The sequence below is a fragment of the Dermacoccus sp. GAS27A genome (assembly GCF_044909235.1).
GTDB classification, from domain to species: domain Bacteria; phylum Actinomycetota; class Actinomycetes; order Actinomycetales; family Dermatophilaceae; genus Dermacoccus; species Dermacoccus nishinomiyaensis.
This window is the reverse complement of sequence record NZ_JBIYDW010000014.1, coordinates 1-56,322: the sequence shown is the minus strand read 5'-3', so window position 1 is coordinate 56,322 and position 56,322 is coordinate 1. Positions and strand designations below refer to the sequence as shown.

The window sequence follows — 56,322 nt, the reverse complement described above, 5'->3', positions numbered from 1 at the left end:
CCGGCGGCTCACGCCCTCAGCGGGCATGCACGAGGTTCTGTGCGTCGTCGAGACCGCGGTGGACGAGCAGTTCGACCGCCTCCGCGCCCGAGTGGATGAGGAAGTCGAGTTCGCGTCGCTCGGTCGCGGAGAAGTCCTTGAGTACGAAGTCGCTCACCTCCATGCGTCCGGGCGGGCGCCCGATGCCGAGGCGGACGCGCAGGTAGTCCTTCGTCCCGATGCTCTTGCTGATCGAGCGCAGCCCGTTGTGGCCGCCCTCGCCGCCACCGAACTTCAGGCGCACCGCGCCGAAGTCGATGTCGAGTTCGTCGTGGATGACGACGAGGCGCTCGGCCGGGATCTTGAAGAACTTCATGAGCGCGCTGACGGGCCCGCCCGATTCGTTCATGTACGTGCTCGGCACGGCGAGGACGACCTTCGGGCCGGGCAGCCCGCCCGGCAGCGTCCCCAACCGAATCTCTGCTGCGGCAGCGCGCGCCTTGTGCGCGCGCAGGGCGACGCCGGGGTCAGCGGCCATGCGCTCGACGACCATCGCGCCCACGTTGTGCCGGTTGCCGGCGTACCGGGGCCCGGGGTTGCCGAGCCCGACCACCAGCCAGGGTTGCGTGCGCGCCTCATCCACGAGGCCCAAGTATGCCGGATCGCGCATGGGCGAACGCTGGGCACGTCGACGAGACGCGCGCCCTCATCCGCGATCGGGCCAGCGATCGAGCCGACGACCGCGCCGCGACGGAACGCGAACGACGGGCTGCCGCTCACCAGGATCGGTGAGCGACGGCCCGTCGTCGTGAAGATCCGATGCCCGCGTGGAGGCGGGCGGCGGATCACTCGGAGTCTTCGGAGCCCTCCGCGGCGTCGCCCTCGGCGGGAGCCTCGGCGGCGTCGTCGCCCTCGGTCTCCTCGTGCTCGATGCCGGCCTCGGCCTCGGCCTCGGCGAGCTCGGCATCGAGGGCCTCGGCGGAGATCTGCTCGGTGACGTTGATGACGAGCATCTCCTCGTCGGAGACGAGCTCGACACCGGACGGCAGCGTGACGTCCTTGGCGAGGATCTGCGTGCCGGCCTCGGTGCCCTCGACGGAGACGGTGAACGCCTCGGGGATGTCCGTGGCGGGCGTGAGGACCGTCAGCATGCCGTTCTCGGTCGTGACGACGGTCTCGGCAGCGGCCTCACCCTCGGCGTGGACCGGAACGTCGACCTCGACCTTCTCGCCCTTCTTGACGATGACGAGGTCGACGTGCTCGATGAAGCGACGGATGACCTCGCGCTGGACATCCCGGGCGAGCGCGAGCTCCTCCTTGCCGTCGAAACGGATCGTGAGCAGCGCGTTCGGGTTCTTGACGGCCATCATCGTGTCGTGGCCGGGCAGTTCGAGGTGAACCGGCGTCTCGCCGTGCCCGTAGAGGACGGCGGGGATCATGTCGTTGCGGCGGATGCGGCGCGCGGCGCCCTTGCCGAACTCGGTGCGAAGCTGAGCTTCGAGAACGATCTGGTCAGCAGCCATGGTGGTGCCCTTCGGTGCGTCAGGACCGACGACGCGTGCCGCCGGAATGGTCGGTGGCCTCGTCGGGACGTGACGTGCGGACACGATGCGGGCGCGTCGACGCAGGTCGGCGCGGGCGGCCTGGGGCCGCGGGATCTCGCAGACGAGCGCCACCGCGTCGATCACGGACGCTCGGGGCTCGCTGCGCGCGCCCGTCTCGTCCCTCGCCGAGGCAACCGGAACAGTCTAGCGGGGCGGCGCGCGAACACGAAACGGCGTGAACGCGCAGCGCCGCGCACCCCGGGTGGGATGCGCGGCGCCGCGTTCGTCAGGGTGAGATCATTCCATCTCGTCGAACATGCTCGTCACGGAGCCGTCCTCGAAGACCTCGCGGATCGCCTGCGACAGCAGCGGTGCGATCGACAGCACCGTCAGCTTGTCGAACTTCTTCTCGTCCGTGATCGGCAGCGTGTCGGTGACGATGACCTCGCGCGCCACCGAGTTCGCGAGCCGCTCGACCGCCGGGTCGGAGAAGATCGCGTGCGTCGAGGCGATGACGACGGACTCCGCGCCCGCGTTCATCAACGCGTCCGCGGCGTGGCAGATCGTGCCGCCGGAGTCGATCATGTCGTCGACGAGCAGGCACGTGCGGCCCTCGACGGAGCCGACGACGCGGTTCGCGACCGACCGGTTGGGGCGCGTGACGTCACGCGTCTTGTGGATGAACGCCAGCGGCGCGCCGTTGAGGCGTTTGCTCCACGCCTCGGCGACCTTGATGCGGCCCGCGTCCGGCGAGACGACGGCGAGGTTCTCGTCGCCGTACTTCTTGGCGACGTAGTCGGTGATGACGGGCAGCGCCTGCAGGTGGTCGACGGGGCCGTCGAAGAAGCCCTGGATCTGGTCGGTGTGCAGGTCGACGGCCATGAGGCGGTTCGCGCCGGCCGTCTTGAACATGTCCGCGACCAGGCGCGCCGAGATCGGCTCGCGACCGCGCGACTTCTTGTCCTGACGGGCGTAGCCGTAGAACGGCGCGACGACGGTGATGCGCTTCGCGGAGGCGCGCTTGAGCGCGTCGACCATGATGAGCTGCTCCATGATCCACTGGTTCACGGGAGCGGTGTGGCTCTGGATGACGAACGCGTCGCAGCCGCGCACGGACTCGTCGTAACGCACGTACGTCTCGGAGTTCGCGAAGTCGTACGCCTGCATCGGCACGAGCTGCGTGCCGAGGCCCTCGGCGACCGCCTTCGCGAGCTCGGGGTTGGCCCGCCCGGAGAAGACCATGAGGTTCTTCTCAGTGGTGCGCTTCATGGACAGGCTCACTTCGTGATCCCTTCGTCTGCGGAGAATTCCTCGTCAACACTAGTGGACGCCGCTTCACCGGCGGCGGCCCGGGGCGAGGCGTGCGCGACGTCACGCGCGGCGTCCGCCGTCTTCGTCCCGGCACGGCGGCGCTCGACCCAGCCGTCGATGTTGCGCTGACGGCCGCGTGCGACAGCCATCTGGCCGGCCTCGACGTCACCGTCGACGGCGCTGCCGGCCGCGACGTAGGCGCCCGGAGCGATCGTGACAGGCGCGATGAGCACCGAGTCGGAGCCGACGAAACTGTGCGCGCCGACGTGCGTCGTGTGCTTCTTGACGCCATCGTAGTTGGCGAAGATCGTGCCCGCGCCGATGTTGGCGCCCTCACCGATGACGGCGTCGCCGCAGTACGTGAGGTGCGGCACCTTGGCGCCGTCACCGATCTGCGCGTTCTTCGTCTCGACGAACCCGCCGATCTTGCCCTTCGCGCCGAGTTCGGTGCCCGGGCGCAGGTAGCTGAACGGGCCGACGCTCGCGCCGGCGCCGATCGTCGCGAGGTTGGCCTGCGTGCGCACGACGGACGCGTCGTCGGCCACCTCCGTGTCGACGAGCGTCGTGTCGGGGCCGATCTCGCAGCGCGCACCGATCGTCGTCGCGCCGCGCAGCTGGGTGTTCGGCTGGACGACCGTGTCGCGGCCGATGGAGACGTCGACGTCGACGAACGTCGTCGCCGGGTCGATGACGATGGCGCCGTCACGCATGGCCTGCGCGACGACGCGACGGTTCAGCTCGCGGCCCATCGCGGCGAGCTGCACCTTGTCGTTGACACCCTCGGTCTGCCAAAGGTCGGTGATCGTGTGCGCCTCGACGCGCCCACCGGCCGCGCGGGCCAGGGCGAGGACGTCGGTGAGGTACTTCTCGCCCTGGGCGTTGTCCGTCGTCACCTTCGAGAGGCTCTCACGCAGCACGATCGCGTCGAAGGCGTAGATGCCCGAGTTGATCTCGCGGATGTCGAGCGCGTGCGCGAGCTTCGCGTCCCCGGCCTCGCGGGCGGCGAGAGCGTCCTTGTGCTCGATGATGCCGGCGACGGAACCGGATTCGTCGCGCAGGATGCGGCCGTAGCCGGTCGGGTTCTCGACCTCCGCGGTCAGCACGGTGACGGCGTTGCCGCCCGCCTCGTGCGCGCTAGTCAGGTCGACGAGGGTCTGCGTCGCGAGCAGCGGCACGTCGCCGTAGGTGACGAGGACGGTGCCGCTCAGGTCGGCCGGCAGGACGTCGAGGGCGCACTCGGCGGCGCGGCCGGTGCCCTTGATCTCGTCCTGATCGGCGATCGTCGCGCCCGACTCGAACTGCTCGATGTGCGCGGCGACGACGTCGCGCTGGTGACGCACGACGACCGCGAGATGCTGCGGCTGCGTGCCGCGCGCCGCGTCGATGGCGTGGCCGAGCAGGCTGCGGCCACCGATCGTGTGCAACACCTTCGGGATGTCGGACTTCATGCGGGTGCCCTCGCCGGCGGCGAGGACGATGACGGCTGCGGGACGGGGTGCGCTCACGCGAGTGACTCCCTGCGGATCGACGATCGGTGGTCTGGCCCGCCCCGGCGGCCCACCCGGTGCGGGCGACGGGGCATATAGAGGTGACTCTACCGCCCACCACCGCCAGAGGCGCTGCGTGCATTCGTCGCGCTCCCCTGTACGCCTTCATGCTGGGTGCATGTCACAGGCGATCGGCGAGACCACCGTGCGTCACCAACGCGTCGGGTCGTTGGAGCTGTTCTGCGACCTCGTCTTCGTCGTCGCCATCGAGCGCCTCACCACCTGCTGCACGGCGACCCGGGTCGCGGGTGCATCGCCGCGACGATCGGGCTCACGATGCTCGTGTGGTTCGCATGGTTCAACGTGACGGCGCTGACGAACGTGCGCGGCGGCATCGGCCCACGCGGACGCCCGCTCATGTTCGCCTCGATGGCCGGCGTCGGCGTGCTCGCACTCGGGGTCGAACCCCTCATCGACGGCCATCCGTGGCTGTTCGCCGTCGGCTACGTCATCGCGCGCACGGCCGTGTGGCCGCTGTGGTGGAGCGGACGACGCGGCGCCGGGGCTCTGCGTCCGCTGCTGTGGGGCCCGGGCGTCAGCGCCCTGTGGCTGCTCACCCCGCTCGTGCCCGAGCACCTGCTCGGCTGGGCGCTCGCCGCCCTCGCCCTCCTCGAGATGAGCCTGTCGCTGCGGCGCCCGGACGTCAAGGAGTCGGACGCGCCGCGCCTCAGCGGCCCGCACCTGGTCGAACGCATCGGCCTGTTCGTCATGATCGTGCTCGGCGAGAGCGTCGCCCCGGATCGCTGACGTGCCTGCGCCTCGGGATGATTCTCGTGCACGTCGGCACGCAGTCGTTGACCCGTCAGGCGTTCGCGACGAACCTCGGGCTGAAACCGCGACGCCGCCCGCAGACGGCCGCTGAGCGTGCACAGATGCGTCGCGAACAGGCTGCGGCCCGCGAAGAGCGGGCACGCGACGCAACGGGGGCGCCGCACGATCCGCAGGGCACCTGGCACGCGGTCCTCGGCGGGTTGACGCAACTCGCGACGTATCTCGTCCCCGTCGTCGTCATCTGGTGGCTCGACGGTCACTGGGCGCCGTGGATCGTCATCACGTTGCTGTTTCTCTACATCTCCGCGGCGATCTGGGTGCAGGGGTACGGCGGGCGCCGCATCACGGCCTATGTCGAGTCGATGCGCGCCGGCGAGGTTGCCGGTGGTACCGGCACTGTCGGTGAGGACGTCGCGGGCGCAGCCGGCGCGAACACTGCTGACGACGCGACGAACGGCCGCGCCGAATGAGCCGCATGAGCACCGCCGCCAGTGCGCCCGACGGCGGCGCCTCCCCTGGCGGCCAGCCCGCTCCAGGGCGTGGTCGACGGCTGGTGCGCCGGGTGGCGCGCGTCGTCGTCAAGCTGTTTCTTGTCGTGACGATCGCATCGTTGACGTTCAACGCCCTCGTGCGGCCGTCGCAGACGCTGCAGGCACCCGACGGGCGCGACGCCGTCGTCGACGGCGCGCGCGTGCACTACCGCGTGTGGGGTTCGCACGGCACGCCGATCGTGCTCGTCCACGGTTTCGCCGAGTCGACGGTCGCGTGGTCGCTCACGGCGCCGGAGCTCGCGAAGAACCACGTCGTCTACGCCATCGACCTGCCCGGGGCGGGCTACTCGCAGTACACGGGCCACTACTCGATCGAGGATCAGGCGCGTGCCGTCACGGGTCTGATCGAGGCGTTGCACATCGAGCGGCCGGTGCTCGTCGGGCACTCGCTGGGCGCGGCCGTCGTCGGGCGCGCGGCGCTCGATGCCCCGGGCGCCATCGGCGGTGTCATCTTCGCCGACGGCGACGCCATGGCCTTCGAGGGACGATCGGCCGACCCGGGTGCGTGGACGGGCGTCGTCTCGCGCCTGCCGTACGTCACGACGCTCTACCGACTCGGCACGCAGACGAACGTGCTCGCGCGCCCGATCTTCGACGACCAGTGCGGTTCGACGTGTCGCGGCCTGCAGGGCCCCGACGCCGACCGACTGATCGACGCGTGGATGCGGCCGCTGCGCTCGCGCGACGCGGAGGACGCCATGGGCGTCATGGCCGCACACGCGATGACGCACCTGAGCCCCGAGCAAGTGCGCGCCATCCGCGTGCCGCGCGGCATCGTCTGGGGCGCCGAGGACGCGACGTCCGGCGGCTCGCTCCAGGTCGCGCAACAGAACTTCGCGGGCGCGCCGACGGCGACGATTCCGCGAGCCGGCCACCTGTCGATGCTCGCCGACCCGGCAGGTTTCGCGGCCGCGATCGAAACTCTGCTGACGCGGCTGCGAACGCCCTGACGTCAGGCGTTCGCCTGCTCTGCGGCCTGCGCGGTCGCGTCGACGAACTCCCAGGCAGTACGGGCTTGGTTGACGTCGCCGGCCTCGGTGAAGCGGCGTGCTGCCTGCAGTGCTACGGCCGTCGCCTGCGTGATGTCGCCCTGTTCACCGTAGGCGTGGGCGGCGGCGAGGTACAGGCGCCCCTGCGTGCTCGGCGGCAGGTCGGCATCCTCGAGGGCGGCGCGGATGTCATCGAGCGCCTCATCCACGTGCCCCTGCGCCCGCGCGAACCGTGCACGCACGATGGCGAGGGTCGCCAATTCATCGGCGCTCTCGAGCAGGTCGAGGCGGCTCTTCGCTTCGCGTAGCAGTTCCGCGACCCCGTCCTCGCAGCCGGCCTGGAGTCGCTCTTCCGCCGCAACGCGCGGAAAACGAGCCCAGTTACGGAAGTCTGCGGTGGGCGACAGGAGCTGGTTCGCTCGATCGTGCGCAGCCTTGCCCGCTTCGACGTCACCGCTGTGCCACGCCACGTTGCCGAGCACCCACTCGGCCAGGCCGCGAGTCGGGGTCTCCTCGAGCGCTGCGGCTGATTCTTCGAGCTCGTGGGCGTAGGCGCCGGCATCGTCATGCCCGGCTGAGATGGCGGCCATGAGTGCCTGCGCCGTCACGATCATGGGGAGGTGCGCGGACTGGCAGAGTCGCACGGCGTCCGCAGCGCTCGACGCGGCGAGCCGCGCGTCCCCGTCGAGACGCGCCGCCTTGGAGGTGAGGATGCCGGCCCGCGCTTCGAGCAAGCTGGAGCCGACCGCGCGCGCAGCTGTCAAATGAGCCGTGGCCTCAGCGACTGCCTCGCGGTAGTGCCCGAGGTCGATGTTGATCTCGACGAGCAAGGCACCGATGAGAAGTGTGATGTCGGAACGTCCGACCGTCGACAGCTGGCGGCGGGCGTCCTGCGCCTGTTCGAAGGCAAGACCGAATGAACCCTGGCGCCACGAAAGAACGGCCTCGGAGTAAAGAGCAACCGCCTCGGCCTCTCCCGCCTTGCGGCGCCCGAACCCGGACAGATCGGAGGCACTCCCGAGCGTGCCGGGCTCGAGATTCAGCTTGGTCTCGAAGTAGCGAAGCATGTCCGGAGTCGGGGTCCGACGGCCCGATTCGAGGTGAGAGACGTAGCTGACGCTGCACCTGTTGCCCGCCAGTTCTGTCTGCGAAAGGCCCGCCTGTTTGCGCGCCGCCTTCAGGCGTTCACCAAAACTCATCGGTAACTACTTCCAGCCCCAAAAGCGAGGCATACTTGACACACAACTTGACTCAGCGTGGAGCAAGTTGTTGAACTCTCTACATTACGCATCATATCCAGGAGTGACCATGGCCATGTTCAAGAAGATTTCCGCATCCGCTGCGCTCGTGGCTGCCGCCGCGGCCCCGACGGTGGCCATCGTCGCCGCCAACTCGGCTGACGCAGCGCAGGCGAGCTCCACTCACCACCTCGTGGTGAAGACCGGCGAGCACCGCATGTCGGACACCTGGCCGGCCTGATCATCCGTCAACTGCGTAACGTCGCGTGCCCCGTAGCCCCAAAGGCTGCGGGGCGCGCGTTGTTCGTCAGCCACTCGCTGTCCATGAAGGCGTTACTCGGCGCCGCCAGGGTCCATCCCTGCCCGCTGCACCCTGAGCGCCATCGCCACAGGCGGACCACCATTGTCGTCAGCTCGCGATGCACGAGCACCGTGACCCACGAGAGAGAGCCCTCATGACCCCGACTGAATCGACGACCGCGCGTCACGTCCTGGCGGCTCTTCGGAACGGCCCGGCAGATCGCGAGGCACTCGAGGCCGCCGGCACAGCGGGCCGCGCTCGACGATGCGCTTACGGCGCTGATCGAACGCGGCGTCATCGTGCGTCAGCATCTGCAGACCCTGCCACCTCGCGTTCTGTACCGCGCGGTCTGACCAGCCTTCCGGTAGGCCGCTGACCGCGACCTCCGTTCGCACGACGACGCGGAAAGCACAGACGTCACCCCTCTCCCCGGCACGACGAGGCCGTCGGCACGCGTGTTGCGTGCCGACGGCCTCGTGATGAGTGCAGTGTCAGCGTCGATGAACCGTCACACGCCCGTGACGTCGGCGATCCACTGGCGGCTGTCCGTCAGGTTGGCGTAGTTGGAGTCGGCGTGGAAGTCGGAGCCGGGATCGGCGGAGTCGCCCGTCGAGCAGACGCCGACGATCTGGCCGTTGACGATGAGCGGGCCACCCGAGTCGCCGTGATTCGAGGAGCCGTTGACGCCCTCGAGGTGGATCGCGCGACCACCGTAGGCGTCGGTGCTCTCACCGAGGATGGAGACGTCGGCCTTGTAGAGCCTCGACGTCGGGACGCGGTTGGCGCGCAGGCCGTAGCCCTCGATGACGCCGGAGTCGCCCGCCGTCGCGTCGTAGGAGTCCGCGAGCGGCATGTTCTGGTTGACGGGGGCCGGTTCGCCGAGGTGGACGAGCGCGGCGTCGCCGTTGGACGAGTTCTGCATGTCGTCGACGGCGATCGGCGTGCCGCGGTTCGAGGTGGAGTTGGAGAAGTAGACGTTCATCGACGTGTCACCGTCGGTGCCAGGTGCGTCGTCCTAATGGCCGACCGCTTTTTTATACGTGACTGTATCGGCGACATGCACTTGTCGCATTGGGAAAATATGGATCACCCTGACGGGTTCGGCGTAGAAGTGGGTCGTTGCCGCACCAAGCTGCGGTTCTCGCGGCCGACGTCGCGCGGAGGGAAGCGCCATCGTGATGCATGCGTCCTGAGAAGTGCCCCATGGAGACGTTCCCCGCTCGTCACCTCTCGAAGATCAACCAGGCCGGGAAGACGGCGACGATCACCGTCAAGGGCAACACGAGCGGGTCGGCGTTCAGCGTCACCGGCACGATTCCGGCGACGGGCAAGGGCCTGCCGACGGTTCAGCCGAACGGCACCGTCACTCCCCCTGCCCAGCCGACGAAGCCGATGCCGGGCACGCTCACTCTGACGAAGCCCGCCCCGAAGCCGATCGGCCCGAAGGTGCAGACGGACCTCGTCGCGTCGCGGAGCTCCTCGACGTCCGGTGAGCTGGGCCTCGCCGGACTCGCGTTCGCGGCCATCGCCGCCGGTGGTGTCGTGACGTCTCGTCGTCGCTGATTGGCGTCACGTCCCGCGTGTTCTTCGCCCGGAAACGCGTCGACGATGACGCGCTCTCGGACGATGATGGTCGGGCTTTCAGGCTCCCCGGGTTGGAATCGAACCAACGTCGCTAGTCCTGATTCAAAGTCAGGCGGCCCCTGCCAGCAGAGCAACCGGGGAACGTCCGCGAAGCGCGGACCGCACAAGAGTAGTTCACGCCGGGCCGCGCTGCACTCCGTCGACGCCGCGACGCATCCCCGGGATCGACGGTGCAGACCGCACCACCGCCGCGTCAGCCCGCCCGGGCGCCCCAGGTCTCGGCTGCGACCTCCCGCCCACCCGGCACAATGGAGGGCATGACAACTCCTCGCCGCACGCGCATGTCGGGCACCCAGCGTCGCGAACAGCTCATCGACGTGGGGCGCCGCACGTTCGCGGAACGAGGCGTCGCAGCGGCGACCGTCGAGGAGATCGCGGCGGCGGCGGGCGTGACGAAACCCGTCGTCTACGAGCACTTCGGCGGCAAGGAAGGCTTGTACGCCGTCATCGTCGACCGCGAGACGCGCAGCTTCCTCGACCACATCGCGAGCGCCCTGACCGACGACGGCACACCCCGCGAACTGTTCGAACGCGCCGTGACCGCCCAACTCAGCTACATCAGCGCCAACCCCGACGGTTTCCGTGTGCTCATCCGTGACGCCCCGTCCTGGCACTCGACGGGCTCCCTCGCGAGCCTCATGTCGGACATCGCCACAAAGATCGAGAACGAACTCTCCCGCGTCATGTCGCGCCGCGAGATCGACCCCCGTTTCGCGCCGATCTACGCGCAGATGCTCATCGGCATGGCCGCCCTCACCGGCGACTGGTGGATCGAGCACGGCCAGGAATTCGACGCCACCCAGATGGCCGCCCACATGGTCAACCTCGGCTGGAACGGACTCACCGGCCTCGACGCCACGCCCACGCTCGTCGCCGCCGCGCCGGTGGCCGACGACGAGCCTGACGTCGACAACATGGTGGCACCGATGGGCCTGGGCGACGACGAGACGGACGACGACATCGCGTGACGAGGGCTGACGCCGTCTGCCGAGGGCAAGTCTCTCGACATCAAGTTTCTTGACGAGCGATAGACTGACGGCATGTCACTCACCGGTTCGCCGCGCCCTGCCGACTCGAACCGTGCTTTCGGCCCAAAGGGCGCCGACGACATCGCGTCTGCGGCGTCGACCGCTCCCGACGGCAAGCCGCACCATGACGAGGTCGACGTCATCGTCGATGCCTGGGCCAGCGTCCGCCCGGGGCTCGACACGACGCCGCTCGAAGTGCTCTCGCGCATCAGCCGTATTGCGCGGCGCCTCGACCAGGCGCGCAACGCCGTCTTCACCGAGCATGAACTCGACGGCTGGGAGTTCGACGTGATGTCCGCCCTGCGCCGCGCAGGCGAGCCGTTCGAGCTCTCCCCCGGCGCCCTCGTGCAGCAGACACTCGTCACCTCCGGCACGATGACGAATCGCGTCGACGGACTCGAACGACGCGGCTTCGTCTCGCGTCAACCATCGCCGAGCGACCGCCGCGGCGTCCTCGTCCGGCTGACCCCCGCGGGACTGCGGGCCGTCGACGCCGCGTTCGACGCGCTGCTGCACCACGAACGCCGCCTGCTCGCCGGCATGGACGACGACGCTCGCGCCCACCTCGCCGGGTCGCTGCGGACGCTGCTCACGGCCGTCGAGAGCTGACCGCGAGGCGCCTCAGTCGTCTTCGGTGCGGACGGTGCTCGACGTCCTGGATGCAGGCTCCGACAGCGCCGTCGGAAGAGATCCGGTCGGCGCCAGCTTCTCGACGAGGGCGGTGATGTCCGCGACGAGCCCGCGTCCCACGGGCAGCCGTGCGAGCGTCAGCATGCGCGCGAGGATGGGGGCGACGCCGTCGATGAGCGTCATCGTGCGCGCCCGCTGCTCGCTGTCATCGCACACCCAGTGCAGCGTGATGCCGAGATAGACGAGCCACAGCAACATCGGCAACTGGCGTCGCAGTGCGCCACCCGGCACGCCCTTCGAGCGTTCGAGCACGTCGGCGACGAGACCGATCGCATCGTCGCGCGCCTGCGTCGACGCTCCCGACAGCGGGCTCGTGCCCGACGACGCCTGCAGCGCCGTCGTCAGCAGCGTCGAACCGAAGCCGTGATACGGCTCCATGACGTCGATGCCCGCCCGCCACAGCGCGCATAGGTTGTCGGCCAGCGGCGCTCCGTCGCGGATGGCGGCCAGCGCGGCGTCGCGATGCTCGGCCTGGAGGCGCAGGTACAACTGCTGGACGAGCGCGTCCTTGCCGTCGAAGTAGTAGTACGCATTTCCTTGCGAGACACCGGCTTCCGCGGCGATCGCGCGCATCGTCGTCTTCTCGTAGCCGTGCTCGCGGAACATCGCCAACGCCGTCTCGACGAGGGCCTCGCGCGTCTGCTCCGACTTCGTCGTCATGCGCTCAGTCAACCACGTTCTTGAACACGTTCAATGGCGCGCGCGGGGTCGCCGAGCCCTCGTAGACAGTCGTTCACGGCGCCTGGTGGCAAACGGCGCAGCGCCACCAGGCGCCGCGCGCGACCGGAACACGCGCTCAGTTCAGGCGAGAACCTCGGCGGCCTCGAGCCATTCCATCTCGAGTTCGTCCTTCTCGGCGAGCACGGCACGCAGCTTGACGTCGATCTCCGCGGCCTTGCCGTAATCGCTTGCGGCAGCGGCGAGTTCGTCGTGCAGCTTGGCCTCGCGCTCGGCCAGCTTCGCGAGCTGACGTTCGATGCGCGCCACCGTCTTGCGCGCCTCGCGCTCCTCGGCGGCGCTCACCACGCGTCCGCCGGCGCCCGTGCCGGCTGCGTCGTCAGCCGCGATCGAGGTCGCATCGACCCCCTTTGCCGCCGCGCCCTGACGCTCGAACGCCGCCTGCGCCTGCAGGTGGTGCGCACGCAGCTCGAGGTACTGCTCGACCCCACCGATGAGGTCGAGGATCTTGCCGTCGCCGAGCAACGCGACCTGGCGATCGCACATGCGCTCGAGCAGGTACCGGTCGTGGCTGACGACGACGAGTGTGCCCGCCCAGCCGTCGAGGACGTCCTCCATCGACTGCAGTGTCTCGATGTCGAGGTCGTTCGTCGGCTCGTCGAGCAGCAGCACGTTCGGCTCGCTCATGAGCAGGCGCAGGAACTGCAGTCGTCGACGCTCGCCACCCGACAGCTCCGACACCCGCGCCTGCTGACGTCCCCCGGAGAAGCCGAGCCGCTTCGCGAGCTGCGAGGCGGACGTCTCCTTGCCGTCGAGCATGATGTAGCTCGCCACGTCCTCGATCGCCTCGATGACGCGCCAGCCCTCGACGTCGTCGAGCTCGCGCACCTCCTGCGTCAGGTACGCGATCTTGACGGTCTTGCCCTGCTTGCGTCTGCCCGCCGACAGCTCCTGGATTCCCGCGATGGCGCGCAGCAGCGTCGACTTGCCCGCGCCGTTGACGCCGACGATGCCGGTGCGCTCGCCCGGCGCGAGCCGCCACGTCTGCTTCGTCAGCAGTTCGCGCCCGCCGAGCGTGACGGACGCGTCGACGAGGTCGATGACATCCTTGCCGAGCCGCGTCGTCGCGAACCGGACGAGTTCGACGTCATTGCGCGGATCCGGTTCGTTCGCGATGAGCGCGTTGGCCGCGTCGATGCGGAACTTCGGCTTGCTCGTGCGGGCCGGCGCACCGCGCTGCAGCCACGCGAGCTCCTTGCGCAGCAGGTTCTGGCGACGCTCCTCCGTCGCGGCCGCGATGCGTGCACGTTCGGCCTTCGCGAGCACGAACGCGGCGTAACCGCCTTCGTACTGCTCGACGCGTCCGTCGATGACCTCCCACGTGTTGGTGCTCGTCGCGTCGAGGAACCACCGGTCGTGGGTGATCGTGACGAGCGCCGAGTCGCTGCGTGTGCGGCGTGCGTTGAGGAAGTCGGCGAGCCACTGCACGCCCTCGACGTCGAGATGGTTGGTGGGCTCGTCGAGCAGCAGCAGATCAGGGTCGTCGACGAGCAGCTTCGCGAGCGCGATGCGACGGCGCTCGCCACCGGACTTGGGACCGACGACGTCGTGCAGATCCATGCCCGGCAACAACCCGTTGATGACCTCGCGGATGCGGGCCTCCCCCGCCCACTCGTGCTCGGCGCGATCACCGACGACGGCCTGCAGCACCGTCCACTCCGCAGGAATCGTGTCCGCCTGCGTCAGCATGCCGACGGTGACGCCGTTCGCCATCGTCAGACGCCCTGAATCGACCTCGTGCACACCCGCGAGCACCTTGAGCAGTGTCGACTTGCCTCCACCGTTGCGGCCGACGACGCCGATGCGCTCACCGCCGCCGATGCCGAGCGACACCGAATCGAGCAACTGCTGGGTGCCGAGGGCGAGCGAGATCTTCTCAGCGGACAGGAGGTTGGCCATGCCCGCGATTGTCTCACCGCCGTGTCACGTCGCCCAAAGCTGATGATGCGGCGCCCGTCAGAGCAGGTGCCGGACCGAGACGAGCGCTCGCCACGCCGTCCGTCAGATGTGGACGTAGTTCGCAGATGGGGACGTAGTTCGCCGATGTGGATGGCAATCGCGAAGGTGGACGAAAATCGCAGGGTGGCAAGGCGGGGCGGGCGGGGGTTCGGTCGGGGCGTCAGGAGGCGGAGGTGATCTGGGCGCCGTGGGGAGTGGAGGCGGCGAGGACGTAGTCGTCCGCGAGGTCACCGGCAGCGAGCACGTTGCGCAGCGCGACGGCGTCCTTGCGGCTCGCCATGAGGAACGCCACCGTCGGGCCCGAACCCGAGACCATCGCGTTGAGGGCACCCATCTCCAGGCCAAACTCCATCAGGGCGCGCAGCCTCGGCATGAGCGACAGCGCCGCAGGCTCCAGGTCGTTGTGCATGGCGACGGCGACGCCGTGGACGTCACCGGAGCGGACGCTCGCGAGCAGGCCGTCCGACGGAGTGGGCTCAGGCACGCGGTGGCACTCCCGCAGCCGGTCGCACTCGGCGTAGACGGCGGGCGTGGACAGCCCCTCGTGCGTCAGCGCGAACAACCAGTGGTAGGTGCCCGTCGCGAGCACCGGCACGATCTTCTCCCCGCGCCCGGTGCCGAGCGCGGTGCCTCCGGTGAGGGCGAACGGGACGTCTGAGCCGAGCTGCGCGGCGAGCTCCTCGAGCGTCGCGCGCGACAGGCCGAGCCCCCAGAGCGCGTCGCAGGCGACGAGCGTCGCGGCGGCGTCGGCCGATCCGCCCGCCATGCCACCGGCCACCGGGATGGCCTTGCGAATCGCGATGGCGCAGCGGCCGTCGACGCCGTACGAGGTGGCCATGAGCTGCGCCGCTCGCCACGCCAGGTTCGACTCGTCGCACGGCACGACGTCCGCGCCGAGCCCCGTCACCGTGAGCGAGAACTCGTCGGCCGACGTGACGTCGACCTCGTCGGACAGGTCGACGGCATGGAACGTCGTCGCGAGGTCGTGAAACCCGTCGGCGCGGCGTGGCCCCACGCACAGCTCGAGGTTGACCTTCGCAGGCACCCTCACGCTGACGCGGGTGATCTGTGCGCTCGAAGCCGTCATGCCCCCACCCTATGCATGGACCGCCCTCCGGTCCGCCACCCGAGCCAACAGGCGCCGTCCGCCACAGTGTTGGGTGGGCATTGCGGCCGGAGGACGACTCAGTCCTGCGTCGCCGCCGCGTGGGCGGAGGCGATGGCGGCGAACTCGTCGATGCCGAGGCGCTCGCCTCGCGTCCGCGGGTCGATGCCCGCCGCGACGAGTGCCGCCTCGGCCCGGTCGGCGCCGCCCGCCCAGCCGGTGAGGGCAGCCCGCAGCGTCTTGCGGCGCTGCGCGAACGCGGCGTCGACGCATGCGAAGACCTGCGCGCGCGTCGCGTCCGTCGTCGGCGGGTCACGACGCACGAGCGAGACGAGACCCGAGTCGACGTTCGGGGCCGGCCAGAAGACGTTGCGTCCGACGCGGTCGGCGAGACGGACGTCGGCGTACCAGGCGGCCTTGACGCTCGGCACGCCGTAGACCTTACTGCCCGGCTCAGCAGCTAGGCGCTGCGCGACCTCGAGCTGCACCATGACGAGCACGCGCTGCAGCGACGGGAAATGCTCGAGGAAGTTGAGGACCACAGGCACCGACACGTTGTACGGCAGGTTCGCGACGAGCGCCGTCGGTGCCGGCTCGAGCGAGTCGACCGTCATCGCATCCGCTTGGACGACGTTCAGCTTCGATGCGTGCTGCGGCGCGAACCGCTCCACCGTCGCGGGAAGCTGCGCCGCCAGGTTCGGATCGACCTCGACGACGCTGAGATGTGCGACGGCCGGCAGCAGCGCGAGCGTCAACGACCCGAGCCCCGGGCCCACCTCGACGACGGTGTCGTCGGCCCCGACCCCGGCCAGGCGGACGATCTTGCGCACCGTGTTCGGGTCGATGACGAAGTTCTGCCCCCACGTCTTCGTCGGACGCACCCCGTGACGCTCGGCGAGCTCGCGGATGTCGGCGGCACTCAACAGGCCCGTCGTGTCGTCACGGCCTGCGGGCGTCGCGTCGTCGTCATGCATGACGCCAACCCTATCGGCACATGCGAAGACCCGGCCCGCCCCACGAGGGGACGAGCCGGGTCTTCATGACCGGGCGCGCGGTGCGCGTCAGGTGTCGATCAGGCTGCGTGGCCGCAGGCCCACGGCTGCAGGCCGCGCTGGGCGTAGACCTTGTTCGCGATGGCGATCTGCTGCTCGCGGGTCGCGAGGTCGGCGCGCGGGGCGTAGGCGCCGCCGCCGGAGCCGAGCCACGTCTGGTTGTCGAACTGCAGGCCGCCGTAGTAGCCGTTGCCCGTGTTGATGTGCCAGTTGTTCGTCGACTCGCAACGAGCGATGCGGTCCCACATGCCCGAGTTGGCGGCGGCCGGTGCGGCAGCGCTCTTCTGCGTGCGCTGGGCCGACGAGGCGTAGGTGCGCTGCTTCGGCGCGCTCTGCTGCGTCACGGCCTTGCGGGCGGTCGAACGCGACACCTGGGTCTGCTGCGACTGCTGCGGCGCCTGCTGAACGGCCTGCTTCGTACCGATCGTGACGACGCGGCGCACGGCGTTGCGCGTGACGGTCGTGTCGATCACCTTGGAGGAGACGACCTTCTCGCCCTTCTTGGCGCTGCGGTGCGTCACCGTCTCGGCGCCCGAACGGCCTTCCTGCGTCACCTTGGACGTGCCCTTGGGCATGTCGGCGCTGTAGACGTACTTCGTCTTCGCCGGGATCGTCTGGACCTGGCTCCAGTTGACGTACGTGACGGCGGGAGCAGCGGCCTTGGCGGGCGTGGCGGGCTTGGCCGGCAGAGCCTGACGGGCCTGCGAACGCGAGGCGCGCTCGGCCTGCGTCTGCTTCGGCGCGGGCTTCGAAGCGGACGGCTTCGGCGCAGCCTTCGTCGTGGACGGCTTCGGCGCAGCCTTCGTCGTGGACGGCGTCGAGGTCGCGGACTTCGTCGGCGTCGAGCTCGAGGAGATCGAGGGAACGTCGGACGCGGTCTTCGAGTCGCTCGAACCGCAAGCGGCCAGCGTCGAGGCGGCTGCCACGGCAGCGGCCGCGGCGATCGTACGAGAAGTGGTGCGGGTGGTCGAGAACGTCATCATGCTCCGATGTCGAAGGTCCCTCACTGGCGGCGCGCAGAGCACCGAAGGCTCGGTGCGAAGCGCTCGGCTCAGGCCTGCGCTCCAGCCCGTCGACCATGAGGTCGAGGGCACGTCCGTGTGATCCAGACTCGGGTTAACCCGGACAACACTGCCGAGGCAACCCGCGAGGGTCAAATTTAGATAACGGAACCGTAACGGATTCTGCGACGCGATGGGGCATCAGGCGCGGCATCCCGGGAAATCTGCCGCTGCAGTGGGATTCGTCACACGCGGCGCCAGCGCCTTGCGTCGATCGCTGCGCTATGGAATCACGCGCGTGACGCTCACCACGGCCCGTAGACGCGCTCGGAGTTCTCCGACAACGCCGCACACAGCCTCGGGACGTCGACGTTCTTGACCTCGGCGAGCGCTCGCACCGTCAGCGGCACGAGGTACGGCGCATTGGTCGCTCCGCGGTGCGGCGACGGCGTCAGGTACGGCGCATCCGTCTCGACGAGGAGCTGCTCGAGTGGCACCTGTGCGAGTGCCGCCCTCAGTTCGCGGGCGTTCTTGAACGTCACGACGCCGGCGACGCTGACGTAATAGCCGCGCTCGACGCACTCGCGCGCCATCGCGACATCACCGCTGAAGCAGTGCAGGACGGTCTTCTCCGGCGCGCCCTGCTCGGCGAGGATGCGCATGACGTCCTCGTGCGCCTCACGGTCGTGGATCTGCAGCGCCTTGCCGAGGCGCTTGGCGAGCTCGATGTGCCACCGGAAACTCTCCTGCTGCACCGCGACGCCCTCGGGGCCGGTGCGGAAGTAGTCGAGCCCGCTCTCACCGACGACACGCACCCGCGGGTGGGCCGCGATGCGCTCGATCTCGGCGTATGCGGCGTCGAGCTCGCCCGCGGCGTGCAGCTTGGGCGCCTCGTTGGGGTGCAGCGCGACGCCGCCGAGCAATTCGGGGTGGGCGTCGATGACGCGCTCGGTGAAGCGCGCGCCCGCAAGATCACACCCCACCTGCACCATCCGGTCGACGCCGACCGCGACGGCCTCGTCGATGACGGCGCGCACGTCGGGTGGCGCGCCGCCGTCACGGGAGATGTCGAGGTGAGTGTGATTGTCGACGACCGGTGACGGCAGCGGCTGCGGCGGCGCCGGCTTGTCGCTGCGGCGCAGGTTGGGGTCGCTCACGCCGAGACGTTCATTCGCTCGAGCTCCTCCTCCACCACCGCCGGGTCGAACTTCTTGAACGCCGGCTTCGGCTTCGCGATCGGCGTGCCCGGCGCGGCGTCACGCGGCTGCCAACGCGGCGTGGCCGAGTACTCGCCCGTGATGATGCGGTACGGACGTCCGTCGTCAAGGTCCGTGACCTCCTTCGCGACCGGCATCGGCATGAACTCCCCCTCACCGCCCATGACCTCGTGCACGAGATTCGCGGAGAACGGCACGAACGGCGCCATCATCGTGTTGAGGTCGACGACGCACTGCGCGAGCGTGTGCAGCACCGTCGCGAGACGCTCCCGCTCGTCCTCACCCTTGAGCTTGAACGGCTCCGTCACCGCGACGTACCGGTTGACCTCGCCGACGAGACGCATCGTCTCCGTGAGGGCCGCCTTGAGACGGTTGCGCTCGATGAGCGCACCCACCGTCGCGAACCCGCCGCGCACCGCGTCGAGCACCTCGCGGTCGACATCGGCCAACTCGGACGGCGCCGGGATCTCACCGAAGTTCTTGTGGATCATGCTCGCCGCACGGTTGACGAGATTGCCCCAGCCCGCGACGAGTTCCGAGTTGTTGCGCTGCACGAACTCGGCCCACGTGAAGTCCGCGTCCTGACTCTCGGGGCCGGCCGCGACGATGAAGTACCGCAACGGATCGGGCCCGTAGCGCTCCAGCACGTCCTTGACGTAGATGACATGCCCCCGACTCGTCGAGAACTGCTTGCCCTCCATCGTCATGAACTCGGACGAGACGACCTCCGACGGCAGGTTGAGATGCCCGAAAGGACTCTCCACCCCGCCCTTCGCGCCCTCGCCATTCGCAGCAAGAAGCTCAGCGGGCCAGATCTGCGAATGAAAGACGATGTTGTCCTTCCCCATGAAGTACTTGGAAACCGCGACTCCGTCGCTGTTTCCAAGTACTTCCGATGCCTTCTGGGCTCCGCCGCTGCCCTCGTCGGACGTCGCACGCTCCGCCCGAGCGAGCTCCGCATCTCCGCCCGTGCTCGCTGCGCTCGTCGCGTCGCCCGTGCTCGCAGGCGCGTTCCACCACTCGCGCCACTTGTCGGGCTCGCCGAGGCGACGTGCCCACTCGATCGAGGCCGACAAGTAGCCGACGACGGCGTCGAACCACACGTACAGACGCTTCGTCGGCTGCTCGCGCCATCCGTCGAGCGGCACGGGAATGCCCCAGTCGATGTCGCGCGTCATCGCGCGCGGACGGATCTCCTCGAGGATGTTCTGGCTGAACTTGATGACGTTCGGGCGCCACGTGCCCGTCGCCTCACGCCCGTCGAGCCACGACGACAACGCGTCCGCGAGCGCCGGCAGATCGAGGAAGAAGTGCTGCGTCTCGATGAACTCCGGCGTCTCACCGTTGATCTTGGAACGCGGATCGATGAGATCCGTCGGGTCGAGCTGGTTGCCGCAGTTGTCGCACTGATCGCCGCGCGCCTCCGCGTACTTGCAGATCGGGCACGTGCCCTCGATGTACCGATCCGGCAGGGTTCGCCCCGTCGAGGGGCTGATGGCGCACGACGTCGTCTGCTCGATCATGTACCCGTTCTCGTGCAGCGCGAGGAACAGCTTCTGCACCACCTCGTAGTGGTTCGCCGTCGTCGTGCGCGTGAACAGGTCGTAGCTGAGGCCGAGGCCGGCGAGGTCGTCGACGATGATGCTCGCGTTCTCGTCCGCGAACTCCTGCGGCGTCTTGCCCGCCTTCTCCGCCATGATGACGATCGGCGTGCCGTGCTCGTCGGTGCCCGAGACCATGAGCACGTCATGACCCGCCATGCGCATGTACCGGCTGTAGACGTCGGAGGGCACACCGAAACCGGCGACGTGCCCGATGTGGCGGGGGCCGTTGGCGTACGGCCAGGCAACAGCGGAGAGAACCTTGGTCATGGCCCCATCCTAGGAGTCGCCGCCGACAACCGCTTTCTCGTGTCATCGCCACGGCCGCACCATGAGGTCAAGGCGGCGAGGGGCACATGGCGCCGAGATCGACTCAGTGCAGGCTGCTCTCGTGAGCCGCGTGGCTCGCGGGCTCGAACTGCAGCGTCGAGTGGTCGACGTCGAAGTGGCCGACGAGGCACTCGAGCACCTCGTCGAGCAGCCGCGGGGCGTGCCCGTCGTGAAAGCACTCGTCGTCGATGACGAGGTGCGCCGACAATGCCGGCAGGTCGCTCGTCACGCTCCACACGTGCAGGTCGTGCACGTCGCGCACGTGATCGACCTCGAGCATGTGCGCGCGGATCGCCTCGACGTCCGTGCCGTCCGGCGCGCCCTCGAGCAGCACTCGCCCGGCCTGCGCGACGAGCCCTGCCCCCGCGTGGAACATGAGAGCGACGACGATGAGCGTCGCGACGGCGTCGGCGCGCATCCACCCCGTCGCCCAGATGACGGCGGCGGCCACGGCCGTACCGATGAACCCGTACAGGTCGGTGATGATGTGACGGTACGCGCCCTCGACGTTGAGCGACGTCCGGTTCGCGCGGGCGAGCAGCATGCCCGCGGCGACGTTGACGACGACGCCCGCCAGGGCGACCGCGAGGACGGGTTTCGGCTCGACCTGCGGCGGGTCGACGAGGCGCCGCACTGCCTCGACGAGCAGCACCGCCCCGAGCAGCAACAACGTGATGCCGTTGCCGAGGCCGGAGAGGATCTCGGCGCGCTTGAACCCGAACGTCAACCGCGCGTTGGCGGGCTTCGCGGCGAGGTGGATCGCCCACAGGGCCAACGCGATGGCGGCGGCGTCCGTCAGCATGTGCGCCGCGTCCGACAGCAGCGCGAGCGAACCCGTCGCGAAGGCCACGACGACCTCGGCGAGCATGTAGAGCACGAGCAGCGCGAGGGCTGCGCTCAGGTAGCGCCGGTCGGCGTCAGCACTCGGAGCGTGGCTGTGGGCGTGGCCGCCATGTCCGTGGCCGTCATGCGCAGTCTGCTGCTCATGGGCCTCGCGCCCGTCATGCGATTCGTGTCGTGTGCCCACGCGCCACCTCCTCGGTCGGCACCATTCTAACGGCCCTCATCGACGGCTGAGTCACGTGATGCGCGCTGCGTCAGTCCTGACTGACTCGACGCGCATCATGTGACTCAGTTGCACCGGCGTCGTTCGGGGGAATGCCCGCGGCTGTGCCAGAGTTGACGCAGTGTTTCGCCGGGGCCGGAGGCGCCGGCGGTCGTTGACCCGAAGGACGTGCCATGTTCGCAGCGCTCACCGGGGCGGGCCTGTCGGCCGCCGCCGGTCTCAACGCCTACATCCCGTATCTCGTCGTCGCTCTGCTCGCGCGCTTCACCGACGTGATCACGCTGCCCTCCGGGTTCTCGTGGGTCGAGAGCACGCCGTCGATCGTCATCGCGTCGATCCTGCTCGTCGGCGAGATCATCGTCGACAAGATCCCGGCCCTCGACAGCGTCAACGATGCGCTCGGCACGATCGTGCGCCCCGCCTCGGGCGCCGTCGTCTTCGCGGGGACGGCGGCCGCCGCGAACCTCGACAACTCGCCGTGGATGACGCAGCATCCGTGGGTCGGCCTCATCGGCGGCGCCATCGTCGCGGGCATCTTCCACACGGGAAAGGCCGCCGCACGCCCCGTCGCGAACGTCGGGACGGGTGGTTTCGCCGCGCCCGTCCTGTCGACGGCGGAGGACGCGACGTCGATCCTGCTCAGCCTCGCGGCCGTCTTCGCGCCGATCCTCGCGCTCGTGCTGCTCGCCGTTATCGCGTGGGTGATGTGGCGGCTGTGGCGCCGCGTCGAAGCGATGCGTGAGCGCCGCGCCGCGCGCGCCGCGGCCTGAGAGCGCCCGGCCCATGTCGTTTCCCGCCCTCACCGCCGACCCCGCGACCGAACGCCGCATCCGGCGTCGGCGTCTCGTCCGCAACATCGTCGCGGCGCTCGTCATCGCGCTCGTCGTGTTCGGGGTGATGCGGACGTGGCACGCTGTCACCGCCTCGGGTCAGAACCCGCACGTCGCGACGAAGACGGTGACGCTCATTGCCGCCGAACCGCGTGACGACGGCGTCCACGTGCGGGCGCGACTCGACGCGCCGTCGGTCGATGCGACCTCGCACGAACTCGAAGCCGTCATCCCGACCGCGACGTGGGACCTCACCCATGCGCTGTGGGCCTGCTACCCCCCGAACGACCCGGCACGCGGCAGCCTGCGCACGCCCCTCGACCCCGGTTGCGTGTACTTCGTCGACGCCCAGGACTGACGACCGGGCCTGCGGTTTGCTCGGGGGCGCCAACCGTCAGCGCGCCGCGAGAGCAGCGTCGTACAGGGTCTTCTTGGACAGGCCGCTCGCCTGGGCGACCTGGCCGCACGCGTCCTTGAGCCGCACTCCCCCGGCGACGAGATCGAGCACCGTCGCGACCGCACCCTCGAGCGACGCCTCACGCGGTTCGGCACCCTCGACGACGACGGTGATCTCGCCGCGTGCCCCGTCGAGGGCCCACGCCGCGAGTTCGCGCAGACCGCCGCGGCGGACCTCCTCGTACGTCTTCGTCAGTTCACGACAGACCGCGCCGCGCCGCTCGTCGCCGAACGCGTCGGCCATCGCCTCGAGCGTCACCGCCAAACGGTGCGGCGCCTCGAAGAACACCATCGTGCGTGCCTCGTCGGCGAGCGCCGCGAGCGTGCGGGCGCGTTCGCCGGCCTTGCGCGGCAGGAACCCCTCGAAGCAGAACCGGTCGACGGGCAGCCCTGACACCGCGAGCGCCATGAGGACGGCCGACGGGCCGGGCACGCACGTCACCGTCAGGTCGCGTTCGACGCACGCGGCGACGAGGCGGTACCCCGGGTCGCTGACGCTCGGCATCCCGGCGTCGGTGACGAGCAGGACGCGTTCGCCGGCGGCGATGCGCTCGACGATCTCGCCCGTGCGCTGGGCTTCGTTGTGCTCGTGGTAGCTCATCATCGACCCGCTCGGGGTGACGCCCAGCGCGTCGCAGAGCCGCTTCGTCCGCCGCGTGTCCTCCGCGAGGATCAGCGGCGCGCTCGCGAGTTCGTGCGTGAGACGCGGTGCCGCGTCCGCCGGGTCGCCGATCGGCGTCGCGGCGAGAACGAGGGCGGGGACGGGGGCTTCGGTACTCACGCGGCCATGGTGTCACGCCGGCGCGGACGCGCCTCGTGCCCGCCGCGGGTCGACCTGGGTCTCGAGGCCTGACGTCGGAGCGGGCCCCTCCTGTCAGTGCCACCGACTACGCTGACCAATCGGGGCAGACCGTCCCACCGCCCGCCCGCGAGGATCGAGGACGCCACCGGTGAACGCCACCCTGACCGACGCCCCGTCGTCCGCCACCCGCGTCGACACCGACGGCCGTCCCGACCGCGACGAGTTGATGCTGCGCGAGCGCCTGCTCGGCGCCCCGGCGAGTGCGCAGCAAAAGCTGTGGAGCTGGTTCGGCCCCCTGATGGTCATGCTGATCGGCGGTTTGCTGCGGCTGTGGGATCTGGGTCGCCCCCACCAGTTGATCTTCGACGAGACGTACTACGTCAAGCAGGGCTGGTCGATGATCCTGTACGGCCACGAACGCAAGACGCCCGCGAACATGCCGGAGCCGGATGCGTTCTTCACGCACGGCCAGGTGCCGACCGTGTATGGCACCGAACCCGACTTCATCGTCCATCCGCCGTTCGGCAAATGGATGATCGGCGCCGGCGAGCACCTGTTCGGCATCACCTCCTCGTTCGGCTGGCGCATCGCGGTGGCACTCACCGGCACGCTCGCGATCCTGCTCGTCGGGCGCGCCGCCTGGCACCTGTTCCGCTCGGCGACGCTCGCGACGATCGCGGCGCTGCTGACCGCGTTCGAGGGCATGGAATTCGTCATGTCGCGCACGTCGATCCTCGACGGGCTCGTCAGCTTCTGGGCTCTCGCCGGGTTCGTCGCGATCCTCGCCGACCGCGACCGCAGCCGCCGGATCCTCGCGCGCAAGGTCGCGCAGCTGCGTCGTGACGGCGACTGGTCGTTCGATGCGAAGCAGCGCCTCGCCGGCCCTTCGCTCGGCCTGCGCCCGTGGCGCTGGGTCGCCGCCGTGTGCCTCGGCCTCGGCATGGCGACGAAGTGGTCCGACGGGTTCTATCTCGCCGCGATCGGTCTGCTCACCGTGTTCTGGGATCTCGGAGCGCGCCGCGCCGTCGGCGTCCGCCGCTGGCTCTCGGCGACCGTCATCAAGGACGCCGTCACCGGGGCGCTCATCATCGTCCCCACGGCATGCCTGACATATCTGCTCACCTGGGCCGGATGGTTCCACTCGAACGACGCCTGGGGACGCAACTGGGCTGCGAGCAACCCGGCGACCAAGAACACCGGGTTCGCACCCGATTCGAGCCTGTTCTCGTGGCTGCCCGAGAGCCTGCGCAGTCTGTGGCAGTACCACATCCAGATGTACGACTCGGCGGAGAGCATCACGTCGCCACACACGTATCAGTCGAACCCGTGGTCGTGGATGGCGCAGACACGCCCCACCTCGTTCTTCTACGAGGCGCCTGCGAAGGGCGATCAGGGGTGCTCGGTCACGGAATGCTCGAAGGCGATCACCTCGCTCGGCAACGTCAGCATCTGGTGGTTCGGCATCGCCGCCCTGCTCGTGTGCGTCTTCATGTGGGCGCTGCGCCGCGACTGGCGTGCCGGGACGCTCATTGCACTCGTGCTCGCCGGATGGCTGCCCTGGTTCAGCTATCAGGAGCGCACCGTCTTCACGTTCTACGCGGTCGTGTTCGCGCCCTACGTCATCCTCGCCGTCACGTACTGCCTGGGATTGATCCTCGGACCCGCCACCGCGAGCCTGCGACGGCGACGCATCGGCGCCGGCGTCGTCGGCGCGTACGTCGTACTCGCCGTCGCGACGTTCGTCTTCTTCTGGCCCATCTACACCGCGCAGGTCATCCCCCACGATCACTGGAGCTGGCGGATGTGGCTGCCGTCCTGGATCTGACGGGGGCTTCCGGCGCGGGTCGCGTACCGACCGGCGGTCGAGGCTCGCGATGCCTGCTGAGGAGCCCGCGGCTTCGCCGATCAGCAATGCGCGACCTCTCATCGTGCTATGACTCAGGTCACGATCTGGGTACGAATCGGGGGACGCGCGGCGGGGCGATTGTCCGATGCGATACGAGCCGTCAGAGTTCTCCACATGAACGCACCCCATCCGCCCGCTGACGGCGAAGCTCTCAGCAGTGGTCTCAAGCCGCGCCACGTCACGATGATCTCGATCGCGGGCGTCATCGGCGCCGGCCTCTTCGTCGGCTCGGCCTCGGCGATCAAGCTCGCCGGCCCGTCGGTCCTCATCGCCTACGCGCTGGCCGGGACGCTCGTCGTCCTCGTCATGCGCATGCTCGGCGAGATGGCGACGGCCAATCCCGACTCCGGCTCGTTCTCCGTCTACGCCGACCGTGCGCTCGGCAAGTGGGCCGGCTTCTCCATCGGGTGGTTGTACTGGTGGTTCTGGGTGCTCGTCATCCCGGTGGAGGCGACGGCCGGCGCGAAGATCCTCTCGGGCTGGATCGACTGGCCTCAATGGGTGTTCGCTCTCATCATCACCGCGTTGCTGACGGTGACGAACCTGTTCTCCGTCGCCAACTACGGCGAGTTCGAGTTCTGGTTCGCGCTCATCAAAGTCATTGCCATCGTCGGGTTCATCGTCCTCGGTGTGCTCGCGATCCTCGGCATCCTTCCCGGCTCGCACGCCTCGGGGCTGCACGGATTCACCGACCACGGCTTCTTCGCCGACGGCTGGAGCGGCGTCCTCGCCGCCATGCTGACGACGATGTTCACGTTCATGGGCACCGAGATCGTGACGATCGCCGCGGCCGAGTCGAAGAACCCGGTCGAGGGCATCCGCAAGGCCGTCAACAGCGTCATCTGGCGCATCTCGCTGTTCTACCTCGGCTCGATCTTCGTGGTCATCGCATTGACGACGTGGAACTCCCCCTCGCTGCAGGAGAACGGCTCCTACCAGGAGGCGCTCAACAACATGGGCCTGAAGAACCTGTCGAGCGTGCTCGACTTCGTCATCCTGACCGCCGTCGCGAGCTGCCTCAACTCCGCGCTCTACACCGCGAGTCGCATGGCGTTCAGCCTCGGCCAGCGCGGCGACGCACCCAAGGCGTTCGCGCGCATCAACCGACGCGGCGTGCCGCAGGTCGCGATCCTCGTCTCCGTCGTCGTCGGCTTCGTCGCCGTGTTCGGCAACTACCTGCTGCCGGAGAAGATCTTCACGTACCTGCTGTCGACGTCGGGCGCCATCGCGCTCATCGTCTACCTCGTCATCGCCGCGACGCAGCTGCGCTCGCGCGCCGCGATGAACCGCGTCGGCGCCCGCCCGGCCGTACGCATGTGGGCCTTCCCCGTCCTCACCTACGTGACGATGGCGTTCATCGTCTTCACTATCGTCGCGATGGCGCTGCGCGCCGACCAGCGCCTCAACCTGTGGCTGACGCTCGGCCTCACCGCCGTCGTCGTCGGCATCGGCATCGCTCGCTACGGCGCGAAGGGCGGCAGCGAGAAAGCGATCCTCGAAGCGGTCGAAGCATCGCCGCACGTCGACACCGAGACGAGCGAGCTCGCACGCCACGAACGTCACCCGTGACGCGCGTCTGACCCGAAGCTCGCGCGACGCGCCGCCCACGACGATGTGGGCGGCGCGTCGCCATTCGGGCGTCATCGCGGCTCTACACTCACGCCATGGCCTCGACGATCTTCAGCGTGATCCTGCTTCTGCTCGCCCTCGCGGCCTTCCTCTACGGGCGCCACCTGCGCCACGCGGGGCGGGAGCACGCCCTCTCGTACTCACGGGGCGAGGCGGGCACGACCGGTCGTGCCCGCGCGGGTGATCTCGACGCATCGGATGACGGTGTAGAAGATGTCGACGCCGATGACAGCGATGATCTCGACGCCGGCGCCTCCCCCGCCCGCGTGTTCCTGCACGCCGCGCGTCCCGAGGCGCCGAGCACGCGGGCTCGCGCGCGTCTGGCCTACCTCGTCTCTGCGGCCTGCGCGACGCTCGCCGTCATCGTCCTCGCGGTCGCGAGTTCCGTCGTCGTGCCGACGAAGGAGATCGGTGTCGTGACGACGTTCGGCAAGCCGACGGGCAGCCTCAGCAATGGCTTCCACCTCAAGGCGCCGTGGCAGAAGGTGACGTACATGGACGCCGCGATCCAGACCGACAGCCACACCGCCGACGACAAGAGCTGCATCAACGTGCGCATCGCCCACCAAGCGACGGCGTGCGTCGACGCGTCCATCCGCTGGCGCATCCGCCCCGACGCCTCCGACGCGCTGTTCCAGAACTACCGCGAGTTCTCGAGCATCCGCTCGAGCCTCGTCGACCGGCAGCTGTCCTCGAGCCTCAACAAGGAGTTCGCGTCCTACGACGCCCTCGCCGTCGACGAGAAGGGCAACCCGACGACCCCGACGCTCGCAAAGCTCTCAGACGACGCGACGAAGGACATGCGCGACCAGATCGGCGACCAGATCGAGGTGCTGTCGGTGATCATCCCGGTCATCAAGCTCGACGACAACACGCAGTCGAAGGCCAACGCGCTGCTCGCCCAGGTCGCGCAGACGCGCATCGCCGAGCAGGGCGTCAAGACGGCCGAACAGCAGGCGAAGGCCAACGAAGCGCTCGCGAAGTCGGTGAGCAAGGACCCGAACGTCCTCGTCTCCAAGTGCCTCGACATGGTCGAGGGCGGCAAGGTGACGCTGCCCGCCGGCTTCTCGTGCTGGCCGTCCTCGGGCTCCGCCGTCGTCGTCCCCGCCACCGGCTCCTCGTCGAAGTAACCCCCGCCCCCCTGCGATGCTCGTCCCCCTTCGCGAATCCCGTCCACATCGGCGATTTTCGGCCACATTCAACGGACATTGTGGCGTTGCGGTCGGTGAGCGGCGTTTCAACGCGTCGGGCGGATTCGTCGTCACAGCGCGAAGCGTCACCCTTGACGGCGGTCTCGACCCATACTGCACCGACCACGCCAGCATCGATGAGGCCGGGGGAAGCACGCAGCGCGCCGGGGCGGGCGAGTAGCCTGACACCATGCGTACCTGGGCCATCGCCACCGTCACACCCCTGCTCGTTCTGACCGCGTGCTCCGCCCAGACCCACCGCTTCGACAGCGCGACGGAACTGCGCAGCGCAGCCGTCAACGCAGGCCTGCACTGTACCGGGTACAACCCGACGACGCCGCCCGCGGGCGCCTCCAGCTCAGGCGAATGCGTCGGCGGCACCCACGCCGTCTTCGTCGTCTACGACGGCGAGAACGCAGCCAAGAAAGCCATCACCGACGCGACCGGCAAACTGACGGGCGACGACGCCGTCCTCGCCGGCCCCAACTGGTACGTCATGAGCAGCACCTCAGCCCTCGACGGCATCAAGGACTCCATCGGAGGAGACATCAAGAGCAAGTAGGCGGCGGCTGAACCCGGACTTGAGACGCGCTTTGCGCGTCAGCGCCAAAGGCGGGGCTCGGCACGCGCTTCGCGTCTCAGCGCGGGGGCAGGGCTCGGCACGCACTTCGCGCGTCGGAGCCATGGGGACTTCGCCATCCTCGCTCCGCTGCGGCGGCTCCTCGAATCACAATGATCGACAGATGTGAATACAGACAGCCACCCGGACAAAAATCTTGTCCGGGTGGCTGTCTGTATTCATCTCGGTGGAGCTATGGGGATTCGAACCCCAGACCTTCTCATTGCGAACGAGACGCGCTACCAACTGCGCCATAGCCCCGTGAAGCGAGAGACACGTTACCACCAAGCGGCGCACAGACCAACACGAGGCGCCCCAATCGGCCGCCACCCACCCTGCTCACCGGGCCCGGCGACCCACGCACGGCTCCCTGCTCCCTCCACGACCCCGCCAGCAGAAACGCTCCTTCGTGCCACCGAAAGCACACGTGCAACCCGTCACACCGGAAACGCACCCTTAGACACACGAAGACGGCGGGCGCCCCGTGGGCACCCGCCGTCCGTCGTCAAAGCCTCGCGTGCGGCCTCAGCCGGCGCGGTAGACCTGCGGAAGCTCTTCGTAGTCCTCGTCGAGCGCCATGCCGTCGAACGGCAGATCCTCGACGGGCGTGTTCTCGTACCGCGCGGCGAGCGGGCGCGTGTCAACCTCGTCGACGGTCGCCGCCGGCTCGACAGGTTCACGCTCGGCCTTCGCCTTCATCGTGTACGTCGGGCGCGGCACGTCGACGGGCGCCCATGCCGCAGCGTCGAACACCTCGGCCTGCGCACGCGCCACGGCGTCCACGTCAGGCTCGACGTCGACGGCCGGCTCGGCGTCGACGTCGCGCTCCGGCAGCTCGGCGACGAGCGGCGAACGCTTCGTCATCGGCACCGCGGTCTCGGCCGCCTCGACCTCGACGCGGGTGGCGCCCACAGTGGCGCTCGAACGCGCGGGCGACGCGGCGCGCGCCGGAGCTGAGACGCCCACCGGGCGCACCGTGGTCGACGCTGCCTTGGCCGTCCGCGCTGCGATCGCCGAGCGGCGCAGCCACACGACGACACCGGCCGTCGCCAGCAGGCCGAGCAACGGCAGCCACGCCGGCACGAGCGTCAGCAGAGCGAGCAGCGCCGTCACGACGAAGAAGCCGAACGATCCGAGCAGGGCAAACAGCTTGACCTTCGGCGATTCGAGCGCCGCCGGCACGCGGGCAAGGCCCTGCGCCGCGCCCTGCAGACGAGCGGGCACCCGCGTCGTCGTCACCTCGACACCCTCAGCGGTCGACGCGTGCGCGTCACCCTCGGGGGCGCAGGGCGTCACGCGCGAGGCACCCTTGACGCTGACCTGAGGGCGCAGGATCGTACGCGACGGCTCGTCGGCGCGCGCCGAGACGTCAGCCTGGATCGGGGTACGGCGTTCGAGCATCCTCATCGCCTCCGAGAATCGATCGACGGTGCGCGCGGTCGCGAGATCCTCGCGGCGGCGCACCCAGTGCTTGAGCATGTAGGCAGCCCACACGGCAATGATGACGAAGAAGATCAGGCTGCTGGCACTCACGCACACCAGGCTAGGGTGCGGCGGCTTGACAACGAGTGAGCCACGCCGCGCGTGTCGCGCAAAAAATCTTCACTGCGTGGGGTAACAATGCCCCGCCGCCGGCGGACGACGGGGGGCACAGACCGACGTCGGCGCCGATCGTCGGTGTGCACGGCGCCGTCAGCTCCGACGCGCGGATGGCGGAGCGTCGGCGAACGTGGACGAAAATCGCAGTTGTGGACATGAATCGCCGATGGATGCCGTTCGCCGATGTGGACGTGAATCGCAGTTGGGTACGGGCCACGTCGAGGTGGGTTTCGACGGCGCTGTTCAGCGGTTCGAGGGGGCAGACGGGTTCGGAGGTCCGAAAGGTCAGACGGGGTCGGGGGCCAGAGGGGGTCGGGGGTCCGCAGAGTCAGGCAGGCTCAAGGCGGGTCAGACGGGTTCGATGCGTCCGAGGCGCTGTGGCGAGTCGACAGTGTCAACAGTGTCGACGGAGCCCGATCGCTCGAAATTCTCCACACGCTGCACGAGCGTGCCGTCGACCTCGTGGCGCAGCAGTGCGAACGAGCGGTGGTCGCGCCACGCGCCGTCGATGTGGAGGAACTCGCGGCGCACGCCTTCGTCACGCCAACCGAGTTTTTCGACGACGCGCAGCGAGTTGGCGTTGTCGGGGCGCACGTTGATCTCGAGGCGGTGTAAGCGCTCCACACCGAACGCGTGGTCGGCGGCCATCGCGACGGCCATGGGCGTCAGGCCGTGCCCGGCGAAGCGTTCACCGATCCAGTAGCCGATCGTGCCGCCCTGCTGCGCCCCACGCACGATCGTGAAGATGTGCACCTGCCCGGCCAGGGCACCGTTCCACGTCATCGCCCACGGCAACAACCGACCCGCGCGTGCCTCCGCGTTCTGCTCCTTGACGGCCGCCTTGAAGCCCAGCGCCGGCTCGGGGTAGGGGTTCGTCGAATCCCAGGGGCCCGTCCACCGGCGGTTCGCGGCGCGCAGCGCACTCCACTCCTGCAGATCCCGACGAGGATGCAACGGACGCAACCCAAGCTCACCGCCGCGATAACGCCGCCGCAGCGTGACGGGCCACGTGCCCGGACCCATCAGTGCGAGCCTCCGCCGAGCTGCGCCATGACGTGCTCGAGGATGCCGTCGAGCACGTCGAGACCGTCGGCCACTCCCCCACGCGAGCCAGGCAGGTTCACGACGAACGCGCGCCCCGCGGCGCCGTCCGCGATGCCGGCGAGCCCACGCGAAAGGACGGCCGTCGCCACCCCTGCTGCCACACCCTTCGTACGCAGCGCCTCCTCGACGCCGCTGAGCTGCATCGTGAGGTACGGCCGTGTCTGCTCCGGCGTCGCGTCGCTCGGCGAGACGCCCGTCCCGCCGGTCGTGACGACGACGCGGCACCCGAGCGCGAGCGCGTCACCGATCGCGTCACCCACCGCCGGCCCGTCGGCGACGAGTCGCGCGTCGACCGTCCACCCCCGCTCATGTAGCCATGCCGTGATGACGGGCCCGGTCGCGTCGGTGTAGATCCCCTGCGCGGCCCGCGTCGAGCACGTGACGACGGCGGCGCGCCGTTCACTCATGCCAGTCACCGCTACGCCCACCCGACTTGGCCGTGACACGCACGTCGGTGATGCGTGCGTGCTTGTCGACGGCCTTGACCATGTCGATGAGCGCGAGCGCCGCGACGCTCACACAGGTCAGCGCTTCCATCTCGATGCCGGTGCGATCGGCGGTGACGACGGTGGCGCGGATGTCGACGCCGTCGTCGGTGACGTCGAGGTCGACCTCGACACCGTGCACCGCGATCGGGTGGGCGAGCGGAATGAGGTCAGGGGTGCGCTTGGCGGCCTGCAACCCCGCGATGCGTGCGACGGCGAGGGCGTCACCCTTGGGCACGTCACCGTCACGCAGCGCCGCCACGGCGCGCTCGCTCAGCAGCACGCGCCCCGCCGCTGACGCCGAACGTCGCGTCACGGCCTTCGCCGCGACGTCGACCATGTGCGCGCTGCCGTCACCACGCACGTGGGTGAGGTCACTCATGTCACTCCTTCTCGTCCGCCACGTTCTCGTCGTAGGCGCCCGCCAGGGGCGCGTCGATCGGCCCGTCGAGCACGAGCACGTCGAGCATCTCACCCGTCTCGACCTGGCGGGCCTCTCGCGGCACGCGCGCGAGCGCGTTGGCCTCGCCCAACTCACCGAGGTGATGCGATCCCTGGCGCGCATTGGCACGGATCGCCAGCTCGCCGTCAGCGCCGCGCACCGCGTGGACGCGCGCGTACTGGGCACGTCCACGCGGGCACGTCCACCCCGGGCCACGCACGACGCCGCGTCGCCACACGGGCGCCGGGCGCCCGCTCATGTGCGCGAGCGCGGGCGCGACGAACACCCAGAACGACACGAGCGTGCTCATCGGGTTGCCGGGCAGCGTGAACACCGGCACTCCTCGCTCGCCGAGCAGCCCGAAACCCTGCGGCTTGCCGGGCTGCATCGCAACCTTGTCGAACGTCACCTCGCCCGCCTCGATCAGCGCGGCCTTGACGACGTCATACGCCCCCGCGCTCACCCCACCCGTCGTGATGACGGCGTCAGCCGTCGCGACGGCACGCTCCAGCACCCGCGCCACCTCGCCGGCATCGTCACGCACGTGCGCGACCTCGACGAGTTCGGCTCCCACCGCAGCGACGAGCGCAGCGAGCATCGGCCCGTTCGAATCGTGGATCTGCCCATGTTGCAGCGCTTCTCCGGCCGGACGCAGCTCGTCCCCCGTCGACAGCACGACGACGCGCGGGCGCGGTGCCACCTCGATGTGATCCACCCCCGCCGAGGCGATGACGGCGACGTGTTGCGGTGCGATGATCGTCCCGGCGCGCAGCAGGACGTCACCGATGCGCACGTCCTCGCCGCATCGGCGGATGTGGCGCCCGTCCTCCACCTCGCCCGTGAACCGCACGCGCTCCAGCCCACCGTCGCTTTGCTCGACCGGCACCACCGTCGTCGTCCCCGACGGCACCGGCGCGCCCGTCATGATGCGCCAGGCCTCACCCGGCGCGCACGTCAGCTCACGCGTGTCACCGGCGGGGATGTCGCCGACGACGGGTAGCTCGCCGTCCGCAGCGTCCTCGGTTCGCAGGGCGTACCCGTCCATCGCGGAATTCGTGAACCCCGGCAGGTCGACGCCGCTGCACACGTCAGCGGCGAGCGCCCGCCCGAGGACGTCACCGACCCAGCCGCCGTCGGCCAGCGCCACCCGCCGCGCAGGCAGCCGTGGAACGGCCGCGAGGATGCGCGCGAGGTGCTCGGCATCGGTGATGAGTTCGGGGGCGTGCGACATGCCCCCATTGTGCAACCCACCACCGACAACGCCCCGTTCGCAACCGGATTCGGTTGCGAACGGGGCGTCATCCTAATGCTGGATGGCGTCAGGCGCCGCGCTCGGTGCGCGTGCGCCCCTTGCCCTCGTCGGTCTCGACCCAGCCCTGCAGCCAGGAGCGGAAGTCGGAACCGAACTCGTTGTGACGCGTGCCGAGACGCACGACCGCCTTGAGGTAGTCGAGACGGTCGCCCGTGTCGTAGCGGCTGCCGCGGAAGACGACACCGATGACGCCGGCGCCCTCACCCGTCGCGCTCGCACGCTCGGCGAGCGCGTCCGTCAGCTGGATCTCGCCGCCGCGTCCCGGCTCCGTCTTCTCGAGCACCGCGAAGATCGACGGGTCGAGCACGTAGCGGCCGATGATCGCGAGGTTGCTCGGCGCCTCCCCCGCGGCCGGCTTCTCGACGAGACCGGTGACGCGCACGACGTCTTCGCCCTCACCGTCGATCGGCTCGACCGCGGCGCAGCCGTAGAGGTGGATCTGGTCGTCCGGCACCTCCATGAGCGCGATGACGGACCCGCCGTGGTTGGCCTGGACATCGATCATCTGCTCGAGCAGGTGGTCGTCCTCGTCGATGAGGTCGTCGCCGAGCAGGACGGCGAACGGCTCGTCGCCGACGTGGTTGCGCCCGACGAGCACGGCGTGGCCGAGGCCGCGCGGCTCGCCCTGGCGGATGAAGTGGACCTCACCGAGGTCGGCCGACTTCTGCACACGCTTGAGGCGCTTCTCGTCGCCCTTCTTCTCGAGGGCCCGCTCGAGCTCCCAGTGGCGGTCGAAGTGATCCTCGAGAGCAGCCTTGGAACGACCGGTGATCGTGAGGATGTCGGGAACCCCTGCGCGCACCGCCTCTTCGACGACGTACTGGATGGCCGGCTTGTCGACGACCGGCAGCATCTCCTTGGGGATGGCCTTCGTGGCAGGCAGGAAGCGCGTGCCGAGCCCGGCGGCCGGAATGACGGCCTTGCGCGCGCGACGGCGAGGAGCGGAGGACGGCGTTTCAGTCATGAGCCTAGGCTAGCCCTCATGACCGACAACGGGGCCCCGGATGCGCCGACCGGCGCGACACCTCCGCGCGACGTCGAGCCGACGCCCGACGAGCGCGAGCGCCTCGCCAAGCGCGATTTGCGCACACGACTTCGCGCCGCGCGTCGAGAGCGTCGTGATGCGACGAGCGCCGAGCAACGTCACGCCGACGGACTTGCGCTGCTGCATCACCTCGAACCGCTGCTGGCACGCGCCACATGCGTCACCTCGTTCGAGCCGCTGGCGAGCGAGTCGAACCTCGAACCGATCAACGCCGCGGTCAGGGCGCGCGGGCGCCTGCTCGTGCCGATCACGCTCGCCGATCTCGACCTGTCCTGGCGTGACGCCGCCACGGGCGACGACCTGGGCACGGGTGGCATCGCGGCCGCCGACCTCGTCATCGCGCCCGCGCTCGCGATCGGCCCGAACGGCGAACGCCTCGGCCAGGGCGGCGGCTGCTACGACCGCGCCCTGCCGCGCCGACGGCCGGGCACACCCGTCGTCGCCGTCGTCTTTCCCGACGAGCTGCTGACCGGCCCCGATGCGCCCCGCATCCCGGTCGAGGCGCATGACGAACGCGTCGACGCGGCCCTCACCGTGGACGGTCTCGTCCGCTTCGGCGTCGCCCTGGGATACTGAGGCACCGGCCCACGACGAGGCCGAGCCGACGCCGACGCACCCACCCGCTGACGCCGACTTGAGGAGGGGGCCCGATGATCGAAGCCGCCGCCGCCACCGGGTTCGACACCGCCGACCTGCCGCTGACGCTGCTCGTCGGCTCGCTCGTCCTGCTCGTCGCCGTCGCCGCCGTCCGCCTCGCCAACCGCTCGGGGCTGCCGACGCTGCTCATCTACCTCGCGATCGGCGTCGCTCTCGGTGAGGGTGGGCTCGGCATCGGCTTCGAGAACACGAACCTCACGCAGGTGCTCGGCTACTGCGCGCTCATCCTCATCCTCATCGAGGGCGGTCTGACGACGCAGTGGAGCAGCATCCGCGCGTCCGTCGCCCCGGCCCTGCTGCTGTCAACGCTCGGCGTGCTCGTCTCCGTCGCGGTCGTCGGTTCGGCGACGCACCTCCTGCTCGACTTCGACTGGAAGACGTCGCTGCTGCTCGGCGCCATCGTCTCCTCGACGGACGCCGCGGCCGTGTTCTCGGTGCTGCGCAAGGTGCCGCTGCCGCATCGCCTCGCTGGCGTGCTCGAGGCCGAGTCGGGCTTCAACGACGCGCCCGTCGTGCTGCTCGTCGTCGCCCTCGCGGACGAGGTGGTGCCCGGCGGCGAGCATCACGGCGTCCTCTCCCTCGCCGGGATGGCGGTGTTCGAACTCGCCGGTGGCGCGCTCGTCGGCCTCGCTGTCGGCTGGGTGCTCGGCGCCCTCTCGCAGCGCATCGCGCCCGGCTCGTCAGGTCTGTTCGCGATCGGCGTCGTCGCCGGGGGTGTCCTCGCCTATGCCGCGGCGTCCGTCGTCCACACGAGCGGCTTCATGGCGACCTACCTCGCGGCGCTCGTCCTCGGCAACATGCCGATCCCCCACCGTCAGGCCGTGCGCGGCTTCGGTCAGGCGATGGGGTGGCTCGCGCAGATCGGCCTGTTCGTCCTGCTCGGCCTGCTCGCCTCCCCCAGCCGCCTCATGGACCAGTTCGTGCCCGCCATGGTCGTCGGCTTCGTCCTGCTCCTGCTCGCCCGCCCCGCCTCGATCATCGCGTCGATGACGCCGTTCGGCTTCTCCTGGCGCGAGCAGGTGTTCCTGTCATGGGCAGGTCTTCGCGGCGCGGTGCCGGTCGTCCTCGCAACGGTGCCGCTCACCGCGGGCGCCGAGCAGATGCGCTGGATCTTCGACCTCGTCTTCGTCCTCGTCGTCGTCTTCACGTTCCTGCAGGCCCCGACGCTGCCGCTCGTCGCCCGCGTGCTCGGCATCGGCAACGACGCGCACGCCGTCGAGCTCGAGGTCGAGAACACGCCGCTGACGGAACTGCGCGCCGACATGCTGCACGTCAAGGTCGGCGAGCACTCGCAGCTCGTCGGCGTCATGCTGTACGAGCTGCGCCTACCGGTCGGCGCGAACGTCACCCTCGTCGTCAACGGCGAGCGCAGCTACGTGCCCGGTGAGCGCAGCGTGCTGCGCGCCGGCGATCAACTGCTCGTCGTGACGAAGGAGGCGGTGCGCGCTCGTACCCTCGCCCGCTTCCGCGAGGTGAGCGAGGGCGGACGCCTCGCAGGTTGGCGGATGCCCACCGCGCCCCGCGCATGAGCGACGCGCGCCTGCCTGACCCTGACGCTGCCTTACCATGTCGCAGTCGAACCAGCGCCGCCCGCCGGCACGAGAGAAGGAATGACGATGCCCACCTACGCCTACGCGTGCAAGGAATGCGGCCACGGTTTCGAGGCGCGCCAGTCTTTCGACGACCCGGCTCTCACGACGTGCCCCGAGTGCGGCGGCCCGCTGCGCAAGGTGTTCAACAGCGTCGGCGTGACGTTCAAGGGGGCGGGTTTCTACCGCACCGACAGCCGTTCCTCCGGCACGAGCTCCAGCTCGAGTTCCGGTTCGAGCTCGAGCGGTTCGAGCAGCTCCGACGCCTGACGGCCATCCCCAGGTGTGTCGGCCGGGCACCCTGGTCCACAGCCTGCGGCATGACGACGCGCGCCGTCGACGCGGTTCGCCCTAGCGTCGAGCCATGCCCTCACTGCGCACCCTCGACGTCGTCCACCGCCTCAACGCCCCGACGCGCGCGGCCGCGACGCGTCGCCGTCGGCTGCGCAAGGCAGGGGCCATCACCTGCCTGCTCGTCGGCGCGGCGCTCGCGGCACCGTCGGGCGGCGCCCCCGCTCCTGCGGCGTCCGCGGCCACGTCGAGCGCCTCAGCCGACGGCCCCGCACCGGCCGCCCTGCGGGGACGCCACATCGTGCGCATCACGCCGGTGGGGCCGAGCCCACAGGATGCCGCCCGCGTCGACGTGTGGGACGCCTCCGGGACGCGGCTCGTCAGTTGCGCTCCGACCTATCCGGGCTCGACTCGAGTTCCCGCTCGCGATGTGATGTCGAACACGTCGACGAGCACGGTCTCGATCGCGATGACCGATGCCGAGACCGTCCGCGTGGCCAAACATCTGGGAAACGCCGCGGATTCGGGAAGTGGCCTCCTGGTCACCGGATGCCTGTGAGCGATGGCCTTATATCACGCACGACGACACGCCGGGGCGTCTAGATTTCCTGGCTTTCCACCCATCTGGATACTCTCATCACTGCACCTTGCACACAGCATTCCAAGCAGTTAGGAGAAGCCATGAAGGGCTTCAAGGACTTCATCATGCGCGGCAACCTCATCGAGCTTGCCGTCGCCTTCATCATGGCCGGCGCGTTCGCGAAGGTCGTCGAGGCCTTCATCACGATCGTCATGGACCTGCTGGGCAAGCTCGGCGGCACGCCGGACTTCTCGTCCTACAAGCCGGGCGGCGTCCACGTCGGCGCGTTCCTCACGGTTCTCGTCAGCTTCCTCGTCCTCGCGTTCGTCGTGTACTTCGCGATGGTCAAGCCCTACGAGGCTGCCAAGGCCCGCTTCGCCAAGCCGGCTGACGCCGAGGACACCGAGTTGTCGCTGCTGGCCGAGATCCGCGACGAGCTGCGCGCCGGCCGCCGCCTCTGAGGCTCACCGAGCGCATGAGGCCTCTCGGTCTCTGAGCGCACGAAGGGCGTGAACACCATGGTGTTCACGCCCTTCGTCATGTCCGCTCCGCCACTCCCCCGGAGCCCAGGCTCAACCCCAGTGCGGCGGACGCTGATCGAGGTACCACTGATCCTGAGCGCTGCGCGGCCCCGGCGCGTCGTCGTCACGGCTCCACCAGCGCGACCAGTCGGCGTCAGGCGTGGCCGACGCGGGCGCCGCGGCGCCGTCAGCGGCGACCTCACCGTCGCGGCTCGTGGCAACCCTCGTCTGTCCGTCCACCGTCCGCGTCGCAGGCGCCGACGCCCGGCGCGGACGGCGACGACGACGGGGCTCAGAATCGCTCATCGTTCTCCTCCGCGAGGAGGCGACCCACGAGCGCGACGATGCGGGAGCTGTCGCGGGCCGGATCGCGGAACAGGTCGACGGTCCACACGCGATCATGGTGCCAGCCGAGCCGCTCCAGCGCCTCGGGGCGCAGCCGATCGCGTTCGCGGACACTGCCCATCGCGGCGTAGGCGTCACCGTCGCTCTCGACGGCGAGCAGCATGCGGCCTGGCTCCTTCGGATGCTCGACGGCCAGGTCGACGCGCATCCGCGAGTGTCCGTACCCGGTGTGCACGACGAGACCCTCGGCGCGCAGGCGCCGCGCGAGGTCCTCGACGACGTACGGCACGGGCACGATGACGGCGTCCGCGCCGACGCGGCGCAGCGCCACCGACCCGGACGACGACGTGCGGCGCCGTCGCCCGGCGACGACGGTGACGAGTTCGTCACCGTCGAGCTCCGGCTCGCCCGCGCCGGTGTCGAGGCGCTCGTCGCATTCGGCGACGTAGAGCAGGAAGTCGCGCAGGAGCACCGCGCCGCGCGAGCGCAGCGCGGCCGGGTCGACCTCGTCGCCGGTGAACGCGGAGACGACGTCCATCCGTCGGCGCGCGCGGGAGATGGCGACGTTGAGGCGACGCTCACCGCCGACGTGGTTGAGCGCCCCGAACCGGCGCACGAGAGCGCCCGTGGGGTACGGCGCGATCCCGAGGGAGAGGATGACGGCGTCGCGCTCGTCGCCCTGGACGCGTTCGAGGTTCTTGACGAAGAACGGCGCCTCCGGGTGGGCGGCGAGGAACGCGGCGAGCTCGCTGTCGACGCGTGCCTGCGCGGTGACGGCACGTTCGAGGCGGCGAGCATGCGTGAGGCCGAGGGTGATGACGCCCAGCGACTCGTGCGGGCGCTGCGCGGCGTGCTGACGCACGAGGTCGAGGACGGCCTCGACCTCGGCCTTGCCCTGATCCGGTGCCGCCTCGTCGGGGTACGGTTCGCGCACCTCGACGCGGTGAAGGCGCAGCACGTTCTCGACGTCGGCGCGCGGGAAGGTGATGAGTTCACCCTCGTAGACCGCTTCGTTGGAGAAGGCGATGAGACGCTCGTCGAGAGAGCGGTAGTGCCAGCGCAGGTGGCGCACGGGCAGCAGGCCGGCGAGCACGTCGAGCACGGATTCGCCCGTGTGCGCGGTGTCCTCCCCCGCCGAGGTGCGCTGGAAGAAGCTCGTAGGCGCGAGCTGCTGTGTGTCACCGGCGACGACGACCTGCACGCCACGCGAGATCGCCGAGATCGCCTCGGCGGGCGGGATCTGGCTCGCCTCGTCGAAGATGACGACGTCGAACCAGCGCCCCGGCGGCAGCGTCTGCGCGACGACGAGCGGGCTCATCGCCCAGCACGGCGCGAGCGCCGTCATGAGATCCGGCGCACCGGCGAAGGCCTGACGCAGCGCGTCGGCGCTGCCCGCGTGGTGACCGAAGACGAGAGCCGCCTCCATCGCCTCGACCTGCTCCGGCAGGTGCTGCGCGACGGCGTCGATGCGCCGGTAGGCGCGCTGACGCACGCGGTGCGGTGTCTCGTCGAGATGACGGCGGTCGGCTGCTGCGTAGCGCTGCGCGGCGGCGCGCAGGTCGTTGCCGCGGTGCTCCTCGTACGCCGGATCCTGACGGCGCACACGCTCGAGCACGCTCGTCCACCAGATGAACTCCCACTCGGCGGGCACGGCGTCCTCGTTCACGCCCCGCGCCGCGAAGTCGTCGACGACCGGTCCGAGGCCGAGAGCGCGCAGGCGGTCGATCTGCGAGCCGGAGCGCGCCGCGACCTCGATACGGTCGGCGTCGGCGGCGAGGGTCTGGAGGCGTGCGGCGAGCTCGTCGAAATCGAGCGTCACGAGGTTCGTCGCACCGCGCGTACCCTCGAGACGCTGCCCGAGCCAGTCGAATTCGTCGGTCAGGCGCGTGTGCGCGGCGCGCACCTGCTCCGTCATCGGCGGCACGCAGGGGCGCCCCTGCCCGCCGAGCTCACGCCAGCGCGCTTGCTCGTCGGCGGCGCGCTGCAGCATGGCGTGCAGATCCTCGGGCGGACGCCCGGGACGCAGCGTCGCGCGGGCCTCCTTGAGCAGCCGGCGACGCTCCATCGCGCCCACCTGGTGCTCGGCGCCCTTGCGCTCGGTACGCGGCGCGCTCGCGACGACGCCCGCGTCGAGGTCGAGCGCGAACACGTCGGAGGTGAACACGTCGAGGGTCTTCGTCACGTGGCTCATGAGGTCGAGCACGTCCGAGGCCTGCGTCATCGTCGTCGGCACGGGCAACCCGGCCGCCTCCGCGAGGGCCGCGAGCGACGCACGGTGGCGGGCCAGTTCGCCGCCGGCCTCATCGGCCGAGCCTTCGTCGCCGGAGCGTCCGCCAACCGAACCGTCATCGCCGGCCAGTCGCAGCACGAGGTCTCGAGCGCGTTCGCTGTGCTCGCTACCGCGCACGCGCGCGCCGAACCAGGCGTCGGGTTCGCCCTCGCCCTTCCACGCGCGGTCCTGCGCGAGTCCGAGCAGCGTGCGTCCGGTCTCGTCGCGGGCCTCGGTGTCGAGACGGTTGAGCGGCTCACCCTCGAGACGCACGCGTGAGCGCGGCGGCTGCGGCAGGGCGTTGAGTTCGGCGATGCGGCTCTGCGCGTCGTGCGCGCTGACGCCGAACGGGTCGCGCACGCGGTGCAGGGCGCGTACGTGCTCGATCAGGGTGACGCGCTCGGATTCGAGTTCGTCGATGACGCGCGGGTCCGGCCCGTCCGCGCTCGGACCGTCGCCGTGCGGTGAGCGCAGGGCGTCACCGACGTGCGGGGCACCCGCTGCGGGCGCGGTGACGAGGCGTCGCGCGAGGGTGTCGACGAGGTCGGCGGGGGTGCCGGAACCGGCGTGCGCGTCGAGCATGAGGTCGCCGAGGCCGAGCGCCGACAGCCGTCCGATGACGGCGTCGATCGCGGCGCGCTTCTCGGCGACGAACAGCGCGCTCTTGCCGTGCGCGGTCAGGGTGGCGACGAGATTTGCGATCGTCTGGCTCTTGCCGGTGCCGGGTGGGCCCATGAGGACGAGGTGCTGGCCACCCATGACGGCGTCGATCGCCGCCTGCTGCGCCGAGTCGGCGTCGAGGACGAGAAACTCCTCGCGCGGGTCGGCGTCGAGCCCAGCGGCGGGCGCCTCGGCGCCGACGTCGAAGATCGACGCCTCGTCACCGGCCATCGCGGCGACGACGGGATGCGTGTGCAGGCGCGGCGCCTGCTCTGCGACGTCGCGCACCATCGAAAGCTTCGCGTAGCTGAACGTCGAGACGACGAGGCGCTCGTCGATGCGGAACCCCGGGATCGACGCGCCGGCGCGGCGCATCATCGCGTACGTCGGAGCCGGGTCGAACCCGTGCGGGCCGGCCGACGACGCCGTCACGTACTCGTGGTCGATGTTGATGCCGCGTGAGGCGAAGTAGGTGGACAGCGCCGAGTTGAGTTCGACGGTGCGCGAGACCTCGAGGACGAGATCGTCACCGCCGCGGCCACCGAAGTGGATGTCGCACTGGCGCAACAGGATCGGCGCGGCCGGCACCGCGTCACCGCTCATCTGCCACGTCGCGCGGCCGAGGGCGAGGAAACAGCTGAGGATGCCGCGCTCCTCGAGCAGTTCGCGTGACAGGTCACGGATCGCGAGCGCCTTCTCGTACGCCTCGGCGTACGCGTGCTCCGAACGCACGATCTGCGACAGCAGCACGCTACGTCCCGACAGCAGCTTCGCGACGCCCGCCGGGTGCGCCGTCGTGAGGTCGAGCTCGACGGAGTCGTCGGTGCGCTGCCACAGCAGCGAGTTGCGCCCGCCGAGGTCGACGAGGTGACGCTGCCACACCGCGGCGGCGTCACGCACGGCCTGACGACGGTCCTCGTCCGCCGCGTTCATCGTCTCGTGCGCAGCGTTCACGTGTTCGTTCGTCACCACGGCAGGTTATCGGTGAAACCTGGCGTTCGTCGTCAGGCTCCCCGGCGCTCAGTAGTCGGAGCGGCGCAGGAACGCGTCGACGAACACGCCGGAGATCTGCTCGGGTGTCTTCGTCTGGTAGCTGAGGCCGTCAGTGGCCTTGGCGATGCGCTTGAGCGCGTCGGGGTCGGTACCCGTGCCGAGCGAGATCGTCACGATCTTGACGGGCTTGTCGGCCGAGTACTGCGACTTGAGGCGCGCGAGGAGCTGATCGAGCGAGAGGCCGCCGTTGGGGTCGTCGTTCGTGCCGTCGGTGAGGACGACGACGGAGTTGACGTAGTTCGGGTCGTAGGTGTCGGTGACGCTCTTGTACGCCGCCGCGATCGTGTCGTACAGCGCCGTGTCGCCGTTCTTCGCTGCGAGGCCCGGCAGCGTGTGCGCCTTCGCGATGAGGCCGTTTCGGTAGGGGTCGTCGAGGATCGGCTGCTCACCGTTCGTCAGCGGCAGGTAGTCGACGTGGTTCTTCTGCAGGTCGGAGCTGAACGCCCAGGCCCCGAGGCGCGTGGTCTTCGGCAGCACGTCGAGCGCCGCGATGGCGGTGCTCTCCATCAGCTCGATGCGGCTCTGGCCGCCGTCGAACTTCGTCTGCATCGACCCGGAGACGTCGATGAGGACGAGCATCCGCGCGTCCTTCTTGAGGTTCGTCCAGGCCGTGTCGGCGCTGACGGTCGTCGCCTGCGACGCAGGCGCCATCATCGGCAGCGAGGCCGGTAGGACGCTGCCGCCCGCCGGAGCGTCACTGCCGCCGTTGCGGAAGCCCTGCTCGCTGCGGTAGGTCTTCTCCGCGGGGCTGAGCAACTGCTGCTTCAGCGCATCGAGGGCAGCGCTGTCGGCCTGGGTGCCGCGCACCGGCGTCACCCACTGATACTCGAGTTGTTTCGCGCCGCCCGTCGGCACCATCGGCGTCAGCGGCTTGTCGGGGTGGGCCTTGTTGAACGCAAGCATCTGCTGCTCGCTCACCGGGTAGATGCGCGCGCGGTCGGCGCCCTGCAGCGCGTTGCCGTCCATCGTCGCGGCCGTCGTCAACGACCGCGACAGGCGCAGCACAGCGCGCATGAGGTCGGAGCGCGCGTCATTGGTGTTGGCCTGCTGATCTGCGGCGACGACGGCGAGCAGGCTCTCCGTCGCGACATCGGTGTCGATGAAACTGACGGGCAGCTTGTTGTCGAGCACGCTCAACCAACTGTTGGGTTTCTTCGCCGCGCTGCGCAGGCTCGCGGGCACGCCCATGACGACGGGGCTCGTCGCGATCGTGTCGCCCGTCGTCACCCAGCCGCTGCCGAGCTTCTTCTCGATGAGCTGCGTCCACGCGGGCGAGTCGCTGATCCACACCTGCGGTTCGCTCGGCGAACTCGTGATGATCGACTGGTACGTGTCGCCCGGGTTCTGCGAGCTGACGCTGTACGACGCGCATACGTCACCGCGCGCCTCGACCTGATCCGCCGCGTGACGAACGGCGTCGGCGATCGCCGCGGGAGCCGCGACCTGCACGACCGACTGCGCCGAGCAGTTCGTACGCCCCTCGCCGTGCGCGGCGACCACCTTCGTCGCCCCCGCTCCCGTGACGGCGACGACGCCGGCCAGCCCGGCGAGCGCCATCACCCGTCGACGGGTGGGGACGCTGGGCGTGGGCGTGTGATGTTCGGCCATGACGCCCCAATGTACCGGGGAGGTGGTGGCCCAGGCTGCCTTCTTCAGCAGTTCGACGCCTGCTGGGCGCGCGTCGTTGCCTTCGAGCTCGAAGGCCGCCGCGCGGGGCTGCTGCTCCCATCCGTCGAGCAGTACGCACCCTGTTGACGACACGACGTCAGGTCGAGACGCGTCGTCAGCACACAGTTCAGTGCACCGTGATCTGCGGCGCGAACAGTCGCATGACGTCGAGGGCGCGCTCGTGGTTCGTGACGTCCGAGCCGGCGCAGGCCGAGGCGACGACGTGGACGCGCGCCCCGGCGTCAGCGGCAGCGAGTGCTGTCGCGACGACGCAGCAGTCGGTGGAGACACCCGCGAGCACGAGCGTCGGGGTGTCGCCTGTGAGTGCGCGCACCTGCTCGCCCCACTTGCCGAACGTCGGTTCGTCGACATGGTGGGCGCCCGCCGCTATGTCGGCGACCTCGGGCACGAGGGCATACATCTCGTCGTCGCCCGGGCGGGCCGCGAACGGCCACACGGCGTAGTAATCCGCCCACGATCCTTGCGGCGGCAGCTGCGGCACGAAGCGCGTGACGATCGTGCGGCCGGTGTACCGCTCAGCCAATGCATGCATCGGCGTGAGCGCGGCGGAGAACATCGGCGAACCCCACTCGCTCGAGGACGAGGCGAACACCACCTGCGGGTCGATGATGACGAACCACGCGTCGTCGGGAAGCCCGTCGGCGATCATGACGTCACCTTCCCGCGCCGGTCGTCCGAGCCCACAACGCCGCGTTCGGCGTCATCGTCGAGTTCCTGACGACGCACCCGCCCACGTCGCAGCAGCAGCGTCGCGACGAACGACAGCACGAGCGCGAGGAGCACGCCGATGTTGGAGTAGGCCCAGTCGCCGCTCCAACCGTCCGTCGTCTCGTGGCCGAGGCCGAGCGGGTCGAGCAGGTAGCCCTGCCAGTTGTTCCACGACGCGTCCGCGGCGAAGCTGTTGACGACGAGCCCCCACCCGATGACGGAGGCGACGGCGAGGACGGCCAGTGAAGTCCAGTCGAACGCGCCGTAGCGCCCGCGGGCGTCGAACAGCGCGGCCTCGTCGTAGTCGCGGCGCCGCAGCGCGATGTCGGCGATCATGATGCCCGCCCATGACGCGAGCGGCACGCCGAGGGTGATGAGGAACGACTGGAACGGGCCGAGGAAGTCCTGCGCGAAGAACACGACCCAGATCGTGCCGAGCGTCAGGATCGCACCGTCGACGAGCGCCGCCACCGGCCGTGGGATGCGCACGCCGAGGCTGAGCAGCGTCAGGCCCGAGGAGTAGATGCCGAGCACCGCGCCCGACACGAGCGCGAGTACGGCCGCGACGAGGAACGGGATGAGGAACCACGTCGGCAGGATCGTCGCGAGCGTGCCGACGGGGTCGGCGGCGATGCCTTCCTCGAGCTTCGGATTCGATGCGGCAAGCAGCAGACCGTACGTCAGAAGCAGAGCGGGCGCGACGGCGCCGCCGAACGTGTTCCAGAAGACGATCGCGCCGCCCGAGGCGTCACGGCGCTGGTAGCGCGACCAGTCGGCGGCGATGTTGATCCAGCCGAGGCCGAACCCCGTCATCACCATGACGAGCGCGCCCATCACCGCCTGCCATGAACCGGCGGGGACGGCCGTCACCGCGCTCCAGTGCACCTCGTCGAGGGTGAGGGCGACGTAGGCGAGGGTGGCGAGCCCCGTCAGCCAGGTGAGGACGGACTGCAGCTTCATGATGATGTGGTAGCCGGCGACGGAGGCGAGCACGATCATCGCGGCGACGACGACGGCGGCGATGATCTTCGTGGCCGTGCCACCGCCCCAGCCGAGCCGGTCGAAGATCGTGGACGTCGCGAGCACCGCCATGATCGACAGGAACGTCTCCCACCCGATCGACGTCAGCCACGAGATGACGCCCGGCACCTTCTGGCCGCGGACACCGAACGCAGCGCGCGACAGCACCATCGTCGGCGCGCTGCCCCGCTTGCCGGCGACGGCGATGAGCCCGCACAGCAGGAACGACAGGACGACGCCGACGACGCACACCGCGAGCGCCTGCGCGAAAGAGATGCCGAAGCCGAGGACGAACGAGGCGGTCGCCATGCCGAAGACGCTGACGTTGGCCGCGAACCATGGCCAGAACAGGTCGCGCGGGCGCGCCGTACGCTCCGATTCGTCGATGATCTCGATGCCCGTGGTCTCCACGGAGAGGCGACGGGATGCGGCCGCGGTGGCGGCCTGCCGCGACGCTGCGGCGTCAGCTGGTGTACTCATGCGCTCATCGTGGCAGGCGGACGACGCACGTGGGGCGTTTCGACCAGCCCTTTTGGTCACCATGACATGACGGGTGCTCGGCCTGGCGCTCGCGCGGCGGGTCGACGGGATGGTCTGGTCGCAAGGCCGCCGACGCTGCGACTGCTGACGGGCGAGGACGATCGTGGTTGTGGCGGGCGCTTGCGCGACCTCGCTGAGGCGATCGAAAGCGACGAGTCGGCCGAGCCCGCGCCCTCAGCCGAGCTCGTCGAGCACACCCGGCTGTCGAGCGACGACGACGAGTGCCGCGGCGAGAGCGGCGCGCTCGTCAGGTGCGACGAGGTCGGCCAGGGCTGCGGCGTCAATGGGTAACCCCGCCAGCCGGGCGCCCTTGACCGTCAGCGTGTCGGCGAAGGGTTCTCTTAGGTGCCACGTCGACTGCACCTCGCGCACGACGATGCCCGCGCCCGTCGGGCCGATGCCGTCGAACTCCTGCAGCAGCTTCACGATCCGTTTCGGGTCGGCGCCCGCTTCGTCGCGCAGACGCCGCAGGTCGTCGTCCCATCGCTCGCGGATCGTCTCGGCGTTCTTGCCGAGACGCGTCGACGTCGAGAAGTCGTAGCGCCGATAGCCGCCGCGGCCGAGGGCGTCGACGCGTTGCTGCCACGACGTCGCACGGGTGCCCGACGGTGTCGTGCAACCGATCGCGAACAGCTCGCGCGCGCTCGCAAGGGCCGCCTCGGCGCGGATGCGAGCCGACAGCAACTGTGCGACGACGAGCAGCTGCCACAGCGCCGCGGGTTCGTCGACGAGTCTCACACCGGCGCGTTCGGCGAACGTCTCACCGTGCGCGGCAACGAGTTTCGCGGCCAGGGCCCGGGCGTCAGTCACCGCGCAGGGTGGCGAGTGCCATGGGCAGGCTGGGCGGGATCTCACCGGCGAGGAAGCCGACGCGCCCGTGTTCGGCTGCGAGCACATCACCGGCCGCAGCATGGACGTGCTTGCCCCACACGAGGGCCTGCGCGAGCCCGACGCGCAGCGCCGCCTGCCCGGCAAGCATCGCCGCGCCAGGTGTCGATCGATCGCCGCCGATGACGAGGCACTGGCCGCGGCTGTACTTCGTGCCGGTCGGCTCGGGCAGCGGCCAGCTGCGTAGCAGGTTGGGCGTCACCGTCGTCGGCGACGTGGCGTCACCGCCGCGTGCGACGTCGGGGATCTCGCCGCGCTCGATGCTCATGCGGGCGTCTCATTCTCGCCGGCGTTCGACGCGCTGTCGTCGGACTCGCGCTTCTCGTCGCGCTGCGCCGAACCATGTGCGTCGATGTCGTCGGCCGCGCCCTGTTGATCGGTGACGGCGATGCCCGCGTCGCGCAGGTGTTCGTCGAGGTTGTAGTCGAGCAGGCGCCAGCCGGTCGGCGATTCGTCGTCGCTGACGAGGCGGCAGATCGCGGCGTTGCGCAGTCCGTTCGTGCGGGCGCGCTCCATGACGGCGTCCTCGTCCATGCCCTCGGCGACGTAGCAGAACATGAGGTTGACGACGTCGTGCGCCGTGACGAGCACCGTCTTGCCCGCGGCGCGCAGGCGTAGATCGGCCATGACGGCGCGGACGCGGCCGGCGACGTCGGCCCAGGATTCGCCGCCGGAGGGGCGGTAGTAGAACTTGCCGATCCATTCGCGGCGCTTCGCCTCCTCGGGGTAGGCGTCGCGGATGCCGCGCCCGGTGAGCATGTCGGTGACACCCATGTCGCGGTCGCGCAGACGCTCGTCGACGAGGACGGGCAGTTCGAGCGACGCCTCGTCGAGCGCGATCTGGCCCGTCTGACGCGCGCGTCGATACGGGCTCGTCCACGTGACGTCCGGCTGATCGTCGGCGGGCTGTTTCGCGAGCCACGTGCCGACGGCGGCGGCTTGTCGGCGGCCGAGTTCGCTCAGTTCGATGTCGGGGTCGCGCACGGGCACGTCGATGCGCTCGAGGTCATCGCGCAGCGCCGCCTCCGCTGCGACGTTGCCCTCCGACTGGCCATGACGCACGAGAACGAGAGTTACCTGATCCACACCGTTGACGCTATGCCCTGCCATCGACGACGCGCCACTCCCCCGCGCCACCCGTCGGCACGCTCGTCAGTGCACGAGACCGTCGGTCCCGACGAGGGGGTTGGCGCTCGTCGGCACGCGTTCGGCCTCCGGGATCGCGCCGGGCGCGGTGCCGTCACCGAACGGGGTGCCGCCGAGACGCGCTCGATCGTGCGGTTCGGCCCAGACGCTCAGGTCGGGACCGTCGGGGATGATGCCCTTGGGGTTGAGGTCGCGGTGCACGAGGTAGTAGTGCTGCTTGATCTGGGTGAAGTCGATCGTGTCGCCGAATCCGGGCGTCGTGAACAGGTCGCGCGCGTAACCCCAGAGGTTCGGCATCTCGGTGAGCTTGCGGCGATTGCACTTGAAGTGACCGTGGTAGACGGCGTCGAATCGCGCGAGCGTCGTGAACAGGCGCACGTCGGATTCGGTGATCGCGTCGCCGACGAGGTAGCGGCGCGTGGCGAGACGCTCCTCGAGCCAGTCGAGGGCGGTGAACAGCCGCTCGTAGGCGGTGTCGTAGGCCTGCTGATCCCCCGCGAAGCCGCAACGGTAGACGCCGTTGTTCACCTCGGTGTAGACGCGCTGGTTGACGGCGTCCATCTCCTCGCGCAGTTCCTGCGGCCACAGGTCGGGGGCGCCGGCGCGGTGGTGGCGCGTCCACTGCGTCGCGAAGTCCTCGGTGATCTGTGCGAAGTCGTTGGTCACGACCTCGCCGCTGCGCTCGTCGACGATCGCCGGCACCGTGATGCCCCTCGGATAGCCGGGTAAGCGCGCCTCATAGGCGTCCTTGAGGCGCGGGATGCGCAGGACGGGGTCGAGCCCGCCGGGGTCGAGGTCGAACGTCCACGAGTTCTCGTCATGCGTCGGGCCGCACAACCCCATCGAGATGACGTCCTCGAGCCCGAGCAGGCGCCGGACGATGATGGCGCGGTTCGCCCACGGGCACGCGCGGGCGGCGACGAGACGGTAGCGCCGCGGCTCCACGGGCCACCGCGCGTCGGGATCGTCGAGGATGCGGTCTTCGATGTACTGCGTGTCGCGGGTGTACGCCTTGCCCTCGCCAGCCATGTCGATCTCCCGGGTCGTCAAATCTCGAACCGCCGTCAACCCGGTCGGTCATGGCGCCGAGTGGCGCGACGCCTCGTCCAGTATGCGCCGGGGCACGCAGGTGCGGCGTCACGCCAGGCACGCCGGGGCGCGTCGTGGCGTTCACGCGCGCGTCGAGCTCGCACCCAGCCTCGACGCGCAGGCGGGCCCATCCTCATACCTCTGCTCGCGTGAACGCGACGCTTCGTGACGCTCGGCTGACGATGGCAGGCCTTGCTACCGTCGTGTCATGGAGCGCATCGAATTCTTCTATGACCCGTGTTGTCCGTTCTGCTGGATCACGAGCCGGTTCCTTCTCGAGGTGAGCGCGGAGCGTGACGTCGACGTCACGTGGCGTCCGTTCAGCTTGGCGATGAAGAACAACGAGCTCGCCGGAGACGATGGTGCCGTCGACGAGCACGGCGAGATGCACCGTTCGTCGCATCGCGTGTTGCGCGTCATCACGAAGGCGGCGGAGCAGCACGGCGCGAGTGTCATCAACCTGTACTCGGCCTTCGGGCGTCGTTTCCACCTCGACCACGAGAAGTACGACGACGCGATGATCGCCGACGTTCTCGCCGCCGCCGGGCTGCCGGCGGAGCTGGCGAAGGCGGCTGACGACACGTCGCTCGACGAGGGTCTGCAGGCGTCGATCGACTCCGCTGTCGAGGCGGTCGGTGATGACACGGGCGCGCCGACGATCGTCTTCGTCTCCGATGACGGTCAGCGCCGCGGCTTCTACGGCCCCGTGCTGCAGGAACTGCCGAACAAGGACGACGCGCTGCGCCTGTGGGATTCGCTCGTCGGCCTCGTCAGCGTCTCGGCGTTCTACGAACTCAAGCGCACCCGCCCGGAGGGCATGCCCGACACGGCGAGCACGAAGGGTCTCTGACGGCCTGAGCCCTGCGGCCCGCCCCACTTGCGCGTCACGTCGCGCAAGCGGGAGGCGACAGCACCCTTTGCGCCCAAATGCACCCGGGTGCATTTGGGCGCAAGGTGTGTGTTTACTCGCGTGCACGCCTCACCGCCCGGGCGAGGTGCTGTCTGGCCGATTGCGGGGCGCTTGGCCATTCTGCAGTCACCGGAAAGTGCGGTCATTCTCCTCTGTGCGTGTCCCGACTAGATGGGCGCGCCCTGGAGACGTCCGCCCATCTCGGCCGCGCGTCAGAGATGACCTGGACACACCACGGCCGGCCCGCCTGCATTGCAGGTCAGGGCCGGTCTTCGCGTCGCGGCCGCCACTCCGGCGTCCACGGCCCACTGTGAAAGGACTTATGCGCTCTCAGACACCGCTGCCCTCAAGCGTGACGTCGAGCGCTCGGGCCAGCAAGGTGAGCGCTACGTCTTGAATGGGCTCCTGCTGGGCGCCGGCGGTGGCGATCAGCGCGCGGTACAGAGCGTCGGGAACGTCCTCGATGATCAGGCTCTGCGCGTCGGGGTCGGTCTTGGTCCCCGTCTGGGTTCCGTTCATCGAATACAGGACATATTCGACGACCTGTGGCCCCACACCGAGTTCTTTGGCTGCGGCAGCGGCAAGTTCGAGGTACTGGTCATACTGCGTACTCGTCCAACCCCAGGAGTCCCAGCCGAGGCTGCGGGCAACACGGGCGTCCAGGATCAGGGGTCGCTTGCCTCCGACGCCCTCGCGCCCGTAGCCGGAGAAGTAGAGCCACTTCGTGAAGAAGGCCGGGCCGAAGTACTTGATGTGGTTCATACCGCCCGGCTGCAGGCTGGCGTAAACGGCCTTCGGGTCTTCGCCCGCGCGAATGGCCCGATGCGCGGCCAAAAGCTTGGCGGCCACGTCGGGAGAGTGCAGAGGACGACGGCACCGATAGCCGGTGATGCCCTGCCAGCCGGCTCCCCAGCCGCACATGAGCACGTACAGATCGAGGGCGTCAGCCTCGGTGTCCACGTTCTCGGCTCGTTTGAAGATGTCGCTGCGGGTGACGGGTGTTTCTTACCATCACCAGGCACCGCATCGGCGAGTATGGCCGGCATGTCGAGCCCTTGTGGCCAGGACTTCCGCCAGGTGCCGGGATAGAAGTATTCCTCCTGGGCCTCGACCTTCGCATCCGTGGCGACGTCGCCGTGGACCTTGATGAGCGATACGAGCGCGGCCGATGTGGTGATCATGTTCGGAGGATAGGTGACGCAGAGGGGCGCCGCGGCGAATTCGCGGGCCCGAGCATTCTGCCGAATGCGAGCGAAATGGCTGGATGCGAGCGACCCACCGCTCGCATCCAGCCATTTCGCTCGCATTCACCGCCGAGGTGGGGCCTGGTGCTCCCGGGCAGATTCGAACTGCCGACACCCGCTTTAGGAGAACTTGGTCGTTAACCTCGGCGCCAGTGAACCTCGCGACACGCTTGCGGTACATCGACTGTCCTGCAACGTCTTTCGGGATCTTGAGGCCATGGCGTCTCGCGCCACGGATCGCCCATCGTGGAAGCTGCGAGCCATCTCGTGTGTACTTTTTGTGCACTTCAATCACGCTGCTGCACGACTATCGCGGTGCTTCCTGGGCCTGCGGCCCGCCCGAATCCTGTAGACTCAGATCACCATGACCGGCCCGCCTGCATCGCAGGTCAGGGCCGGTCCTCGCATGTAGGGGGTCATCCGGTGTCGATGCCGTACGGGAAGCCTTGGCTGTCGATGCACGACCAGGCTGGACTCCTCGAGTCTCGTGGCCTGATCGGCGCCCGAGCCCACATCGACGATCTCGCGCACTTCGGCTAGTACCGCCTCAGTGGCTACTGGTACCCGTTCCGCGCACTCTCCCCCGGCGGCGAACGTCTCGACCACTTCTTCGAGGGCGGCACGTTCGATGACGTGCTCGCCATCCACCATTTCGACACTGCGCTGCGCGACACCGTCTGGCGCTGTATCTCGCACATCGAGCTGCACCTGCGCGTGGCCGTCGGTTACGAACTCGGTCGACTCGGAACGTTCGCTCACCTCGACCGCACAGTCCTGGACGAACGCACCGCCAACCAGAAGTTCGATCAGTTCCGAAAGTCACTGGCCGACCTTCAGGCGCGGTCGAAGGAAGACTTCGTCCAGCATCATCGGCGTCGCTACGACGGTCAGATGCCCGTATGGGTCGCAACAGAGATCATGCAGCTCGGGCAACTCGTCACCCTCTACGAGATGACCCCGTTCGAATGCCGCGCAGTCATCGCCGACCACTTCGGCGCACGCGCTGACGAACTGCGCTCGTGGCTCAAGGCCATCAATATCGTGCGAAACGTCGTCGCTCACCACGGCCGCCTGTGGAACCGAGCGATTGGCATGAAGCCGCAGCTCAACCGCCGCAACCAGGATCCACTCCTCGATCACGCTCGCGCCAGCGTGGACCGCGTCTACGGCGCTCTGGCCGTCATCGCCTATCTCCTGCGCCAAGGCGGCCAACACGAGCGGGTCGCAGAGTTACGCCACACGCTCGAGCAGTTTCCCTCGATCCGGACTCTAAGCCCGGACATGATGATGCTGCCGGAGAACTGGCAGGACCTGCCGCTCTGGTCCGCGCCGCCGATACTGATCAGCCTCCGATGACGCGACCGCGACGTCGACGTCCCCGTAGCCAGATGATGTTCTGGACTTGCTCCCCAGTCAGCTCGGGTGGTGGCAGCTGGCCCTGCTGCTTGAAATGCCACATGACGGTCCGTGCCTCGCTGAGCGTCAGCCCGAGCGCCAACAACGCTCGCAGAGACTCGAACGACCGGACAGTCACCCGGTAGTGACTCTGCCCCTCCGAGTAATAGCGCTTCTCTAGGCACCAACAGACCTCCCACGACTTCCACGCGGGAATATCGAGCTCCGTGGCCACCCGTGAGGCCGAGATGAGCAGCCGCGGAGCGTCGGGGGCTTCCCACGCCATCAGAACCACCAACTGCGCGCAGGTTCCTGCGGCATGTCGTTGACCCAGGCCAGCAGGGAGCCATAGACGATTCGGTAGTTCGTGTTGCCCTGCCCGATGAAGACTCGCTGAAGGTCCCCAGAACGCACGGCTTCACGAATGGCGTTCTCCGTGAGGCTCAATCGCCAGGCTGCTTCCTTCACCGTGATCAGGATCCGCTCGTCGTGAGGATCGGGGTCGCCATCGCGAAAGAGTCCGTCGCCTCGCGGACGGCCGCCGCGGCGGCGCGCTCCACTTGGCGAGTCGATGGGCAGCTCCTCGCGGGCCAGCTGTTGGCTGCGTCCGCGCGGCTTTCTCGTCTTCGTGGCAGTTGCTGCAACCCGGCGAGCATCAGGATGCTGCGCTGGGCCGAAGTGTCCTTCCGGGTAGTCGCCTGTCTCGAGATAGTGCTTCCCTGCGTCGGTGAGTTCCACGTACCACTCGTCGCCGTGTCCGTAGATGGCGACTAGCCGCCGGTTGGCTAACGCCCGCGCTGAGATCCTGTATCCGGTGGGCGGGTCCTCAGGCACAGACCCGTCGCGGATCGATTCCAGGATTCCTCGCTGACGCTCCGTGATCGACCCTGTCATGATCACTCGCTTGCTGACGTACCCGACGGCGTGATCGTTCCCCACGCCACCGTGGGGCGCCCCGTCCCACCCAGACCGGAATCAAGCAGAGCGCGAAGATGCGACGTCACGTCCGCAACTCCGTAGGTGCACGCTGCGACAATCGTGACGGGGCGCTCTAGCGGCCCTTGGTACTGGGTCTTCCACCCGGCCCCCTCCCCCATGGCCAGTACGGCTGATAGAGCCTCCTGCGGGTCTGCGCCCGGTCCGCAGATGATCAGCACAGCCTTCTCAAGGCGCGACGGATCAAGGACCTCGAACGGGAGAACCTCTTCCACCCGCTCCCCAGCTCTAAGGAGCGTCACCCCAACGGGATCGTCCGCTCCAACCGCGATGGGCCACGTGAAAGCCTGAACGCGGGCACCGAACTCACATTGCTCCCCCGCCCGCAAGGCTTCATCACGTACTGCGCGGCTAGCGTCGTCGCGCCACGTCTCGTCTTGAACGGGAAGGAACCGGCGCCGGACGGACTGCATCGCCGGGGTGTCGAGGATGTGAGCGACTCGGTCGAGGTGGAAGATCTCGGCATCCAGGCCAAGGTTTCTGGCGATCTTCGTGAGCTTGTCTCGCTGCCCGAGCTTGATGGGCTGGTTCGTGACGAACGCGATCCCGTGAGCGTCAGCTCTCGCCATCTTCGACGCGTCGTCCGTGAACTTCGCCTTGATGGCGTTGAAGGACTGAGTATCCCGGGGGAAGTAGACAGCCATCCCCCAGCGCTGCCCCTCCCTGCTGCCCACGGCGTCGAAGCCGCCATCGGGACCGCCCATAGGATGCGAGGGATCAAGGTCCACGTATCCTGCCTGAGCGAGTATCTGCGCGGCCAGCGGCTCAGATGTCGCTTGATCCTGCATCCAGTACCGCAGGTGCCTCACGGTCTCGTTCGCGTCCATCCGGATGTCCTCACTCCTGCACATAATCGTCAGGCTGACTAGGCTTCAGATAATCGACGGCTCGGTTTCAGGAGAACACATGATCGACTTCGGCCTGGCTGACGCCGCCATAGCTGCCCACTTCGACCGGGCTCTCCTTGTCACCCAGGATCCCATCACGGAACTGGCCGAGCATCTTGATGCGATTGAACGAGTCCCGGCCTCCGCTGGGCTCTACCGGTTACAGGAGGGACTCGCGGACGGACCCCTTCGCCTCGACCAGGTGCTGTTCTTCGAGGCCGAAGCATCAGTCGGATCGCTAGAGCAGCCCCCGGGAGCACAGATGTCCCGCCCCTTATCCGTGCGACAGTCTTCATGCACCTCACCCGGGAACTCAGAAATTGAAGTTGGAGTCAGCACCCATAAACTTCTGGTCATCGGTCGCCCACTGAGCACTACCGGTCGAGTCTAGGTACGGCCGATCCTGCAACCTTTCCAGCTCGCCGGACCCACGGCGCCGCCACCAACGGTTCCGTCGATCGCGAAATACCAGTGTCGGCAAAGGATCACCGGTCTGGAAACCATTAGGTCCAGGGAACCCGGCCGTTGATGTCCGGGCATCGTTGCCAGCGACGTACCCGACGCTGCGAACTGGCAAGGGGCCATCTGAGAGGCAGAAGGAGGCCTCGTAGATGGGGTAAGGCGAAGCGTTACTTACCCTTGCACGGTTCATCACACCGCCGGAAATGTGGCTCATCCCAGTCGAGGGTGTAGACGGGGTCTGAACCCGCCGGTCTCGAGCAGGCTCCTGGCGATGTAGTTGGTGAGGTTGCGGAACCCAAGAG

52 protein-coding genes, 2 tRNA genes and 2 pseudogenes (1 of these 56 only partly in view) are annotated in these 56,322 nt (G+C 69.2%); 20 read left to right on the top strand and 36 right to left on the bottom strand.

From position 1 onward, the window contains the following. From ABH936_RS13355 to glmU, 5 genes are all read right to left on the bottom strand, one after another. A protein-coding gene (locus ABH936_RS13355; protein ID WP_404603491.1) for a hypothetical protein crosses the window boundary here: on the bottom strand, positions 1–27 show its start. 1,542 nt of this gene lie to the left of the window's left edge; 27 of the gene's 1,569 nt are visible here — the first part of the coding sequence; it begins with the start codon at positions 25–27; its stop codon lies beyond the left edge, outside the window. Then, on the bottom strand, positions 17–649 hold the full coding sequence (gene pth, locus ABH936_RS13350) for an aminoacyl-tRNA hydrolase (RefSeq protein WP_404603490.1): 633 nt from the start codon (positions 647–649) through the stop codon (positions 17–19). The genes ABH936_RS13355 and pth overlap by 11 nt, the downstream gene beginning before the upstream one ends. Before the next feature lie 175 nt (positions 650–824). Beyond that, entirely contained in the window at positions 825–1,502 is a 678-nt protein-coding gene (locus ABH936_RS13345) for a 50S ribosomal protein L25/general stress protein Ctc (RefSeq protein ID WP_404603489.1), read from the bottom strand. A 318-nt stretch (positions 1,503–1,820) separates the two neighbouring features. Beyond that, on the bottom strand, positions 1,821–2,792 hold the full coding sequence (locus tag ABH936_RS13340) for a ribose-phosphate diphosphokinase (protein WP_074041144.1): 972 nt from the start codon (positions 2,790–2,792) through the stop codon (positions 1,821–1,823). 8 nt (positions 2,793–2,800) lie between these two features. Continuing rightward, positions 2,801–4,339, bottom strand: coding sequence for a bifunctional UDP-N-acetylglucosamine diphosphorylase/glucosamine-1-phosphate N-acetyltransferase GlmU (glmU, locus tag ABH936_RS13335; protein ID WP_404603488.1), 1,539 nt, complete (start codon positions 4,337–4,339; stop codon positions 2,801–2,803). A 156-nt stretch (positions 4,340–4,495) separates the two neighbouring features. Between glmU and ABH936_RS13330 the strand changes: the two genes are divergently transcribed. The 3 genes from ABH936_RS13330 to ABH936_RS13320 are packed head-to-tail and all read left to right on the top strand — an operon-like array spanning position 4,496 to position 6,653. Next, entirely contained in the window at positions 4,496–5,128 is a 633-nt protein-coding gene (locus ABH936_RS13330; RefSeq protein ID WP_404603487.1) for a low temperature requirement protein A, read from the top strand. Between the two features lie 26 nt (positions 5,129–5,154). Next, entirely contained in the window at positions 5,155–5,622 is a 468-nt protein-coding gene (locus ABH936_RS13325) for a hypothetical protein (protein ID WP_404603486.1), read from the top strand. A 5-nt stretch (positions 5,623–5,627) separates the two neighbouring features. Further along, positions 5,628–6,653 (top strand): alpha/beta fold hydrolase, encoded by a 1,026-nt coding sequence (locus ABH936_RS13320; RefSeq protein ID WP_404603485.1) that lies wholly within the window; start codon positions 5,628–5,630, stop codon positions 6,651–6,653. A 2-nt stretch (positions 6,654–6,655) separates the two neighbouring features. Here ABH936_RS13320 and ABH936_RS13315 read toward each other — a convergent pair whose 3' ends face one another. Next, the gene (locus ABH936_RS13315; protein ID WP_404603484.1) at positions 6,656–7,891 is read right to left on the bottom strand and encodes a helix-turn-helix domain-containing protein; all 1,236 of its coding nucleotides are present in this window, start codon (positions 7,889–7,891) and stop codon (positions 6,656–6,658) included. Positions 7,892–8,000: 109 nt separating this feature from the next. Here ABH936_RS13315 and ABH936_RS13310 point away from each other — a divergent pair, with 109 nt between their 5' ends. Further along, entirely contained in the window at positions 8,001–8,171 is a 171-nt protein-coding gene (locus ABH936_RS13310) for a hypothetical protein (protein ID WP_404603483.1), read from the top strand. A gap of 568 nt (positions 8,172–8,739) precedes the next feature. Here the strand turns inward: ABH936_RS13310 and ABH936_RS13305 are convergent. Continuing rightward, complete coding sequence (locus tag ABH936_RS13305; protein ID WP_404603482.1) at positions 8,740–9,213, bottom strand: trypsin-like serine protease; 474 nt, start codon at positions 9,211–9,213, stop codon at positions 8,740–8,742. A 221-nt stretch (positions 9,214–9,434) separates the two neighbouring features. Here ABH936_RS13305 and ABH936_RS13300 point away from each other — a divergent pair, with 221 nt between their 5' ends. After that, entirely contained in the window at positions 9,435–9,794 is a 360-nt protein-coding gene (locus tag ABH936_RS13300; protein WP_404603481.1) for a hypothetical protein, read from the top strand. Between the two features lie 83 nt (positions 9,795–9,877). Here the strand turns inward: ABH936_RS13300 and ABH936_RS13295 are convergent. Then, positions 9,878–9,956: transfer RNA gene (locus ABH936_RS13295), tRNA-Gln, on the bottom strand. 167 nt (positions 9,957–10,123) lie between these two features. On the opposite strand from ABH936_RS13295, the gene ABH936_RS13290 reads away from it, so the two are divergent. Then, a complete protein-coding gene (locus ABH936_RS13290; RefSeq protein WP_404603496.1) occupies positions 10,124–10,843 on the top strand; it encodes a TetR/AcrR family transcriptional regulator in 720 nt (239 codons plus the stop codon). Positions 10,844–10,915: 72 nt separating this feature from the next. Continuing rightward, complete coding sequence (locus tag ABH936_RS13285) at positions 10,916–11,512, top strand: MarR family winged helix-turn-helix transcriptional regulator (protein WP_404603480.1); 597 nt, start codon at positions 10,916–10,918, stop codon at positions 11,510–11,512. 12 nt (positions 11,513–11,524) lie between these two features. On the opposite strand, the gene ABH936_RS13280 is transcribed toward ABH936_RS13285, so the two are convergent. From ABH936_RS13280 to ABH936_RS13245, 8 genes are all read right to left on the bottom strand, one after another. Beyond that, a complete protein-coding gene (locus ABH936_RS13280; RefSeq protein ID WP_404603479.1) occupies positions 11,525–12,253 on the bottom strand; it encodes a TetR/AcrR family transcriptional regulator in 729 nt (242 codons plus the stop codon). Positions 12,254–12,394: 141 nt separating this feature from the next. Beyond that, positions 12,395–14,230: an ABC-F family ATP-binding cassette domain-containing protein gene (locus ABH936_RS13275; protein ID WP_404603478.1), complete on the bottom strand. Its 1,836-nt coding sequence runs from the start codon at positions 14,228–14,230 to the stop codon at positions 12,395–12,397. Between the two features lie 220 nt (positions 14,231–14,450). Continuing rightward, a complete protein-coding gene (locus tag ABH936_RS13270; protein WP_404603477.1) occupies positions 14,451–15,377 on the bottom strand; it encodes a 4-(cytidine 5'-diphospho)-2-C-methyl-D-erythritol kinase in 927 nt (308 codons plus the stop codon). Positions 15,378–15,475: 98 nt separating this feature from the next. Then, positions 15,476–16,369 carry a 16S rRNA (adenine(1518)-N(6)/adenine(1519)-N(6))-dimethyltransferase RsmA gene (gene rsmA, locus ABH936_RS13265; protein WP_136788854.1) on the bottom strand — a complete coding sequence of 298 codons (894 nt, stop codon included), beginning with the start codon at positions 16,367–16,369 and terminating at the stop codon, positions 15,476–15,478. Positions 16,370–16,467: 98 nt separating this feature from the next. Further along, a complete protein-coding gene (locus ABH936_RS13260) occupies positions 16,468–17,427 on the bottom strand; it encodes a transglycosylase family protein (protein WP_404603476.1) in 960 nt (319 codons plus the stop codon). A gap of 326 nt (positions 17,428–17,753) precedes the next feature. Further along, positions 17,754–18,605, bottom strand: a complete 852-nt coding sequence (locus ABH936_RS13255; RefSeq protein ID WP_404603475.1) for a TatD family hydrolase — start codon at positions 18,603–18,605, stop codon at positions 17,754–17,756. Further along, complete coding sequence (metG, locus tag ABH936_RS13250) at positions 18,602–20,536, bottom strand: methionine--tRNA ligase (RefSeq protein ID WP_404603474.1); 1,935 nt, start codon at positions 20,534–20,536, stop codon at positions 18,602–18,604. Before metG ends, ABH936_RS13255 begins: the two co-directional genes overlap by 4 nt. Positions 20,537–20,639: 103 nt before the next feature. Further along, positions 20,640–21,623, bottom strand: coding sequence for a cation diffusion facilitator family transporter (locus ABH936_RS13245; protein ID WP_404603473.1), 984 nt, complete (start codon positions 21,621–21,623; stop codon positions 20,640–20,642). A gap of 212 nt (positions 21,624–21,835) precedes the next feature. Here ABH936_RS13245 and ABH936_RS13240 point away from each other — a divergent pair, with 212 nt between their 5' ends. After that, complete coding sequence (locus ABH936_RS13240) at positions 21,836–22,432, top strand: DUF4126 domain-containing protein (RefSeq protein ID WP_404603472.1); 597 nt, start codon at positions 21,836–21,838, stop codon at positions 22,430–22,432. A gap of 13 nt (positions 22,433–22,445) precedes the next feature. Beyond that, the gene (locus ABH936_RS13235) at positions 22,446–22,850 is read left to right on the top strand and encodes a hypothetical protein (protein ID WP_404603471.1); all 405 of its coding nucleotides are present in this window, start codon (positions 22,446–22,448) and stop codon (positions 22,848–22,850) included. A 36-nt stretch (positions 22,851–22,886) separates the two neighbouring features. On the opposite strand, the gene rsmI is transcribed toward ABH936_RS13235, so the two are convergent. Continuing rightward, the gene (gene rsmI / locus ABH936_RS13230) at positions 22,887–23,729 is read right to left on the bottom strand and encodes a 16S rRNA (cytidine(1402)-2'-O)-methyltransferase (RefSeq protein ID WP_404603470.1); all 843 of its coding nucleotides are present in this window, start codon (positions 23,727–23,729) and stop codon (positions 22,887–22,889) included. Positions 23,730–23,898: 169 nt separating this feature from the next. Here rsmI and ABH936_RS13225 point away from each other — a divergent pair, with 169 nt between their 5' ends. From ABH936_RS13225 to ABH936_RS13210, 4 genes are all read left to right on the top strand, one after another. Beyond that, the gene (locus tag ABH936_RS13225; protein WP_404603469.1) at positions 23,899–25,575 is read left to right on the top strand and encodes a dolichyl-phosphate-mannose--protein mannosyltransferase; all 1,677 of its coding nucleotides are present in this window, start codon (positions 23,899–23,901) and stop codon (positions 25,573–25,575) included. A gap of 195 nt (positions 25,576–25,770) precedes the next feature. Beyond that, positions 25,771–27,225 carry an amino acid permease gene (locus tag ABH936_RS13220; RefSeq protein WP_404603468.1) on the top strand — a complete coding sequence of 485 codons (1,455 nt, stop codon included), beginning with the start codon at positions 25,771–25,773 and terminating at the stop codon, positions 27,223–27,225. A 95-nt stretch (positions 27,226–27,320) separates the two neighbouring features. Next, the gene (locus ABH936_RS13215) at positions 27,321–28,415 is read left to right on the top strand and encodes an SPFH domain-containing protein (protein ID WP_404603467.1); all 1,095 of its coding nucleotides are present in this window, start codon (positions 27,321–27,323) and stop codon (positions 28,413–28,415) included. Positions 28,416–28,665: 250 nt separating this feature from the next. After that, entirely contained in the window at positions 28,666–29,037 is a 372-nt protein-coding gene (locus tag ABH936_RS13210) for a hypothetical protein (protein WP_038569213.1), read from the top strand. A gap of 245 nt (positions 29,038–29,282) precedes the next feature. Here the strand turns inward: ABH936_RS13210 and ABH936_RS13205 are convergent. The 7 genes from ABH936_RS13205 to galU all read right to left on the bottom strand — a co-directional run bounded on the left by ABH936_RS13205 (position 29,283) and on the right by galU (position 35,000). Continuing rightward, positions 29,283–29,355: transfer RNA gene (locus ABH936_RS13205), tRNA-Ala, on the bottom strand. 264 nt (positions 29,356–29,619) lie between these two features. Beyond that, positions 29,620–30,627, bottom strand: a complete 1,008-nt coding sequence (locus ABH936_RS13200) for a hypothetical protein (protein ID WP_404603465.1) — start codon at positions 30,625–30,627, stop codon at positions 29,620–29,622. A gap of 414 nt (positions 30,628–31,041) precedes the next feature. Then, entirely contained in the window at positions 31,042–31,716 is a 675-nt protein-coding gene (locus tag ABH936_RS13195) for a GNAT family N-acetyltransferase (RefSeq protein WP_404603463.1), read from the bottom strand. Continuing rightward, the gene (locus ABH936_RS13190) at positions 31,716–32,204 is read right to left on the bottom strand and encodes a molybdenum cofactor biosynthesis protein B (protein WP_404603462.1); all 489 of its coding nucleotides are present in this window, start codon (positions 32,202–32,204) and stop codon (positions 31,716–31,718) included. Before ABH936_RS13190 ends, ABH936_RS13195 begins: the two co-directional genes overlap by 1 nt. Continuing rightward, complete coding sequence (gene moaC, locus ABH936_RS13185; RefSeq protein ID WP_006943919.1) at positions 32,197–32,664, bottom strand: cyclic pyranopterin monophosphate synthase MoaC; 468 nt, start codon at positions 32,662–32,664, stop codon at positions 32,197–32,199. Before moaC ends, ABH936_RS13190 begins: the two co-directional genes overlap by 8 nt. Before the next feature lies 1 nt (position 32,665). Continuing rightward, positions 32,666–33,955: a gephyrin-like molybdotransferase Glp gene (gene glp / locus ABH936_RS13180; protein WP_144694964.1), complete on the bottom strand. Its 1,290-nt coding sequence runs from the start codon at positions 33,953–33,955 to the stop codon at positions 32,666–32,668. Positions 33,956–34,043: 88 nt separating this feature from the next. Continuing rightward, positions 34,044–35,000 (bottom strand): UTP--glucose-1-phosphate uridylyltransferase GalU, encoded by a 957-nt coding sequence (gene galU / locus ABH936_RS13175; RefSeq protein WP_062257285.1) that lies wholly within the window; start codon positions 34,998–35,000, stop codon positions 34,044–34,046. 18 nt (positions 35,001–35,018) lie between these two features. Between galU and ABH936_RS13170 the strand changes: the two genes are divergently transcribed. The 5 genes from ABH936_RS13170 (at position 35,019) to ABH936_RS13150 (ending at position 38,659) form a co-directional block, all read left to right on the top strand. Beyond that, positions 35,019–35,657: a 5-formyltetrahydrofolate cyclo-ligase gene (locus tag ABH936_RS13170; RefSeq protein WP_062257287.1), complete on the top strand. Its 639-nt coding sequence runs from the start codon at positions 35,019–35,021 to the stop codon at positions 35,655–35,657. Between the two features lie 74 nt (positions 35,658–35,731). Beyond that, positions 35,732–37,267: a potassium/proton antiporter gene (locus tag ABH936_RS13165; protein WP_136788842.1), complete on the top strand. Its 1,536-nt coding sequence runs from the start codon at positions 35,732–35,734 to the stop codon at positions 37,265–37,267. Between the two features lie 81 nt (positions 37,268–37,348). After that, on the top strand, positions 37,349–37,597 hold the full coding sequence (locus ABH936_RS13160) for an FmdB family zinc ribbon protein (RefSeq protein ID WP_354082616.1): 249 nt from the start codon (positions 37,349–37,351) through the stop codon (positions 37,595–37,597). 94 nt (positions 37,598–37,691) lie between these two features. Next, positions 37,692–38,177, top strand: coding sequence for a hypothetical protein (locus ABH936_RS13155; RefSeq protein ID WP_136788841.1), 486 nt, complete (start codon positions 37,692–37,694; stop codon positions 38,175–38,177). A 122-nt stretch (positions 38,178–38,299) separates the two neighbouring features. Then, complete coding sequence (locus tag ABH936_RS13150) at positions 38,300–38,659, top strand: MscL family protein (protein ID WP_038569229.1); 360 nt, start codon at positions 38,300–38,302, stop codon at positions 38,657–38,659. A 111-nt stretch (positions 38,660–38,770) separates the two neighbouring features. Here ABH936_RS13150 and ABH936_RS13145 read toward each other — a convergent pair whose 3' ends face one another. The 9 genes from ABH936_RS13145 to ABH936_RS13105 form a co-directional block, all read right to left on the bottom strand. Continuing rightward, complete coding sequence (locus tag ABH936_RS13145; RefSeq protein ID WP_136788839.1) at positions 38,771–39,025, bottom strand: hypothetical protein; 255 nt, start codon at positions 39,023–39,025, stop codon at positions 38,771–38,773. Continuing rightward, on the bottom strand, positions 39,012–42,947 hold the full coding sequence (locus ABH936_RS13140) for an AAA domain-containing protein (protein ID WP_404603461.1): 3,936 nt from the start codon (positions 42,945–42,947) through the stop codon (positions 39,012–39,014). Before ABH936_RS13140 ends, ABH936_RS13145 begins: the two co-directional genes overlap by 14 nt. Before the next feature lie 66 nt (positions 42,948–43,013). After that, complete coding sequence (locus ABH936_RS13135; RefSeq protein WP_404603460.1) at positions 43,014–44,807, bottom strand: VWA domain-containing protein; 1,794 nt, start codon at positions 44,805–44,807, stop codon at positions 43,014–43,016. A 34-nt stretch (positions 44,808–44,841) separates the two neighbouring features. Continuing rightward, positions 44,842–45,384: an isochorismatase family protein gene (locus tag ABH936_RS13130; RefSeq protein ID WP_404603459.1), complete on the bottom strand. Its 543-nt coding sequence runs from the start codon at positions 45,382–45,384 to the stop codon at positions 44,842–44,844. Continuing rightward, positions 45,381–46,943: a purine-cytosine permease family protein gene (locus ABH936_RS13125; protein ID WP_404603458.1), complete on the bottom strand. Its 1,563-nt coding sequence runs from the start codon at positions 46,941–46,943 to the stop codon at positions 45,381–45,383. The genes ABH936_RS13130 and ABH936_RS13125 overlap by 4 nt, the downstream gene beginning before the upstream one ends. Positions 46,944–47,177: 234 nt before the next feature. Next, positions 47,178–47,813 carry an endonuclease gene (locus ABH936_RS13120; RefSeq protein ID WP_208065277.1) on the bottom strand — a complete coding sequence of 212 codons (636 nt, stop codon included), beginning with the start codon at positions 47,811–47,813 and terminating at the stop codon, positions 47,178–47,180. Beyond that, positions 47,806–48,159, bottom strand: a complete 354-nt coding sequence (locus tag ABH936_RS13115) for a hypothetical protein (protein WP_404603457.1) — start codon at positions 48,157–48,159, stop codon at positions 47,806–47,808. Before ABH936_RS13115 ends, ABH936_RS13120 begins: the two co-directional genes overlap by 8 nt. Beyond that, positions 48,156–48,977, bottom strand: a complete 822-nt coding sequence (locus ABH936_RS13110; RefSeq protein ID WP_341352639.1) for a histidine phosphatase family protein — start codon at positions 48,975–48,977, stop codon at positions 48,156–48,158. Before ABH936_RS13110 ends, ABH936_RS13115 begins: the two co-directional genes overlap by 4 nt. Positions 48,978–49,043: 66 nt before the next feature. Beyond that, a complete protein-coding gene (locus ABH936_RS13105) occupies positions 49,044–50,066 on the bottom strand; it encodes a glutathione S-transferase family protein (protein ID WP_165584743.1) in 1,023 nt (340 codons plus the stop codon). Between the two features lie 268 nt (positions 50,067–50,334). Here ABH936_RS13105 and ABH936_RS13100 point away from each other — a divergent pair, with 268 nt between their 5' ends. Continuing rightward, entirely contained in the window at positions 50,335–50,976 is a 642-nt protein-coding gene (locus ABH936_RS13100) for a DsbA family protein (RefSeq protein WP_165584744.1), read from the top strand. A 390-nt stretch (positions 50,977–51,366) separates the two neighbouring features. Here the strand turns inward: ABH936_RS13100 and ABH936_RS13095 are convergent. Next, positions 51,367–52,023 (bottom strand): annotated as a pseudogene (locus tag ABH936_RS13095) (hypothetical protein); the annotation flags it as partial. 809 nt (positions 52,024–52,832) lie between these two features. Here ABH936_RS13095 and ABH936_RS13090 point away from each other — a divergent pair. After that, positions 52,833–53,636, top strand: a pseudogene (locus ABH936_RS13090) (Abi family protein); the annotation flags it as partial. Positions 53,637–53,960: 324 nt separating this feature from the next. On the opposite strand, the gene ABH936_RS13085 reads toward ABH936_RS13090, so the two are convergent. Continuing rightward, positions 53,961–54,413, bottom strand: coding sequence for an excisionase (locus ABH936_RS13085; RefSeq protein ID WP_165584746.1), 453 nt, complete (start codon positions 54,411–54,413; stop codon positions 53,961–53,963). 158 nt (positions 54,414–54,571) lie between these two features. After that, positions 54,572–55,498 carry a hypothetical protein gene (locus tag ABH936_RS13080; protein WP_165584747.1) on the bottom strand — a complete coding sequence of 309 codons (927 nt, stop codon included), beginning with the start codon at positions 55,496–55,498 and terminating at the stop codon, positions 54,572–54,574. Positions 55,499–56,322 lie beyond the last annotated feature (824 nt).

What these genes read in the sequence shown, in the direction of transcription:
- ABH936_RS13345 (WP_404603489.1), bottom strand. Translation starts at nt 1,502, where the DNA reads ATGGCTGCTGACCAGATCGTTCTCGAAGCTCAGCTTCGCACCGAGTTC.
- ABH936_RS13080 (WP_165584747.1), bottom strand. Translation starts at nt 55,498, where the DNA reads ATGGACGCGAACGAGACCGTGAGGCACCTGCGGTACTGGATGCAGGAT.
- ABH936_RS13115 (WP_404603457.1), bottom strand. Translation starts at nt 48,159, where the DNA reads ATGAGCATCGAGCGCGGCGAGATCCCCGACGTCGCACGCGGCGGTGAC.
- moaC (WP_006943919.1), bottom strand. Translation starts at nt 32,664, where the DNA reads ATGAGTGACCTCACCCACGTGCGTGGTGACGGCAGCGCGCACATGGTC.
- ABH936_RS13195 (WP_404603463.1), bottom strand. Translation starts at nt 31,716, where the DNA reads ATGGGTCCGGGCACGTGGCCCGTCACGCTGCGGCGGCGTTATCGCGGC.
- rsmA (WP_136788854.1), bottom strand. Translation starts at nt 16,369, where the DNA reads ATGCATGACGACGACGCGACGCCCGCAGGCCGTGACGACACGACGGGC.
- pth (WP_404603490.1), bottom strand. Translation starts at nt 649, where the DNA reads ATGCGCGATCCGGCATACTTGGGCCTCGTGGATGAGGCGCGCACGCAA.
- metG (WP_404603474.1), bottom strand. Translation starts at nt 20,536, where the DNA reads ATGACCAAGGTTCTCTCCGCTGTTGCCTGGCCGTACGCCAACGGCCCC.
- ABH936_RS13145 (WP_136788839.1), bottom strand. Translation starts at nt 39,025, where the DNA reads ATGAGCGATTCTGAGCCCCGTCGTCGTCGCCGTCCGCGCCGGGCGTCG.
- ABH936_RS13165 (WP_136788842.1), top strand. Translation starts at nt 35,732, where the DNA reads ATGATCGAAGCCGCCGCCGCCACCGGGTTCGACACCGCCGACCTGCCG.
- ABH936_RS13320 (WP_404603485.1), top strand. Translation starts at nt 5,628, where the DNA reads ATGAGCACCGCCGCCAGTGCGCCCGACGGCGGCGCCTCCCCTGGCGGC.
- ABH936_RS13260 (WP_404603476.1), bottom strand. Translation starts at nt 17,427, where the DNA reads ATGACGTTCTCGACCACCCGCACCACTTCTCGTACGATCGCCGCGGCC.
- galU (WP_062257285.1), bottom strand. Translation starts at nt 35,000, where the DNA reads ATGACTGAAACGCCGTCCTCCGCTCCTCGCCGTCGCGCGCGCAAGGCC.
- glp (WP_144694964.1), bottom strand. Translation starts at nt 33,955, where the DNA reads ATGTCGCACGCCCCCGAACTCATCACCGATGCCGAGCACCTCGCGCGC.
- ABH936_RS13310 (WP_404603483.1), top strand. Translation starts at nt 8,001, where the DNA reads ATGGCCATGTTCAAGAAGATTTCCGCATCCGCTGCGCTCGTGGCTGCC.
- ABH936_RS13130 (WP_404603459.1), bottom strand. Translation starts at nt 45,384, where the DNA reads ATGATCGCCGACGGGCTTCCCGACGACGCGTGGTTCGTCATCATCGAC.
- ABH936_RS13100 (WP_165584744.1), top strand. Translation starts at nt 50,335, where the DNA reads ATGGAGCGCATCGAATTCTTCTATGACCCGTGTTGTCCGTTCTGCTGG.
- ABH936_RS13240 (WP_404603472.1), top strand. Translation starts at nt 21,836, where the DNA reads ATGTTCGCAGCGCTCACCGGGGCGGGCCTGTCGGCCGCCGCCGGTCTC.
- ABH936_RS13215 (WP_404603467.1), top strand. Translation starts at nt 27,321, where the DNA reads ATGGCCTCGACGATCTTCAGCGTGATCCTGCTTCTGCTCGCCCTCGCG.
- ABH936_RS13105 (WP_165584743.1), bottom strand. Translation starts at nt 50,066, where the DNA reads ATGGCTGGCGAGGGCAAGGCGTACACCCGCGACACGCAGTACATCGAA.
- ABH936_RS13270 (WP_404603477.1), bottom strand. Translation starts at nt 15,377, where the DNA reads ATGACGGCTTCGAGCGCACAGATCACCCGCGTCAGCGTGAGGGTGCCT.
- ABH936_RS13290 (WP_404603496.1), top strand. Translation starts at nt 10,124, where the DNA reads ATGGAGGGCATGACAACTCCTCGCCGCACGCGCATGTCGGGCACCCAG.
- ABH936_RS13340 (WP_074041144.1), bottom strand. Translation starts at nt 2,792, where the DNA reads ATGAAGCGCACCACTGAGAAGAACCTCATGGTCTTCTCCGGGCGGGCC.
- ABH936_RS13280 (WP_404603479.1), bottom strand. Translation starts at nt 12,253, where the DNA reads ATGACGACGAAGTCGGAGCAGACGCGCGAGGCCCTCGTCGAGACGGCG.
- ABH936_RS13190 (WP_404603462.1), bottom strand. Translation starts at nt 32,204, where the DNA reads ATGAGTGAACGGCGCGCCGCCGTCGTCACGTGCTCGACGCGGGCCGCG.
- ABH936_RS13300 (WP_404603481.1), top strand. Translation starts at nt 9,435, where the DNA reads ATGGAGACGTTCCCCGCTCGTCACCTCTCGAAGATCAACCAGGCCGGG.
- ABH936_RS13275 (WP_404603478.1), bottom strand. Translation starts at nt 14,230, where the DNA reads ATGGCCAACCTCCTGTCCGCTGAGAAGATCTCGCTCGCCCTCGGCACC.
- ABH936_RS13235 (WP_404603471.1), top strand. Translation starts at nt 22,446, where the DNA reads ATGTCGTTTCCCGCCCTCACCGCCGACCCCGCGACCGAACGCCGCATC.
- ABH936_RS13210 (WP_038569213.1), top strand. Translation starts at nt 28,666, where the DNA reads ATGCGTACCTGGGCCATCGCCACCGTCACACCCCTGCTCGTTCTGACC.
- ABH936_RS13305 (WP_404603482.1), bottom strand. Translation starts at nt 9,213, where the DNA reads ATGAACGTCTACTTCTCCAACTCCACCTCGAACCGCGGCACGCCGATC.
- ABH936_RS13150 (WP_038569229.1), top strand. Translation starts at nt 38,300, where the DNA reads ATGAAGGGCTTCAAGGACTTCATCATGCGCGGCAACCTCATCGAGCTT.
- ABH936_RS13125 (WP_404603458.1), bottom strand. Translation starts at nt 46,943, where the DNA reads ATGAGTACACCAGCTGACGCCGCAGCGTCGCGGCAGGCCGCCACCGCG.
- ABH936_RS13315 (WP_404603484.1), bottom strand. Translation starts at nt 7,891, where the DNA reads ATGAGTTTTGGTGAACGCCTGAAGGCGGCGCGCAAACAGGCGGGCCTT.
- ABH936_RS13220 (WP_404603468.1), top strand. Translation starts at nt 25,771, where the DNA reads ATGAACGCACCCCATCCGCCCGCTGACGGCGAAGCTCTCAGCAGTGGT.
- ABH936_RS13160 (WP_354082616.1), top strand. Translation starts at nt 37,349, where the DNA reads ATGACGATGCCCACCTACGCCTACGCGTGCAAGGAATGCGGCCACGGT.
- ABH936_RS13170 (WP_062257287.1), top strand. Translation starts at nt 35,019, where the DNA reads ATGACCGACAACGGGGCCCCGGATGCGCCGACCGGCGCGACACCTCCG.
- ABH936_RS13285 (WP_404603480.1), top strand. Translation starts at nt 10,916, where the DNA reads ATGTCACTCACCGGTTCGCCGCGCCCTGCCGACTCGAACCGTGCTTTC.
- ABH936_RS13155 (WP_136788841.1), top strand. Translation starts at nt 37,692, where the DNA reads ATGCCCTCACTGCGCACCCTCGACGTCGTCCACCGCCTCAACGCCCCG.